This window comes from Bacillus paralicheniformis (genome assembly GCF_001042485.2).
Classification (GTDB): Bacteria; Bacillota; Bacilli; order Bacillales; family Bacillaceae; genus Bacillus; species Bacillus paralicheniformis.
In genome coordinates this window covers 173015-225377 of record NZ_LBMN02000016.1, presented here as the reverse complement: position 1 = coordinate 225377, position 52363 = coordinate 173015, and the positions used below count along the sequence as shown (strand labels likewise).

59 protein-coding genes and 3 other annotated features are annotated in these 52363 nt (G+C 47.2%); of the genes, 48 read left to right on the top strand and 11 right to left on the bottom strand.

Translation table 11 applies throughout. The annotated features are described in order from the left end of the window. Both ACH97_RS13230 and ysxE read left to right on the top strand, forming a co-directional pair. On the top strand, window positions 1-582 hold a 582-nt coding region (locus tag ACH97_RS13230), incomplete at its 5' end, for a LysM peptidoglycan-binding domain-containing protein (protein WP_155519892.1). 27 nt (window positions 583-609) lie between these two features. Next, window positions 610-1632 carry a spore coat protein YsxE gene (ysxE, locus tag ACH97_RS13225; RefSeq protein WP_020452458.1) on the top strand — a complete coding sequence of 341 codons (1023 nt, stop codon included), beginning with the start codon at window positions 610-612 and terminating at the stop codon, window positions 1630-1632. An 18-nt stretch (window positions 1633-1650) separates the two neighbouring features. On the opposite strand, the gene ACH97_RS13220 is transcribed toward ysxE, so the two are convergent. After that, window positions 1651-1842 (bottom strand): hypothetical protein, encoded by a 192-nt coding sequence (locus tag ACH97_RS13220; protein ID WP_020452457.1) that lies wholly within the window; start codon window positions 1840-1842, stop codon window positions 1651-1653. A 166-nt stretch (window positions 1843-2008) separates the two neighbouring features. Then, window positions 2009-2241, top strand: a binding site (T-box leader). Window positions 2242-2301: 60 nt separating this feature from the next. On the opposite strand from ACH97_RS13220, the gene ACH97_RS13215 reads away from it, so the two are divergent. The 11 genes from ACH97_RS13215 to minD all read left to right on the top strand — a co-directional run bounded on the left by ACH97_RS13215 (window position 2302) and on the right by minD (window position 14015). After that, window positions 2302-4944, top strand: coding sequence for a valine--tRNA ligase (locus tag ACH97_RS13215; protein WP_020452456.1), 2643 nt, complete (start codon window positions 2302-2304; stop codon window positions 4942-4944). A gap of 83 nt (window positions 4945-5027) precedes the next feature. Then, on the top strand, window positions 5028-6326 hold the full coding sequence (locus ACH97_RS13210) for a bifunctional folylpolyglutamate synthase/dihydrofolate synthase (RefSeq protein WP_020452455.1): 1299 nt from the start codon (window positions 5028-5030) through the stop codon (window positions 6324-6326). A 152-nt stretch (window positions 6327-6478) separates the two neighbouring features. Next, entirely contained in the window at window positions 6479-7228 is a 750-nt protein-coding gene (locus ACH97_RS13205) for a prepilin peptidase (RefSeq protein WP_020452454.1), read from the top strand. A 205-nt stretch (window positions 7229-7433) separates the two neighbouring features. Continuing rightward, window positions 7434-8468: an SPOR domain-containing protein gene (locus tag ACH97_RS13200; RefSeq protein WP_041817272.1), complete on the top strand. Its 1035-nt coding sequence runs from the start codon at window positions 7434-7436 to the stop codon at window positions 8466-8468. A gap of 150 nt (window positions 8469-8618) precedes the next feature. Continuing rightward, window positions 8619-9191, top strand: a complete 573-nt coding sequence (locus ACH97_RS13195) for a Maf family protein (RefSeq protein ID WP_020452452.1) — start codon at window positions 8619-8621, stop codon at window positions 9189-9191. 54 nt (window positions 9192-9245) lie between these two features. Next, window positions 9246-9920 (top strand): RadC family protein, encoded by a 675-nt coding sequence (radC, locus tag ACH97_RS13190; RefSeq protein ID WP_020452451.1) that lies wholly within the window; start codon window positions 9246-9248, stop codon window positions 9918-9920. Window positions 9921-10007: 87 nt separating this feature from the next. After that, window positions 10008-11018: a rod shape-determining protein gene (locus tag ACH97_RS13185; protein WP_003184042.1), complete on the top strand. Its 1011-nt coding sequence runs from the start codon at window positions 10008-10010 to the stop codon at window positions 11016-11018. A gap of 30 nt (window positions 11019-11048) precedes the next feature. Continuing rightward, window positions 11049-11957 (top strand): rod shape-determining protein MreC, encoded by a 909-nt coding sequence (gene mreC, locus ACH97_RS13180; RefSeq protein ID WP_020452450.1) that lies wholly within the window; start codon window positions 11049-11051, stop codon window positions 11955-11957. Next, window positions 11954-12472 (top strand): rod shape-determining protein MreD, encoded by a 519-nt coding sequence (gene mreD, locus ACH97_RS13175; protein ID WP_020452449.1) that lies wholly within the window; start codon window positions 11954-11956, stop codon window positions 12470-12472. Before mreC ends, mreD begins: the two co-directional genes overlap by 4 nt. Before the next feature lie 53 nt (window positions 12473-12525). Next, window positions 12526-13206 (top strand): septum site-determining protein MinC, encoded by a 681-nt coding sequence (minC, locus tag ACH97_RS13170; protein WP_023855422.1) that lies wholly within the window; start codon window positions 12526-12528, stop codon window positions 13204-13206. A 2-nt stretch (window positions 13207-13208) separates the two neighbouring features. Further along, entirely contained in the window at window positions 13209-14015 is an 807-nt protein-coding gene (gene minD / locus ACH97_RS13165; protein WP_020452447.1) for a septum site-determining protein MinD, read from the top strand. Between the two features lie 46 nt (window positions 14016-14061). On the opposite strand, the gene ACH97_RS13160 is transcribed toward minD, so the two are convergent. Continuing rightward, complete coding sequence (locus ACH97_RS13160) at window positions 14062-14385, bottom strand: ArsR/SmtB family transcription factor (protein ID WP_023855421.1); 324 nt, start codon at window positions 14383-14385, stop codon at window positions 14062-14064. Then, window positions 14385-14816 (bottom strand): SRPBCC family protein, encoded by a 432-nt coding sequence (locus ACH97_RS13155; protein WP_373367308.1) that lies wholly within the window; start codon window positions 14814-14816, stop codon window positions 14385-14387. The genes ACH97_RS13160 and ACH97_RS13155 overlap by 1 nt, the downstream gene beginning before the upstream one ends. Before the next feature lie 142 nt (window positions 14817-14958). On the opposite strand from ACH97_RS13155, the gene ACH97_RS13150 reads away from it, so the two are divergent. The 9 genes from ACH97_RS13150 to pheA all read left to right on the top strand — a co-directional run bounded on the left by ACH97_RS13150 (window position 14959) and on the right by pheA (window position 21290). After that, on the top strand, window positions 14959-15750 hold the full coding sequence (locus ACH97_RS13150; protein ID WP_020452444.1) for a peptidoglycan DD-metalloendopeptidase family protein: 792 nt from the start codon (window positions 14959-14961) through the stop codon (window positions 15748-15750). Beyond that, window positions 15743-16609: a M50 family metallopeptidase gene (locus tag ACH97_RS13145; protein WP_020452443.1), complete on the top strand. Its 867-nt coding sequence runs from the start codon at window positions 15743-15745 to the stop codon at window positions 16607-16609. Before ACH97_RS13150 ends, ACH97_RS13145 begins: the two co-directional genes overlap by 8 nt. 73 nt (window positions 16610-16682) lie before the next feature. Continuing rightward, window positions 16683-16757, top strand: a sequence feature (ribosomal protein L21 leader region). Window positions 16758-16769: 12 nt separating this feature from the next. Continuing rightward, window positions 16770-17078, top strand: a complete 309-nt coding sequence (gene rplU, locus ACH97_RS13140; protein WP_003184027.1) for a 50S ribosomal protein L21 — start codon at window positions 16770-16772, stop codon at window positions 17076-17078. A 12-nt stretch (window positions 17079-17090) separates the two neighbouring features. Continuing rightward, the gene (locus ACH97_RS13135) at window positions 17091-17432 is read left to right on the top strand and encodes a ribosomal-processing cysteine protease Prp (RefSeq protein ID WP_020452442.1); all 342 of its coding nucleotides are present in this window, start codon (window positions 17091-17093) and stop codon (window positions 17430-17432) included. A 12-nt stretch (window positions 17433-17444) separates the two neighbouring features. Further along, complete coding sequence (gene rpmA, locus ACH97_RS13130) at window positions 17445-17726, top strand: 50S ribosomal protein L27 (RefSeq protein WP_003184023.1); 282 nt, start codon at window positions 17445-17447, stop codon at window positions 17724-17726. Between the two features lie 226 nt (window positions 17727-17952). Beyond that, entirely contained in the window at window positions 17953-18531 is a 579-nt protein-coding gene (locus ACH97_RS13125; RefSeq protein WP_020452441.1) for a sporulation initiation phosphotransferase B, read from the top strand. A gap of 32 nt (window positions 18532-18563) precedes the next feature. Next, window positions 18564-19850: a GTPase ObgE gene (gene obgE / locus ACH97_RS13120; protein WP_020452440.1), complete on the top strand. Its 1287-nt coding sequence runs from the start codon at window positions 18564-18566 to the stop codon at window positions 19848-19850. Window positions 19851-19967: 117 nt separating this feature from the next. Further along, the gene (locus tag ACH97_RS13115) at window positions 19968-20411 is read left to right on the top strand and encodes an ACT domain-containing protein (protein WP_023855415.1); all 444 of its coding nucleotides are present in this window, start codon (window positions 19968-19970) and stop codon (window positions 20409-20411) included. Window positions 20412-20438: 27 nt separating this feature from the next. Next, a complete protein-coding gene (gene pheA, locus ACH97_RS13110; RefSeq protein WP_025811045.1) occupies window positions 20439-21290 on the top strand; it encodes a prephenate dehydratase in 852 nt (283 codons plus the stop codon). A gap of 41 nt (window positions 21291-21331) precedes the next feature. On the opposite strand, the gene ACH97_RS13105 is transcribed toward pheA, so the two are convergent. Beyond that, the gene (locus ACH97_RS13105; protein ID WP_020452437.1) at window positions 21332-21874 is read right to left on the bottom strand and encodes a transcription repressor NadR; all 543 of its coding nucleotides are present in this window, start codon (window positions 21872-21874) and stop codon (window positions 21332-21334) included. Beyond that, window positions 21843-23021 (bottom strand): IscS subfamily cysteine desulfurase, encoded by a 1179-nt coding sequence (locus ACH97_RS13100; protein ID WP_020452436.1) that lies wholly within the window; start codon window positions 23019-23021, stop codon window positions 21843-21845. Before ACH97_RS13100 ends, ACH97_RS13105 begins: the two co-directional genes overlap by 32 nt. Window positions 23022-23121: 100 nt before the next feature. On the opposite strand from ACH97_RS13100, the gene nadB reads away from it, so the two are divergent. From nadB to ACH97_RS13065, 7 genes are all read left to right on the top strand, one after another. Beyond that, complete coding sequence (gene nadB / locus ACH97_RS13095) at window positions 23122-24696, top strand: L-aspartate oxidase (protein WP_020452435.1); 1575 nt, start codon at window positions 23122-23124, stop codon at window positions 24694-24696. Next, entirely contained in the window at window positions 24677-25516 is an 840-nt protein-coding gene (gene nadC / locus ACH97_RS13090) for a carboxylating nicotinate-nucleotide diphosphorylase (RefSeq protein ID WP_020452434.1), read from the top strand. The genes nadB and nadC overlap by 20 nt, the downstream gene beginning before the upstream one ends. 21 nt (window positions 25517-25537) lie before the next feature. Next, a complete protein-coding gene (gene nadA / locus ACH97_RS13085) occupies window positions 25538-26647 on the top strand; it encodes a quinolinate synthase NadA (RefSeq protein ID WP_020452433.1) in 1110 nt (369 codons plus the stop codon). Window positions 26648-26762: 115 nt separating this feature from the next. Next, window positions 26763-27809, top strand: coding sequence for a SafA/ExsA family spore coat assembly protein (safA, locus tag ACH97_RS13080; RefSeq protein WP_048349911.1), 1047 nt, complete (start codon window positions 26763-26765; stop codon window positions 27807-27809). Window positions 27810-27982: 173 nt separating this feature from the next. Beyond that, window positions 27983-28618 carry a YhcN/YlaJ family sporulation lipoprotein gene (locus ACH97_RS13075; RefSeq protein WP_020452431.1) on the top strand — a complete coding sequence of 212 codons (636 nt, stop codon included), beginning with the start codon at window positions 27983-27985 and terminating at the stop codon, window positions 28616-28618. 127 nt (window positions 28619-28745) lie between these two features. After that, entirely contained in the window at window positions 28746-29468 is a 723-nt protein-coding gene (locus ACH97_RS13070) for a YebC/PmpR family DNA-binding transcriptional regulator (RefSeq protein WP_020452430.1), read from the top strand. Window positions 29469-29610: 142 nt separating this feature from the next. Continuing rightward, on the top strand, window positions 29611-29850 hold the full coding sequence (locus ACH97_RS13065) for a hypothetical protein (RefSeq protein WP_241494254.1): 240 nt from the start codon (window positions 29611-29613) through the stop codon (window positions 29848-29850). A 163-nt stretch (window positions 29851-30013) separates the two neighbouring features. On the opposite strand, the gene ACH97_RS13060 is transcribed toward ACH97_RS13065, so the two are convergent. Beyond that, a complete protein-coding gene (locus ACH97_RS13060; RefSeq protein WP_025811051.1) occupies window positions 30014-30193 on the bottom strand; it encodes a DUF8096 family protein in 180 nt (59 codons plus the stop codon). A 412-nt stretch (window positions 30194-30605) separates the two neighbouring features. Here ACH97_RS13060 and ACH97_RS13055 point away from each other — a divergent pair, with 412 nt between their 5' ends. The 3 genes from ACH97_RS13055 to ACH97_RS13045 all read left to right on the top strand — a co-directional run bounded on the left by ACH97_RS13055 (window position 30606) and on the right by ACH97_RS13045 (window position 32127). Beyond that, on the top strand, window positions 30606-31316 hold the full coding sequence (locus ACH97_RS13055) for a poly-gamma-glutamate hydrolase family protein (RefSeq protein ID WP_020452428.1): 711 nt from the start codon (window positions 30606-30608) through the stop codon (window positions 31314-31316). Between the two features lie 59 nt (window positions 31317-31375). Next, complete coding sequence (locus ACH97_RS13050; RefSeq protein ID WP_020452427.1) at window positions 31376-31840, top strand: DinB family protein; 465 nt, start codon at window positions 31376-31378, stop codon at window positions 31838-31840. A 107-nt stretch (window positions 31841-31947) separates the two neighbouring features. After that, window positions 31948-32127 (top strand): small acid-soluble spore protein H, encoded by a 180-nt coding sequence (locus tag ACH97_RS13045; protein ID WP_020452426.1) that lies wholly within the window; start codon window positions 31948-31950, stop codon window positions 32125-32127. A 79-nt stretch (window positions 32128-32206) separates the two neighbouring features. Here the strand turns inward: ACH97_RS13045 and ACH97_RS24250 are convergent, their stop codons facing one another. Continuing rightward, the gene (locus tag ACH97_RS24250) at window positions 32207-32329 is read right to left on the bottom strand and encodes a hypothetical protein (RefSeq protein WP_023855401.1); all 123 of its coding nucleotides are present in this window, start codon (window positions 32327-32329) and stop codon (window positions 32207-32209) included. A 70-nt stretch (window positions 32330-32399) separates the two neighbouring features. Continuing rightward, the gene (locus ACH97_RS13040) at window positions 32400-33047 is read right to left on the bottom strand and encodes a protein kinase family protein (protein ID WP_020452425.1); all 648 of its coding nucleotides are present in this window, start codon (window positions 33045-33047) and stop codon (window positions 32400-32402) included. A gap of 231 nt (window positions 33048-33278) precedes the next feature. On the opposite strand from ACH97_RS13040, the gene ACH97_RS13035 reads away from it, so the two are divergent. The 7 genes from ACH97_RS13035 (at window position 33279) to yajC (ending at window position 38290) form a co-directional block, all read left to right on the top strand. Then, window positions 33279-33800 carry an intercompartmental signaling factor BofC gene (locus ACH97_RS13035; RefSeq protein WP_020452424.1) on the top strand — a complete coding sequence of 174 codons (522 nt, stop codon included), beginning with the start codon at window positions 33279-33281 and terminating at the stop codon, window positions 33798-33800. Between the two features lie 123 nt (window positions 33801-33923). Then, the gene (gene ruvA, locus ACH97_RS13030; RefSeq protein ID WP_020452423.1) at window positions 33924-34529 is read left to right on the top strand and encodes a Holliday junction branch migration protein RuvA; all 606 of its coding nucleotides are present in this window, start codon (window positions 33924-33926) and stop codon (window positions 34527-34529) included. A 9-nt stretch (window positions 34530-34538) separates the two neighbouring features. Beyond that, window positions 34539-35543 (top strand): Holliday junction branch migration DNA helicase RuvB, encoded by a 1005-nt coding sequence (gene ruvB / locus ACH97_RS13025; protein WP_020452422.1) that lies wholly within the window; start codon window positions 34539-34541, stop codon window positions 35541-35543. Beyond that, entirely contained in the window at window positions 35536-35736 is a 201-nt protein-coding gene (locus tag ACH97_RS13020; RefSeq protein WP_020452421.1) for a DUF2905 domain-containing protein, read from the top strand. The genes ruvB and ACH97_RS13020 overlap by 8 nt, the downstream gene beginning before the upstream one ends. A 41-nt stretch (window positions 35737-35777) precedes the next feature. Beyond that, window positions 35778-36806: a tRNA preQ1(34) S-adenosylmethionine ribosyltransferase-isomerase QueA gene (gene queA / locus ACH97_RS13015; protein WP_020452420.1), complete on the top strand. Its 1029-nt coding sequence runs from the start codon at window positions 35778-35780 to the stop codon at window positions 36804-36806. Window positions 36807-36834: 28 nt separating this feature from the next. Beyond that, window positions 36835-37980: a tRNA guanosine(34) transglycosylase Tgt gene (gene tgt, locus ACH97_RS13010; protein ID WP_020452419.1), complete on the top strand. Its 1146-nt coding sequence runs from the start codon at window positions 36835-36837 to the stop codon at window positions 37978-37980. 46 nt (window positions 37981-38026) lie between these two features. Continuing rightward, window positions 38027-38290 (top strand): preprotein translocase subunit YajC, encoded by a 264-nt coding sequence (gene yajC, locus ACH97_RS13005; RefSeq protein ID WP_085959518.1) that lies wholly within the window; start codon window positions 38027-38029, stop codon window positions 38288-38290. 175 nt (window positions 38291-38465) lie between these two features. Here the strand turns inward: yajC and ACH97_RS13000 are convergent, their stop codons facing one another. Then, entirely contained in the window at window positions 38466-38849 is a 384-nt protein-coding gene (locus tag ACH97_RS13000) for a TIGR04086 family membrane protein (RefSeq protein WP_003183976.1), read from the bottom strand. A 155-nt stretch (window positions 38850-39004) separates the two neighbouring features. On the opposite strand from ACH97_RS13000, the gene ACH97_RS12995 reads away from it, so the two are divergent. Continuing rightward, window positions 39005-39655 (top strand): DUF421 domain-containing protein, encoded by a 651-nt coding sequence (locus ACH97_RS12995; RefSeq protein ID WP_048349912.1) that lies wholly within the window; start codon window positions 39005-39007, stop codon window positions 39653-39655. Window positions 39656-39663: 8 nt separating this feature from the next. Here the strand turns inward: ACH97_RS12995 and spoVB are convergent, their stop codons facing one another. After that, window positions 39664-41217, bottom strand: coding sequence for a stage V sporulation protein B (spoVB, locus tag ACH97_RS12990; protein WP_009327771.1), 1554 nt, complete (start codon window positions 41215-41217; stop codon window positions 39664-39666). Window positions 41218-41334: 117 nt separating this feature from the next. Here spoVB and ACH97_RS12985 point away from each other — a divergent pair, with 117 nt between their 5' ends. From ACH97_RS12985 to dtd, 7 genes are all read left to right on the top strand, one after another. Next, window positions 41335-41631 (top strand): post-transcriptional regulator, encoded by a 297-nt coding sequence (locus ACH97_RS12985; protein WP_003183971.1) that lies wholly within the window; start codon window positions 41335-41337, stop codon window positions 41629-41631. Window positions 41632-41667: 36 nt separating this feature from the next. Continuing rightward, a complete protein-coding gene (gene secDF, locus ACH97_RS12980; protein WP_003183969.1) occupies window positions 41668-43893 on the top strand; it encodes a protein translocase subunit SecDF in 2226 nt (741 codons plus the stop codon). Between the two features lie 153 nt (window positions 43894-44046). Beyond that, on the top strand, window positions 44047-44340 hold the full coding sequence (locus ACH97_RS12975) for a LapA family protein (RefSeq protein WP_003183967.1): 294 nt from the start codon (window positions 44047-44049) through the stop codon (window positions 44338-44340). Window positions 44341-44411: 71 nt separating this feature from the next. Further along, a complete protein-coding gene (recJ, locus tag ACH97_RS12970) occupies window positions 44412-46760 on the top strand; it encodes a single-stranded-DNA-specific exonuclease RecJ (protein WP_048349913.1) in 2349 nt (782 codons plus the stop codon). Between the two features lie 17 nt (window positions 46761-46777). Further along, window positions 46778-47290, top strand: a complete 513-nt coding sequence (locus ACH97_RS12965) for an adenine phosphoribosyltransferase (protein WP_020452411.1) — start codon at window positions 46778-46780, stop codon at window positions 47288-47290. Window positions 47291-47459: 169 nt separating this feature from the next. Continuing rightward, window positions 47460-49661, top strand: a complete 2202-nt coding sequence (locus ACH97_RS12960; protein WP_023855390.1) for a RelA/SpoT family protein — start codon at window positions 47460-47462, stop codon at window positions 49659-49661. 13 nt (window positions 49662-49674) lie between these two features. After that, entirely contained in the window at window positions 49675-50118 is a 444-nt protein-coding gene (gene dtd, locus ACH97_RS12955; RefSeq protein WP_048349914.1) for a D-aminoacyl-tRNA deacylase, read from the top strand. A gap of 29 nt (window positions 50119-50147) precedes the next feature. Here dtd and ACH97_RS12950 read toward each other — a convergent pair whose 3' ends face one another. Next, window positions 50148-51719, bottom strand: coding sequence for an N-acetylmuramoyl-L-alanine amidase family protein (locus tag ACH97_RS12950; protein WP_048349915.1), 1572 nt, complete (start codon window positions 51717-51719; stop codon window positions 50148-50150). Window positions 51720-51861: 142 nt separating this feature from the next. Between ACH97_RS12950 and ACH97_RS23630 the strand changes: the two genes are divergently transcribed. After that, entirely contained in the window at window positions 51862-52026 is a 165-nt protein-coding gene (locus ACH97_RS23630; protein ID WP_162009190.1) for a YrzK family protein, read from the top strand. A gap of 54 nt (window positions 52027-52080) precedes the next feature. Continuing rightward, window positions 52081-52320 (top strand) — a binding site (T-box leader). Window positions 52321-52363 lie beyond the last annotated feature (43 nt).

The following is a 52363-nucleotide window of genomic DNA, read 5'->3' as shown; positions in this document are numbered from 1 at the left end:
GAAGAATATGAGCTGAAAAGGGAGAAAGCGGAAGAGAAGCCGGAAGAATACGAGTTAAAAAGGGAAGAAGCGGAAGAAGAGCCGGAGCCGCTCCAAAGGGCTTATCAACCTCATGATGAACCGAAAGAAACCCCGTTCTACGGTGTTCCGCCTCTTTTGGAGGAAGACCAGAATGACAGGGAGCCTGAGACGTTTGAAGTTGAAGTGACACAGAAAGCAGAAGCGATTGATGAAGAAGAGGAAGCCGGACATACCATTGAAATCCCGGAATATTCGTTTCATGAGCAGACGGAGCCTGAAGAAGAAAGAGATGAGATGCCGGCAGCAGACGACCAGGAAGTGTCAGCGAAGGAGAATGACAATGCTCTCTATTTGACAAAGCTTTTTACAAAACAGGGAGAGGAGGAGTTTACTCGAATGAGGATGTGCATCGTTCAGCAAAACGATACCATTGATCTTTTGTGCGAGCGCTATGATATTAATGTCCAGCAGCTCATCCGGATGAATTCCCTTTCCCTTGACGAGGAATTAAAAGAGGGACAGATCCTTTATATACCGGATTATCAAAACAGCCATGCCTAATGCATTGATAAAAATGTGGTGAAGCCGATGGAAGGCATCCAGTCTGTTTTAAATGAGTACGGTCTTACGCCTGAATATATGGAATCGGTCAGTCCAAAGGTATGGAAAGTGTATACGGATCACGGTGTATTCGCCCTGAAAAAATTGGCGGCTTCAAGAAACGCCCGCTTCACAGAACAGATGATCTTGCTGGAGGAAAAAGGCTACAGGCAGTTTGTTCCCGTCTATCGAAACCGCACGGGCGAATTTTTAACGCAAGCCGGAGAAGATGTCTGTTATCTCATGCCTTGGCTTACCCTTGAAAGAGAGGAAGAGCGTGACCAAAAACACGAATATATGTTTAAAGAAATCGCTCTTCTTCACCAGCGAACGGAAAAAGAGCTCGGTGTGAGGCGGGAAGAAATACTCGGGCACTATGAACGGACAAAACGGAAATGGGAACAGCAAAAACAGAAATATGAAGAATTCATCTCAAGAGCGGAAAACGAATGGTATATGTCCCCGTTCCAGCTTCAGGCAGCCATGTATTTCAAAGAGACGATATCAGCTGCAGACTTTGCGCTTGCCCGCCTTGAAGAGTGGTATGAGACCATGAAAGACAAAGAGTCTTCGAGAATGGTTTTAAACCACGGGCAGCTGTCCGTCCGGCATTTTCTCTATAACGATACCGGAACGGGTTACTTTACGAACTTTGAGAAAGCGGGACACGGGCCCCCAGCGAACGATCTCATCGTATTTTTTACAAGAATGTTTAAGACGAATCCCGTGATGTGCACGGAATGTGTAAACTGGTTTTATACGTATCACAATGTCTATCCTTTGCGGGAGGAAGAAATCAGCTTATTCCTCAGCTATATGGCTTACCCCGGGCCTGTATTCGGTGTGCTGAACCGCTACGACCTTGAGAAGGGGCCCGGAGAAAAAGAAGCCTGTACAACGCTTTTGAAGGCGTACTGGCAAATGAAAAACGCCGAACCGCTTGTGATGAGCATTCACGAGACGGAAGAAAACAGAAAACTGCAGGAAGAAACAGAGTCCCCATCATCATGATGCGGACTTTTTTCGTGCTTATATCCAGTCAAGGTGAAAGGCGCACGCAAGGAATATGAGAATGCCCAAAAGGAGGACATCAAATGTGGTCGGAAAGATGATCGTGCGTATGCCCTGGAAGATCGTGATCGGGAGGACGACTTGAACAGCAACAAGCCTGACTTGCTTCAGCCACGGCTGGAATGAATGTGTGTTGAATTTTTTTCGCATCTTATGCCTCCTCTCTTATCGTTACAGCATCATATGAGGAAAAGGAGCTTGTGTGCATGGCCCAGTATCGTATAAAACAAGAGAAAAACGGAAAAGATGATTGACGAAAATGAAAAAGATTTAGTAATATAAGAAAAAGAAAAAGTACGTGCTGAAAAGTCAATGATCACCCGCTTTGAATGGGAAGAGTACAAAAACAGACGCTTGCAGAGAGGGAAGCCGGTTCGCTGAAAGGCTCCCAGTCAGTCTTTTTTGGAAGGTCGCCCAGGAGCGCAATTTCTCGAACAAAAAGTAGAGAAATTCGGGAAAGTCCCGTTATCCCATTTAAGTGCGTGAATGCGTTTTTTTCGCATTCATGAAAAAAGGTGGTACCGCGAGAGAGTTCTCTTCGTCCTTTTAACAGGATCGAGAGGGCTCTTTTTTATTGTTCAGCCGTTTAATACTGTTGGAGGTTTGAAAATGGATAATCAAGAACTGACGATGCCGACAAAATACGATCCGTCTGCAGTTGAAAAAGACAGATACGACTATTGGGTGAACGGCAAATTTTTTGAAGCGAAAAACGACCCTGAAAAAGAACCGTACACCGTTGTCATTCCCCCGCCGAATGTGACGGGTAAGCTGCACTTGGGGCATGCTTGGGATTCCACCTTGCAGGATATCGTGACAAGAATGAAACGGATGCAGGGCTATGACGTGCTCTGGCTGCCGGGTATGGATCACGCCGGTATTGCAACTCAGGCAAAAGTAGAAGCGAAGCTTCGCGAAGAAGGAAAAACGCGCTATGATCTCGGCCGCGAAAAATTCCTTGAAGAAACATGGAAATGGAAAGAGGAATATGCCGATTTTATTCGCAGCCAATGGGCGAAAATCGGCCTTGGCCTTGACTATTCAAGGGAGCGTTTCACCCTTGATGAAGGGCTTTCTAAAGCGGTTCGCGAAGTATTTGTGAAGCTATATGAAAAAGGGCTGATTTACCGCGGAGAATATATCATTAACTGGGACCCGGCCACTAAAACGGCTCTGTCTGACATCGAAGTCATCTATAAAGACGTACAAGGCGCGTTCTATCATATGCGCTATCCGTTGAAAGACGGTTCAGGCTCGATTGAAATTGCGACGACCCGTCCTGAAACGATGCTCGGCGATACAGCGGTTGCGGTACATCCGGAAGACGAGCGGTACAAACACCTAATCGGAAAAACGGTTATTCTGCCGATCACAGGAAGGGAAATTCCGATTGTCGGAGACGACTACGTCGATATGGAATTCGGCTCAGGTGCCGTCAAAATTACACCTGCCCATGATCCGAACGACTTTGAAATCGGAAACCGCCACAACCTTGAACGCATTCTCGTTATGAATGAAGACGGCACAATGAATGACAAGGCGCTTCAATATAAAGGCATGGACCGTTTTGAATGCCGCAAGCAGATCGTGAAAGATCTTCAGGAAGAGGGCGTGCTGTTCAAGATTGAAGAACATACGCATTCGGTCGGCCACAGCGAACGCAGCGGAGCAGTCGTTGAGCCGTATTTGTCAACGCAGTGGTTCGTGCAAATGCAGCCGCTTGCCGATGCCGCCATCGAATTGCAAAAAAGCGAAGGAAAAGTCAACTTCGTCCCTGACCGTTTTGAAAAAACGTATCTGCACTGGATGGAAAATATCCGCGACTGGTGCATTTCCCGCCAGCTTTGGTGGGGCCACCGTATTCCTGCGTGGTACCATAAAGAAACGGGGGAAATCTATGTGGGCGCTGAAGCTCCTGAAGATGCCGAAAACTGGGAGCAGGACAAAGACGTTCTTGACACATGGTTCAGTTCCGCTCTTTGGCCGTTTTCAACGATGGGCTGGCCGGATATCGATGAGGAAGATTTCAAGCGTTACTATCCGACGAACGTCCTTGTCACAGGATACGATATCATTTTCTTCTGGGTATCCAGAATGATCTTCCAAGGTATCGAATTTACCGGAGAACGTCCGTTTAAAGATGTTTTGATCCACGGGCTCATCCGCGACGACCAGGGCCGCAAAATGAGCAAATCGCTCGGAAACGGCGTCGATCCGATGGATGTGATCGATAAGTACGGAGCGGATTCGCTGCGCTACTTCCTTGCGACGGGAAGCTCTCCAGGACAGGATTTACGCTTCAGCTTTGAAAAAGTGGAGTCAACATGGAATTTTGCGAACAAGATTTGGAACGCATCAAGGTTCGCCCTGATGAACATGGACGGCATGACATACGAAGAGCTTGATCTGTCAGGAGAAAAATCAGTTGCCGATAAGTGGATTTTAACAAGGTTGAATGAAACGATTGAAACTGTGACACAGCTGGCTGACAAGTACGAATTCGGCGAGGTTGGCCGCCATCTCTACAATTTTATCTGGGATGATTTCTGCGACTGGTACATCGAAATGGCTAAACTTCCGCTTTACGGTGAAGATGAAGCGGCGAAAAAGACGACCCGCTCTATTTTAGCGTATGTGCTGGATCAAACGATGCGCCTGTTGCATCCGTTTATGCCTTTCCTGACGGAGGAGATCTGGCAGCATCTTCCTCACGAAGGGGAATCCATTACAGTCGCCAAGTGGCCTGCAGCTGTTAAAGAATATACGGACACCGAAGCAGCGGCGGATATGAAGCTTCTCGTTGAAGTCATCCGCGCTGTACGGAACATCCGCAGCGAAGTCAACACGCCGCTCAGCAAGCAGATTGAGCTTTATATTAAAACAAGCACGCCGGAAATCGCCGAACGACTTGAAGAAAACCGTTCGTACGTGGAACGCTTTACGAATCCGAGCCTTCTTCAAATCGGAACGGATATTCAGGCGGTCGATAAAGCGATGACCGCTGTCGTATCCGGCGCCGAGCTGATTTTGCCGCTCGAAGGTCTGATTAACATTGAGGAAGAAATCAGCCGCCTGCAAAAAGAACTCGATAAGCTGACGAAGGAAGTTGAACGGGTTCAAAAGAAATTAAGCAACGAAGGATTTATGAAAAAGGCGCCTGCACATGTCATTGAAGAAGAGCGGGCGAAAGAAGCCGATTATACGGCAAAACGTGAAGCTGTAGAAAAAAGAATCGCCGAATTGAAAAATTAATCACACGAAAAAAAGGAGGTGTTTTCCAGGTCTTTCTAAAGGTGCTGGAAAACACCTTCATCAATTGAAGGGAAGGAATTCGCTTGTTCAAAACGTTTGATGAAGCACTCAGCTGGATTAACGGAAGGCTTAAATTCGGCGTGAAGCCGGGTTTGGAACGAATGGAATGGCTTCTGAGAAAGCTCGGGCACCCCGAGAAAAAGCTTAATGCGATTCATGTCGCCGGAACAAACGGAAAAGGTTCAACGATCGCTTTTCTCCGTACGGTATTCAATGAAGCCGGTTATACAGCAGGCACCTTCACATCACCGTATATCATTACCTTTAACGAACGGATCAGCGTTGACGGCGCACCGATCTCGGACGACGAATGGACGGCGCTCTTTAATGAGGTCGGGCCTCTCGTCCTTGAGCTTGAAAAAACCGAATTCGGAGCAGCCACCGAATTTGAAATTATTACGGCATGCGCATTTTTATATTTTGCTAAATACCGGCGCACCGATTTTGTTATTTTTGAAACGGGATTAGGCGGCCGTTTGGATTCGACAAACGTCGTGAAGCCGATGTTAACGGTCATCACTTCGATCGGCCATGACCATATGGCAATATTAGGCGGCACGCTGAAAGAGATTGCCGCAGAAAAGGCGGGAATCATCAAACACGGCGTTCCTGTTATCACAGCCGTTCATCAGCGTGAAGCAGCTGAAGTGATAAAGCGAAAGGCGATGGAGACAGAATCTGCTTTTATATCCCTTCATGAGGATTGCGAGCTGTCCGGAGAGCGTTCACTGCCCGATGGAGAGCAGTTTTCACTGAAAACACCGTTACATCGTTATGAAAGAATTGAAACAAGCCTGATCGGCACCCATCAGCGGCAAAACGCGTCTCTGGCCATACTTGCGGCCGAATGGCTGACAGCCGAAAAACATGCGGCCATCAGCGAAGAAGAGCTGAAACGCGGCATTCATAAGGCGGGATGGCCCGGCCGGTTTGAGAAGGTATTGAACAGGCCTCTCGTTTATATCGACGGCGCTCATAACAAAGAAGGGGTAGAGCGGCTGGCCGAGACGATCACGTCCCACTTCGACGGGCGGAATATTCACGTATGCTTTAGTGCTCTCAAAGATAAGCCGTACAGAGACATGATCCGCAAAATCGAATCGTTTGCGTCATCGATTCACTTCACATCTTTTGATTTTCCGAGAGCGGAATCCGCTCAAAAGCTGTTTGAGCAAAGTACCGCTGATCATAAAACATGTGATGAAGACATCGGCTCTGTTTTCCGCTATATCGAAGAACAAGCTGAAGATGAAAAAGCGGTGGTCATTGTTACCGGGTCGCTTTACTTTATTTCCGCCGTCAGGGCAGTTTTAACTGAATAAAAAACATAAAAATGCGCTTTTGGCCATCGGCTGACTGCGCATTTTTATGTTTTATGAAAAGCGGAGGCGCTTCATATTTGCTAAAATAACAGCCTCAGGAAGCCGTTTTTTCCCATGAAGCGGTTAAATTTGATTGTGCGAGGCTGATAGTGATGTTCATCTTTTACCTTTTTACGGCGGGGTTAGTGCTCGGTTCCTTTTTTAGTTCAGCCGGGCGCCGCATCCCTGAAAAGATATCATTGATTGCTCCGCGTTCCCTCTGCCGGGCTTGCAAAAGAAAGCTGGGCCTCGCGGAGCTGATACCTGTTTTGTCCTATTTGATGCAGCGGGGGAGGTGCAAGGGGTGTCAAACCCCGATATCGATCGTGTATCCGGCAGTTGAGCTCTCCGCCGCCATCCTGTTTGCGTTTGCTGGTATGCAGGTTGGGCATCAGGGGGAGCTGGTGATTGTGCTTGCTCTTATTTCCCTGCTTTTGATCGTCTTTGTATCTGATGTGACACATATGGTCATTCCGGATGCTGTGCTTTGTTTTTTCCTGATTGTCTTTGCTGTCGGACGGTTTCTTGTTCCCCTCGAGCCGTGGCATTCCGGTTTAAGCGGTGCGTTTGCCGGCGGCATGCTTCCGCTCTTGACGCTGCTTTTGACGAAAGGAGGGATCGGCTGGGGGGACGTAAAGCTGTTTGCGGTGCTCGGCATGGCGCTCGGCAGCCGCCTCCTCATTCTCGCTTTTTTCCTTTCGGCAGCCGCAGGAACGGTGCTTGGTCTGATTGCATTGCTGGCAGGAAAGCTAAAGAAAAATGAACCTATGCCGTTTGCTCCCGCGATTCTGATCGGGACGCTGATAAGCTGTTTCTATGGCAATCCAATGATCGAGTGGTACCTTCAAATGGCACGGTGGTGAAAAATTTGACGAAACCTTTTTGGGCAAGACGACAAAAGTCTTGTTCTTTTTTTTTGAGGCTGTGATAAAGTGTGGACAATAAGAGGGACAGCCTTAAGGAGAACTCCTCCTTCCTTCTGGCTTCCCTCTGCCGATCGTATAGAGAGCGGCCAATCTGCCGCCTAATCTCAATATAAAACAATAAACGGAAAGCGAGGGAAGCCACATGAAAAAACGGAAGAGCAAGAAAAACTCAGCTAAAAAAGTGCCCCAGGAAGACCCGCTTAAAGTGATGATCAATGGCAGAGAAGAGACCATCTACGGAAATGAAAAAGAGTTTTCCAACAGAAATGAAGAAAAGAAGTTCACCTTTTCAAACTGGGAAGAAAAGAGAAAGGCGGAACGGGAAATATCGGCTTCAAAAGAGGACGGCGCACCTGAAACAGATGAATTTACATGGACGCCTCCAGACGAAGAAGAAACCGTGTACAAAGACGATCCCAAAGTGGTGGCGCCTTATCAAAAGAAAAACGAGGCTAAAAACAACCGAAAAGCGAAAATGTCCCTTACGTTTCCTTTGAAGCGCTTTGCTGCAACCATTATCTTTGCTGTGTTGCTCGGCACGGGACTCGGGCTGTTCGCGCTGAATCTCGCAACCCATAAAGAAGGAGTGCCGGCATCCGGCAGCTTGGGTGCGGATGCGGAAAACGGACAGGCGGTAAAAGCCGGTGACTCAGGTGCCGAAGAGAAAAAGAGCGGACAAAAAAATAGCGGACAAGCGGGAGAATCTTTTAAAAGCTTTGCCGTTCAGGCCGGCAAGTTTTCATCTAAAGAAGGAGCGGAGACGCTGGCCTCTCAAATCGCAGACAAGGGGTATGCCGCCGTTTCGATTGCCAAAGACGACGGATTTTATGTGATCGCCGGAATAACAGGGGAAAAACAGATGACATCTGAAATTGGCAAAATATTAATCGAAAACGATTTTGAAGCGTGGGGCGGAAAAGAGCTTCCGGTTGCACTCGAGCCCGGTTTGCTAGAGCCTTTTAAAGAAGCGGCCGAGCTGTCGGCAAAAGCGATTCTCGGCGCGGAGGTTACATCTCAAAACATAGCTGATGTCAAAGCTGAACTTGACGGCGCCAAATCAAAAGGAGAATCTGAAGAGGTAAAGAAGAGCATACTGGAAGCCGTCAACCTGCTTGAGAAACCGACCGCAGCCAACGGCTGGAAAAGCCAGCAGCTATTGCTGAGCCAAATAAAATAAAAAAACCAGCAGAGGCGCTGGTTTTTTTATTTTCACGATTTTTGTCATTAAAAAGTTACTTTTCTGAAATTGTGGCGGCGGCGTTCTTTTGGTAGGATAAAACAGGTATCTTTTTTTCCTATGCAAAAACCTTTGAAAGGATGTCTTCTTATGACCCGACAGCTCATATTGGCTTCACAATCACCCCGCAGAAAGGAACTCCTCGATCTTCTTCAGATTCCATACAGCATCGTTACGAGCAACGCGGAAGAAAAATTAATTCGAAACTTTTCACCAGCAGAAAACGTCAAATGGTTGGCGGAACAAAAAGTGCGTGCAGTAGCCGAACAATATCCTGATGCCGTCGTGCTTGGCGCCGACACCATTGTTCTTTATGACGGGGCTTATTTGGGCAAGCCCAAAGATGCCGAAGATGCAAAAAGGATGCTGAGCATGCTTTCGGGACAGACCCATTCAGTGCTTACCGGCGTCTGCATTAAGGACGGCGAGAGATGCGAAACATTTTTTGAAGAAACCGAAGTCTTTTTTTGGCCTCTTGAAGAAAAGGAAATCAGCGCTTACATCGCTACAGGAGAGCCGTTTGATAAAGCCGGTTCATACGGAATACAAGGAAAAGGCGCGCTTTTTGTCAAACAGATAAAGGGAGACTATTATACAGTTGTGGGTCTTCCGATTTCCAAAACGATGAGAATGCTGAAAACGTTCGATCTTCACTCCTTTTGATAAACCGAACGAGAAGGGAATCAAAAGGGAGGGTTTATCATAAGCGATCTGCCGTTGAAATTAAAGGATTTTCCTGATGAAGAAAGGCCGCGGGAGCGCCTTCTCAACACAGGCGCCGAAAGTTTGTCAAACCATGAACTGCTCGCGATACTGCTCAGAACCGGGACGAAAAAAGAATCGGTTCTTCAGCTTTCAAGCCGGCTGCTTCAAACGTTTGACGGCCTCCGTTTGTTAAAAGAAGCATCCGCTGAGGAGCTTTCAAGCATTTCCGGGATCGGCCGCGCCAAAGCCGTGCAGATTTTGGCGGCGCTCGAACTTGGCCGGCGCATTCACAGCCTTGCCTGCAAAGACCGTTATGTGATCCGTTTTCCCGAAGATGCGGCCAATTTTTTAATGGGGGATATGCGCTTTCTGTCTCAGGAGCACTTCGTATGCCTGTATCTGAACACGAAAAACCAGGTGATCCACAAGCGAACAATTTTTATAGGAAGCTTGAACTCTTCAATCGTCCATCCGAGGGAAGTGTTTAAGGAAGCTTTAAAGCGCTCCGCAGCCTCATTCATCTGCGTCCACAATCATCCGTCCGGAGATCCGGCTCCAAGCCGCGAAGACATAGAAGTTACACAGCGCCTTCACGAGTCCGGACAGCTGCTTGGAATCGAATTGCTCGATCATATCATCATCGGTGATCAAAAATTTGTGAGCTTAAAAGAAAAAGGATATTTGTAACACTTTTTTTTTCATTAAATTAAGCTATAATAGAATTTATGGGTTTTTGCTTAGGAATATTGTTTTAAGAAAGGAAGATACATACAAATGTTTGGAATTGGTGCGAGAGACCTTGGAATAGATTTAGGAACGGCGAATACGCTTGTTTTTGTGAAAGGTAAAGGTATTGTCGTCAGGGAGCCTTCCGTCGTTGCGCTGCAAACAGATACAAAGCAGATCGTTGCAGTCGGAAACGATGCGAAAAACATGATCGGACGTACGCCCGGCAATGTCGTCGCCCTCCGCCCGATGAAAGATGGCGTAATCGCTGATTATGAAACAACAGCGACAATGATGAAACATTATATTAGCAAAGCTGTTAAAAACAAAGGCTTATTTGCGAGAAAACCTTATGTCATGGTTTGTGTCCCGTCGGGAATTACGGCGGTTGAGCAGCGTGCGGTAATCGACGCTACGCGCCAGGCCGGGGCGAGAGATGCATATCCGATTGAAGAACCGTTTGCAGCGGCGATCGGAGCCAATCTTCCTGTTTGGGAACCGACTGGAAGCATGGTGGTCGACATCGGCGGCGGAACGACCGAAGTCGCGATTATTTCCCTCGGCGGCATCGTCACATCCCAGTCTATTCGCGTTGCCGGTGATGAAATGGATGAAGCAATCATTACTTATATTAGAAAAACATATAACTTGATGATCGGTGACCGTACTGCGGAAGCGATCAAACTTGAAATCGGTTCTGCCGAAGCTTCTGAAAACGGAGAAAGCATGGAAATCCGCGGCCGCGATCTTTTAACAGGTCTGCCGAAAACGATTGAAATCACCGAAAAAGAAATTACAGCGGCGCTTCGCGACACTGTGACTGCAATTGTCGATGCCGTGAAAAATACGCTTGAAAAAACTCCGCCTGAACTCGCGGCTGATATTATGGACCGCGGAATCGTCCTGACAGGAGGCGGTGCGCTGCTGCGTCACTTGGACAAAGTCATCAGCGAAGAAACGAAAATGCCGGTTTTAATTGCGGAAGACCCTCTTGACTGTGTAGCGATCGGAACAGGTAAAGCTCTCGAGCAAATTCATCTATTTAAAGGCAAAAATTAAGGACACAGGGAATAGAAGAGGTGTATAATCATGCCGCAGTTTTTTACGAATAAACGGTTGATGCTTTTACTCCTTTGTATCATCATTTTAGTGGCAATGATTGGATTTTCGTTAAAGAATGACCGGAATGCAACTTGGCCCGAAAAATTTATTGGCGATACAACTGGTGTATTCCAGACGATTTTTCATACGCCCGCTCAATTTTTTGCGGGCTTCTTTGAAAATATCGAAGACTTAAAAAATACGTACAGCGAAAATGAGCGCCTGCGGAAAAAGCTCGACGGCCAGACGCAATACGAGGCAAAGCTGCAAGAGCTTGAAAATGAAAATAAGTCTTTAAGAAAAGAGCTCGGCCATTTGAAATCAATTAAAGACTACACGCCGATTCTGGCGACTGTTATCGCCAGAAATCCGGATAAGTATGAGTGGTGGAACCTGATCACGATTAACAAAGGTTCTAAGCACGGCGTCGAAAAGGATATGGCGGTCACAGATGAAAACGGCAACTTGATCGGGAAAATCAAAAGCACTAAAGTGAACAATTTCACTTCCACCGTCCAGCTTTTAAGCGCAACAGACAGAAACAACAGAATTTCTACGGTTATCGCTGCAAATAAAGGCAAGAAAACGGTCAACGGAATCATCAACGGCTATGACTCCGAGAAAAAGGCGCTGTCAATGGAAATCATTGAGCCTGATGAAGACAGGGAAGTGAAAAAAGGAGACCTCGTCGAAACTTCCGGTGCGGGCGGCGTTTTTCCGAAAGGCCTGACAATCGGAAAAGTGACAGAGGTTGAACCCGATTCCTACGGCTTGACAAAAATCGCTTATGTAGAGCCGGCGGCCGATATGTATAACCTTGATAACGTGATCGTCGTCGACAGAACGCTTGATACGGTGGATGTCAACAAGATGGACGATGAGGAGGAAGGTTCGTGAAACGCTTCCTTCTTCCCGTCGTGATGATGTTTGTTTTAGTATCTGACAGCGTCTACGCGGATTTTGTCAACCTGCCTTTTGTGACGGAAGAACAGCAGCTCATCCCGCGTTTTCTGCTGCTTGTCTTAGTTTTTATGACGGCTTATGTCAATCAGCCTTTTGCCATTACATATGGATTTATTTTCGGACTGTTATATGATATTAATTACACCGACCTTTTAGGTGTATATATGTTCGGTTTTGCCGGTATTTGCTATTTATCGTCAAAAGCATTCAAAGTATTGCAGACAAACGCGCTGGTGGTCATTTTTATTTCGCTGCTCGCCGTCTGTGTTCTTGAATTTTACCAATATGGCGTGCAGATGCTGATACGTCCGGAAATCATGCCGTTCCATCAATTTGTGCTCGGCAGGCTCCTGCCTACGCTTGGGCTGAACGCCGTTGGCGGCCTTTTGCTCATTTACCCGTTCAAATGGTTTTTTACCAGTCTTAAGAAAGAGCTGAGGAATGAGTAAAAGAGGATTTTATGAGCCGATGTCGAAAAGAGTATGATGTTGAGGTGAACACCGTGAAGACCCAAAAGCAGCAATACGTAACAATTAAAGGAACGAAAAATGGATTGACGCTTCATCTTGATGACACATGCTCTTTTGAAGAATTATTGTACGGTCTTCAGGATATGCTGTCACTCGAACATTATATGGATGGAAAAGGCCAGAAAATCAGTGTGCTCGTTAAGCTCGGCCACCGTTATGTGACCGAGGAGCAAGAACAGATCTTGACCGATGTGATCACTGAGAAACAAAATCTGTTCATCCACTCCATTGAAAGTGAAGTCATGACCAAAGATGAAGCAAACCGTTTAAAAGCGGAAAGCGAAATTATTTCTGTCGCTAAAATTGTCCGTTCAGGGCAAGTCCTCGAAACGGAGGGTGATTTGCTTCTGATTGGGGATGTGAATCCGGGAGGAATGGTGAAGGCCGGAGGGAATATTTTCATCCTCGGCTCATTAAGAGGGATTGCCCACGCCGGTTTTAATGGAAATAAACGAGCTGTTATTGCGGCTTCGGATATGAGACCGACTCAATTGCGTATCAATCATGTGCTCAATCGCTCCCCAGACCACATCCAAGAAGGGAACGACATGGAATGTGCTTATTTAGATGAAAATGAGAATATGGTCATTGACCGCCTTCAGCAATTAGCTCATTTAAGACCTAGTTTAACAAGGCTTGAGGGAGGAATGTAAAATTGGGTGAAGCTATCGTAATAACCTCGGGGAAAGGCGGAGTAGGCAAAACGACGACATCCGCAAATCTTGGCACCGCCTTGGCCATTTTGGGAAAACGGGTATGTCTCGTTGACACGGATATCGGCCTGCGCAATCTTGATGTCGTCATGGGCCTTGAAAATAGAATCATATATGATTTGGTAGATGTCGTTGAGGAGCGATGCAAAATCCATCAGGCGCTTGTGAAAGATAAACGCTTCGATGATTTGCTTTATTTGCTCCCGGCCGCCCAGACAAGCGATAAGTCGGCTGTTCTTCCCGAGCAGATGGTCAAGCTTGTCCAGCAGCTCAAACAAGACTTCGACTACATTGTCATCGACTGCCCTGCAGGGATTGAGCAAGGTTATAAAAATGCGGTCTCGGGCGCTGACAAAGCGATTGTCGTGACGACACCGGAAATCTCCGCTGTTCGTGACGCCGACCGGATCATCGGCCTGCTTGAAAAAGAAGAAAATATTGAGCCGCCGAGACTTGTCGTCAACCGGATCCGCAACCACTTAATGAAAAACGGCGATACGCTGGATGTTGATGAAGTCATTCAGCACTTGTCGATCGAACTGATCGGTATTGTTGCGGATGATGACGAAGTGATTAAAGCTTCCAATAACGGGGAGCCTGTCGTCATGGATCCGAACAATAAAGCTTCAATCGCATACCGGAACATCGCCCGCCGCGTGCTGGGTGAATCTGTGCCTTTACAGTCGTTTGAAGAAGAAAATAAAGGCGTTTTCGCAAAGATTAAATCATTTTTCGGCGTACGCGCTTAACTTGCAAAAAAGCAATCTCCAAAACGAGATTGCTTTTTTTGCAGTTTCATTGATCGTTTTCGACTTTGTGCTTTAACAAGGAAAGCTTATTGTCCCAATACATGTCGAAGTAGGCGAGCCACTGCTGCAGCTCCGCGAGAGGTTCGGGATGAAGCCTGTACAGTTTTTCTCTGCCCGCTTTTCTTCCGCTGACAAGTCCGGCTTCTGACAAAATTCTCAGATGCTTTGAAACAGCCGTTCGGCTCATCGGGAAATGAGTGCTGATATCTGTTACAGGCAATTCCCTGCCGGCGAGGAGCTTCAGCATCTTTCGCCGTGAGGGATCGGAAACGGCTTGGAACACATCATGTTTTACGGCCGATGATGTCACTAGCCTTCAACTGCCTGACGCAGCTTTTGATTGACGATCGCTTCCCAGCCGCCATTCATCCGATTGCGGACATCCGCTTGTTTTTCTCCCGCTTTTGCAACCGTTTCTTCCGGCGCGCCCCATCCTGAATGAATCAGGGTAAATTCGGTTTTTTCTGCAGACAGCTCTTTCAATTCAAATGTGACGATCCATCCCGACGTATCCCAGCTGAAAGCGAGTCGATGCGGCGCTTCAAGCTCGATCACTTTGCAAGGGGAGGGGCCGAACGGAGACTGCAAGGTGAATTCACAGCCGATCTCCGGACGGAAATCATTTGGCATAAACCAGGCGGCGATACCTTCACTGGTGGCGACGGCCTCCCACACTTTTTCTATCGATGCGTGAAAAACAGCCTGTTTATGTATATCAGGCACTAGTTGATTGCTCATAATAGACCTCCTAGAAAAAAGTAAAACCAAAAGGTTTCCTATCTATTATATGAAACCTTTTGGTTTTATGTCAATATACCGTCATAAACGCCTGGGACAAGACATATCATTGAACAAACGAACCTGAATGTAAAGGATGAGGGTTATGAGTCATAGAGCAGATGAGATTCGAAAAAGAATGGCCAGGAAAAGAAAGCGGAAAGCGCCGGATAAACAGCCCTTTTCGTCAGGCGGCAAAAAGCTGCCGGTCAAGCCGCCTGCATGGACAGCCTTTTCGGAAGATGAAAAGGCCGGAGACTTCCCTCCGCCTGAGGGAAGCTCCCTGCTGATAAATGGGAAGCACCCTCTTGTCAAAGCGGATGCGTTCATCATGAAATGTCTTCTGTCGGCATGTCTTGTCCTTGTGTCCGCTATTGCCTACAAAGGCCAGTTTGAACCCGCAAACCAAATCAAACCGGTCATCAGCCAGGTGTTTACTGAAGAGTTCCAATTTGCGGCTCTCCAGAATTGGTATGAATCCAAGTTTGGCGATCCCCTCGCATTCTTTCAACCGAAAGGTGACAAACCATCCGGTCAGGTCGAGGTGAATCAAGATCTCGCTGTTCCTGCCATGGGAAAGGTTCAGGAGAAATTCTCAGGCCAGGGCATTAAGGTAGAAACAGAAGACGAAACGATCCGCAGCATGAAGGAAGGCTATGTCATTGAAGTGGACAAAAATCCGGAAACGGGCCTGACGGTGGTTTTGCAGCATGCGGACAACAGCTATACCTACTACGGCCAGCTGAAAAAAGCGGATGTCGCTTTATACGATTTTATAGATAAAGGAACGAAGCTCGGAACGATTAAGCAGGATAAAAATCAAAAAGGCGTCTATTACTTCGCGATCAAACAAGGAGAGGAATTTGTTGATCCGATACAGGTGATTACATTTGAATAAATGGACGGAGCTCTTCACCAAGCTTCACATTCACCCGCTGCTGTGGCTTGTCATGGCGATCGGTATCATGACAGGACATATTAAAGCGCTGTTTTGTTTAATGATCGTTATTTTGATCCACGAGCTTGGCCACGCTGCTGCTGCCGTTTATTTTTCATGGAGAATTAAAGGCATTTTCCTGCTGCCTTTTGGGGGAACGCTTGAAGTCGATGAACATGGCAACAGACCGTTAAAGGAAGAGCTGGCCGTCATCGCCGCGGGGCCTGTTCAGCATATCTGGCTTCAATTTGCTGCATGGCTTTTGGCGGTCAATTCGCTCGTCAGCCCTCATATATTTGAAACGTTTACCTTTTACAATCTGACCATCCTCTTGATTAATCTGTTTCCGGTTTGGCCGCTTGACGGCGGGAAGCTGCTGTTTTTGCTGTTTTCAAAACACCTTCCGTATCAGAAAGCACAGCGGGTGATGCTGGCTGTGTCGTGCTTTTGCTGTACTGTTTTAATCGCGGCAATTCTGTTGGTTTCCCCGTCACAGCTGAGCGCTTGGGTGCTCCTCGTATTTTTGGCTGCATCTCTTTACCAGGAATATCGCAATCGCCATTACGTCCATATCCGTTTTTTGCTTGAGCGCTATTACGGAAAGGAGAGGGAAGTGCGACGCCTCGCCCCGATCACGGTGTGCGCTGAACAGCAGATTTATGAGGTCATGCTCCTGTTTAAACGAGGCTGCAAACACCCGATCATTATTGAGAAGGACGGACAAAAACTGAGCCAGCTTGATGAAAACGAAGTTCTCCACGCTTATTTTACAGACAAGCGCACGACTTCCTCAATGGAAGATCTGCTTTTGGTTTATTGACCGTCCATCCTTCTAAAAGACATTGACACTCGGGCTCTTTTCTGGTATATTTTTTAATGTTATGGATGTAGCACCCGTGCTACAACCGCTCAGCACAGGTGTTAAGTGCTTTCTTAGCCCCCTGTGATTGGCGAGTCTTAGTTTATTAGGAGGTGCAGAGATGTACGCAATTATTCAAACAGGCGGAAAACAAATCAAAGTTGAAGAAGGCCAAACTGTATACGTCGAAAAGCTTGCTGCTGAAGCCGGCGAAACAGTTACTTTTGACAACGTATTGTTTGTCGGCGGTGAAAATGTTAAAGTTGGCAGCCCTACGGTTGAAGGCGCTACGGTAACAGGCAAAGTTGAAAAACAAGGCCGTGCGAAAAAAATTACCGTATTCAAGTACAAGCCGAAGAAAAACCAACATAAAAAACAAGGTCATCGTCAACCTTACACTAAAGTTGTAATCGAAAAAATCAACGCTTAAGGCGTGTATGATATGATTCATGCAAAGGTTACCAGAGCCCGATCGAACAAAGACATCTTAGGCTTTGAAATGTCGGGACATGCGAATTTTGCTGAACATGGTCAGGATCTCGTTTGTGCAGGGGCATCGGCGGTCGCCTTTGGAGCTGTCAATGCTGTCATGAAGCTGACGGGCATTGAGCCGGTCATTGACCTCGGGGAAGACGGCGGATTTTTATCTTTCGGATTCCCGGACGGTACGGATCGGGAGGCTTTTGAAAAGGCGCAGCTCCTTCTCGAAGGCATGATCGTCTCCCTTGAAACGATCGAACGAGACTACAAAGGTTACTTAAAAGTAACGACGAACAAAATATAGGAGGTGAGCTACATGCTAAGATTAGATCTTCAGTTTTTTGCATCTAAAAAAGGAGTAGGTTCAACGAAGAACGGACGTGACTCTGAGGCGAAGCGCCTAGGTGCTAAACGTGCAGACGGTCAATTCGTATCTGGCGGTTCCATCCTTTATCGTCAGCGCGGAACAAAAATCTATCCAGGTGAAAACGTTGGGCGCGGCGGAGATGACACTCTATATGCAAAAGTCGACGGAACTGTTAAATTCGAACGTTTCGGCCGTAACCGCAAAAAAGTGAGCGTATATCCTGTAGCCTAACCTTTAAACGAAACTCCGGTCGTTCTGACCGGAGTTTTTTACATACAGCACCGTGACTTGCTGAAAAACACCTTCCCGCCCCCTGGACAAGGCCGGGTTTCCGCTCTGATTCTGCTTCTTTAAAGTATATAAACGTGTTTCATTTATACTGCCTTCTCTGTTATAATTCAAAGTACAAACTGAATCAGACTCCTAAAATAGAGAACAAACGATTGGGAGTGCAAAAATGGAAGAAACTTCGAAAAAACAAGAAAAGACGATGGACGATAAGGCTTTGACCCATGAGCTTATTCATCTGCTCAGCCATTCAAGGCACGACTGGATGAATAAACTGCAATTGATTAAAGGAAACTTAACATTAAAAAAGTATGACCGCGTATTTGAAATTATTGATGAAGTGGTCATCGAAGCTCAGCATGAATCAAAGCTTTCAAACCTTAAAATCCCGCGTGCGGCGTATGAGCTGCTTACATTTAACTGGATGGCCCATTCGCTGACGCTTGAATATGAGGTGATCGGTCAGGTCAGAGATTTGTCAGCTTATGAAGAGAAGCTCGTCGTTTTCGTCAGAAAGCTGTTTGGGACTTTTGAGGATGCCGTTTTGAAAGGCGGCGACAATCATCTGACGATCACGCTGCAGACGGACGGTCCGGACGACCGGCTCGTCATCTTTCTGGATTTCCACGGCGTATTCACAAAGCTGACCGGTATCAAAGACTTTCATCATTCACTGGCTGATTTTTATGAAATCAAGCGGCTTGATGTAACAGACCGTGAGTGCATCGCTGAAATTCATATCAAGTAAAGCGGTTTTTTAGGAATAGAACGGAGGACATTATGTTTGTTGATCAGGTAAAAATATACGTAAAAGGCGGAGACGGAGGCAACGGAATGGTTGCTTTCCGCCGCGAAAAATATGTGCCAAAAGGAGGCCCTGCCGGAGGTGACGGCGGAAAAGGCGGAGACGTCGTTTTCAAAGTTGACGAAGGCCTCAGCACGCTGATGGATTTTAGATATCAAAGACATTTTAAGGCGACGCGCGGAGAACACGGCATGTCTAAAAACCAGCACGGCCGAAATGCAGAAGACATGGTTGTAAAAGTCCCGCCCGGCACGGTTGTCATTGACGATGATACAAAGCAGGTCATCGCTGATCTAACGGAGCACGGACAGGAAGCCGTCATCGCAAAAGGAGGACGCGGCGGACGAGGCAATACCCGTTTCGCGACGCCTGCCAACCCGGCGCCGCAGCTTTCTGAAAACGGCGAACCCGGCAAGGAGCGCTATATCGTTCTCGAGCTGAAAGTTTTGGCCGATGTCGGTCTTGTCGGTTTCCCAAGCGTTGGAAAATCAACACTCCTGTCTGTCGTGTCTTCGGCCAAGCCGAAAATTGCCGATTACCACTTTACAACGCTGAATCCGAATCTCGGAATGGTCGAAACGGAAGACGGACGCAGCTTTGTAATGGCGGATCTTCCGGGACTGATTGAGGGGGCGCACGAAGGGGTTGGCCTCGGACACCAATTCCTCAGACATATCGAAAGAACGCGCGTCATCGTGCACGTGATCGACATGTCGGGTCTTGAAGGGCGCGACCCGTATGAAGATTATGTGACCATCAATAAAGAGCTTGAACAGTATAATCTGAGGCTGACAGAACGTCCTCAAATTATTGTCGCCAATAAAATGGATATGCCGGATGCGGAAGAAAATCTGAAGGCATTCAAAGAAAAGCTTACAGATGATTATCCTGTTTTTCCAATCAGCGCGTTGACCAGACAAGGATTGAGGGATCTGCTGTTTGAGATTGCCGACCGTTTGGAAACGACGCCGGAATTCCCGCTCTACGACGAAGAAGACATGACTGAAAACAGAGTCATGTATAAGCTTGAGGATGAGGAAGCGCCGTTTGAGATCAGCCGTGATCCTGACGGCACCTTTGTGCTCAGCGGAGCCAAGCTTGAACGCTTATTTAAAATGACGGATTTTTCAAGAGACGAGTCTGTTAAGCGTTTCGCCAGACAGCTTCGCGGAATGGGCGTTGATGACGCGCTTCGGGCTCGCGGTGCAAAAGACGGAGATACGATCCGTCTTCTCGAATTTGAATTTGAATTTATCGACTGATCATACCGGAGAGTTTGCCAGGCAAGCTCTCCGACTTTTAGCTGAAAGGAACGCCTTTCCTTTCGCTTGCTGGATCAATGTAAAGGAATTAGGGTTTTTAAAAGGAGAGAAAAGTCTGTGAAAGAGGAGACCTTTTATCTTGTCAGGGAAGACGTGCTGCCGGAGGCAATGCGGAAAACACTTGAGGTCAAAAAGCTGATTGAGCGGAAAAAAGCGGAATCTGTAGCTGAAGCCGTCCAAAAGGTAGATTTGAGCCGAAGCGCTTTTTACAAGTACAGAGATGCGGTTTTTCCTTTTTATACGATGGTCAAGGAACAGATTATCACGCTTTTTTTTCATTTGGAGGACCGCTCGGGAACGCTGTCCCATCTGCTCCAAGTGGTGGCTGAATCGGGCTGCAACGTGCTGTCGATCCACCAGACCATCCCTCTTCAAGGAAGAGCGAATGTCACGCTGTCCGTCAGTACGAGAGGAATGGATGGAAATATCGATTTGCTGATGAACAAATTAAGAAAGCTGGAATTCGTAGAAAAGGTCGAAATACTAGGTTCGGGCGCTTAAAGGGAGAGAATGTCATATATCATGAGTATGAGAGTAGGTTATTTAGGTCCAGAAGCAACATTTACGCACCTTGCCGTCTGCTCCTGCTTTTCAGATGCAGACCAGCAAGCATTTAACACGATACCCGCCTGTATGGATGCGGCGATGAACGGCGAGATTGATCTGGCTGTCGTCCCGCTTGAAAATGCGATTGAAGGATCGGTGAATCTGACAATAGACTACTTAATCCACGAACAGCCTCTTTATATTGTCGGAGAAATCACCGCTCCCATCCGTCAGCATTTACTTGTGCATCCTGCAAGAAAAGAGGCTTGGGAAGACATTCAGAAAGTTTATTCCCATTCCCATGCGATCGCGCAATGTCATAAATTTTTGCACAGCCGGTTCCGCTCCATTCCGTTTGAATATGCGACATCCACCGGTGCAGCTGCAAAATACGTGAGTGAACATCCGGACGAGAACATCGGCGTGATTGCCAATGAAATGGCAGCCGCTACGTATGGATTAGACATCGTCAAAAGAGATGTGCATGACTATGAATACAATCACACGAGATTTGTGATGCTTCATCCGGATCACGAGGCATCTCCGCCGGTCAATCCGCACTTGACGGGAAGGCCGAAAACGACTTTGCTGGTAACCCTTCCTTCGGACAGATCAGGGGCTCTCCACCAGGTGCTGTCGGCTTTCGCCTGGAGAAATTTGAATCTTTCTAAAATTGAATCGCGGCCGACAAAAACCGGTCTCGGCAATTATTTTTTCATTATTGATATTGAAATGGCACTGGACGATGTGCTGATTCCAGGTGCGATAGCTGAGCTTGAAGCTTTGGGCTGCAAGGTGAAAATGCTCGGAGCCTACAATGCGTATACATTATAAAGAAAGGTCCTTTGCATTGATGACGGCAAAGGACCTTTTCTTTATTCGGGAATGAGGATGCCCGCTTTTTGCAGGGCGTCGCAAGCTTGTTCGATCTTCTCTTCGTCATCTGCCTCCAATGTGTGCAGATGGGTGCCGTTTGTCAGTTGAGACAGATAAGCGGCGTTTGTCGAAGAGATTTTTTTGACGAAGTCCGAGACTTCTTTTCTTGTGCTGACTCTGATCGAAGCTGTTAAGTCGCCGTAGACAGGATGTTCAATCGTTACATCTTTCACCGTTACGCCAAAGTCGACGATCAGATTCAGCTCTTCTTCCGTTTTTTCCGGCTCATGGTCGCAAGCGATGAGCCGCTGAACCGGCTGTTTTTTGCCGAGAACTGACTGCAAATACACGTATCCTTGGCTTGTTGCGATGATCGGTTCGTTTTTTGCTTTTAATAAAGAAATGTCCTGTACGATGACCTGCCGTGAAACAGATGCTCTTTTCGCCAGTTCGCTTCCTGTCAGCGGAGCCTCAGACTCCTTCAGCCAGGCCAGAAGCTGCTGGCGCCGCTCAGCGCCCGTAAGTTTTAATCCGTCTGTCAATCCGATGGTCTCCTTTCTCATGCATCATATCTTCAAAAACGTCCAACAGCTTATCAACATGTTCGCTTGTCGTATCGCATCCGAACGAAATTCGGACGAATTGAAGCGCGAGCTCCCTTGGGACTAAAAGGGCTTTCATCGTATTCGACGGCTCATGATAGCCGGCTGAACACGCGCTTCCGGTAGAAATGCAAATTCCTCTCCGATTACATTCCAGCATAGTATATTGTCCTTCAAAGGAATGAAAAAAACAACCTATAATATGCGGCAGAACATGCGAATTTGCCGAATCGGGCACAGCGAGGGAGACGGGAAGCTTCCGGGCTTTTGCCTTTTCCAGAAAACGGGCGCGCAGCTCCTGATGTTTAAGATACGCGGCATCCATACGCTTTATTGTCAACTCGGCAGCGGTAATGAAAGCGCCGATTCCAGGGACATTGACGGTGCCGCTCTTCAATCCGTTTTCATGTAAAGTGCCCGGGTAGACGGGTTTCCAGTTCACACCAGGCCGAATATAGACCGCTCCAACTCCTTTTGGTCCGTATACTTTATGGCTTGAAAAAGATAAGGCATCAGCGCCGAGCTCATCAATGCCGACCGGAATCTTGGCAAAGGTCTGTACGCAGTCGCTGTGCAGGAGCACGTCCCGCTTATGCAAGTAAGCCGAAAGCTTTGCCAGGGGCTGGATGACGCCTGTTTCTGAGTTGGCATGCTGAATTGAGACGAGACCTGTATCAGGACGGAGGTGCCGTTCCAGTATCTCTGTTGTGATGATGCCTGAAGCATTTGGTTTCATCAAGTCGACTTCAAAGCCCAGTATCTCAAGATGCCGCTTCAAAATGTGGATCGACTGATGTTCCATTTCTGTCATTAAAAAGCGCTGCTTTCCGGCGGGGAGTCCATTTAAGATGGAGTGAATCGCCAAAAAATTGGCTTCGGTGCCGCCGCTCGTAAAATAAACGCCTTCTTCTTCCCCGGATAAAAGTTCCGCCATCTTTTGGCGGCAGTAGCGCAGAATACTTTCGGCTTTCCCTCCTGCATCATGCAGACTACTCGAATTTCCGTACACGTCTGTGCTCAGTTTTTGAAACGCGTCCAAGGCTTCTTTTGCCGCCGGTGTCGTCGCAGCATAATCAAGATAAATCACGGCTCTCGTCTCCCATTCTTTATAAAAAATACTTGAGTTTATTTTATCGATATGTAAATATAGGTGTCAAGACACGTGTAAATTTACAGGAGGAGTCGACATGTCTCATCAGACGATAATTGTTGTCGGAGCAGGTGCCGCTGCGTTGTCTTTTGCTGCATCCATTCCGCCGTCTTATGAAGTGATTGTGATGACAAAAGCATCTGTGAAAGACAGCAATTCAACCCTCGCTCAGGGAGGAATTGCCTCGGCTGTATTGCCTCGCGATTCCTGGTCAGCTCATGCGGACGACACATTGTATGCCGGATCCGGCCACAATCAAATCGAAGCGGTTCAAGATGCCATTAAAGACGGCCAGCGCCTTGTTGATGAGCTGATACTTCAGCATTTCCCTTTTGATACTGACGAATCCGGAAAGCTCAGCCTCGGCAAAGAAGGCGCACATTCGATGAACAGAATTTTGCATGCCGGGGGAGACGCTACGGGGCAGGCGCTGATCCGGCACTTAATCGGAAGGCTCGGTCCTCATGTCATACTGAAAGAATACGAAACGGCGGCGGATTTATGGATTGAAGACGGACGCTGTGCGGGCGTCTGGACGAAAGACCGCCAGGGAAAGGCTTTTCTCAGGAAAGCCGATTTTGTTGTGCTGGCGGCAGGAGGCTGCGGAAATCTATTTCAAATCAACACGAATAACCGTTCTGTGACAAGCGATGCGATTTCTTTGGCGTATCGGGCAGGAGCCGAGCTCGCAGATTTGGAATTCGTTCAATTCCATCCTACATTGCTCGTCAAAGACGGGCGCGCACAAGGGCTTGTTTCAGAAGCTGTGCGCGGAGAAGGCGCTGTCTTGGTTGATGAAAACGGACAGCGGGTGATGGAAGACATTCACCCCATGCAGGATTTAGCGCCGCGGGACATCGTATCTCGTGCGATTCACGAAAAGCTAGCTTGCGGAAGCAGCGTATTTTTGGATATTACCCGTATATCAAACTTTAAAAGCCGCTTCCCTACGATTTCCTCCCTTTGCGAAAAAGCCGGAATTTCCATTGAAGAAGGCCGGCTTCCGGTTTCACCGGGTATGCATTTTTTAATGGGGGGCGTTTCTGTGAACAGATGGGGGGAAACGGCCGTTCCACACCTTTATGTGATTGGGGAAGCCGCATGCACCGGTTTTCACGGCGCCAACCGTCTGGCAAGCAATTCTCTCTTGGAATGCATCGTCTTCGGAAGGAGAGCGGCGGATCGGATACAAGCTTATCAAAAACCTGAGCCTGTCAGAGGCCAATCTCCTCAGCCTGAGGATGTGACATATTCTGTTCCCCTGACAGATGTGAAGGATATTCAAAAACACATGACAGATCATGTGGCGATCGTGCGAACGGAGGATGAATTGACGAAGGTGAAAGAATGGCTTGAGCGAGTGCCTTTTCAAATCGTGAATGTGAAAGAAATCACAAAAGAACAGCTTGAATTAGCTCATTTATGGCAGACCGCCAAGCAGATGACGGTCTCGGCATTGCTTCGTACAGAAAGCAGAGGCGGCCATTACCGTTCGGATTGCCCGGCGCCTGATGATAAAAACTGGCATGGCAAGCAAATCGTTCACACAAAAGGCGGGATCAAGGTCAGACAAAACGAAGGGATTGTGAAATATGCAGCGGCTCATACTTAGGAACATGCTTAAAGAATTTTTCAAGGAAGATATCGGCTGGGGGGATTTCACTTCTGAAGCCGTTTTTGATGACAATCTTCAATGTGAAGCTGTCATCACAGCGAAGGATGACGGATTGTTTGCAGGAGAATTAGTGATTTTCGAAGGCTTTCGGCTGCTCGATGAAACGATCGCCGTGCAACTGCTGAAAACAGATGGTGAAGCGGTTCATAAAGGAGAAACGATCGCGCGGCTCAAAGGCCGTGCAGCTTCCCTCATGACCGGCGAACGGGTCGTGCTGAATCTCATTCAAAGAATGTCGGGGATCGCCACTTTAACAAAGCAGTCCGTGATCAGGCTGGATGATCCGGATATCGCGATTTGCGATACGAGAAAGACGACCCCGGGCCTGCGCATTCTTGAAAAATACGCGATCAAAACCGGCGGGGGCTGCAATCACCGCTTTGGCTTGGACGGCGGGATCATGATTAAAGACAACCACATTGCTGCCTGCGGATCGATTTTAAAAGCGGTTGAAAAAGCACGGGCAGCGTGCGGCCATATGGTCAAAATCGAAGTGGAGATCGAGTCTGAAAAAGAGCTTCATGAAGCGATTGCGGCTGAAGCCGATATCATTATGTTTGACAATTGTCCTCCTGACAAGGTAAAAGCATTTGCGGAAATGACACCCGCAGGCATTATGACGGAAGCTTCAGGCGGGATTTCATTTGAAAATCTCCCCGCATACAGGGGAACAGGGGTGCACTGTATTTCATTGGGCTACTTAACTCATTCGGCGAAAAGCCTTGATATCAGCATGAATGTCGATCTGAAAAAATAAGCGGGATTGGAGAGGTGACAGATGTCTATTTTAAACTTAATTCATGACAGGAACGCCGGCATGATGCCGGAGCTGTATAAAGAACTGAGCGAAGAAGAAATGGCCGGAAGGATTTTGAATATCAAAAAGAAATTCGGAGAAAGGCTGTTTATCCCGGGGCATCACTACCAAAAAGACGAAGTGATCCAATTTGCGGACGCGACGGGAGATTCGCTTCAGCTGGCGCAAGTCGCCCAAAGAAATAAAAAAGCGGAATATATCGTGTTCTGCGGCGTACATTTTATGGCAGAAACAGCTGATATGCTCACTTCGGACGAACAGATTGTCGTTTTGCCGGACATGCGCGCAGGCTGTTCGATGGCCGATATGGCTAACATGCAGCAGACGAATCGCGCCTGGGAAGAGCTTGCAGAGCTGTTTGGCGATACAATCATTCCCCTCACATATGTCAATTCGACAGCGGAAATCAAAGCTTTTGTAGGAAGAAACGGGGGAGCGTCCGTGACATCCTCAAATGCGGCCCGCATGTTGACATGGGCGCTATCGCAAAAAGAGAGGATTTTATTTCTTCCGGATCAGCACTTGGGACGCAACACGGCATTTGACCTCGGCATTCCTCTCAGCAGAATGGCGGTATGGGATCCCATTGCAGAAAAACTTGAGTATAACGGCGATTATGAAGACATAAAAATCATTTTGTGGAAGGGGCATTGCTCTGTTCACGAAAAATTTACCGCGGCGAATATCAAAAGCGTTAAAGAACGGGATTCGGACATTCATGTTATCGTTCATCCGGAATGCACCCATGAAGTCGTCGCACTCAGCGATTTCAGCGGGTCTACAAAAAAAATCATCGATACGATTAATGAAGCAAAACCGGGGAGCAAATGGGCGATTGGAACAGAGATGAACCTTGTTTCACGCATCATACAAGAACATCCTGATAAACAAATCGAATCCCTTAATCCAGATATGTGCCCTTGTTTGACAATGAACCGAATCGACATGCCGCATTTGCTGTGGTCGCTGGAGCAGATTGACAAAGGTGAACCGACAGGCGTGATCAAAGTTGATCAAGATATCGCAAAAGATGCGATTCTTGCGCTGAATCGGATGTTAACGATCCGTTAATTTTTTGGAGAACAAGTTTTTATCATAACCCCTCCGCTATGCGCATAAATTTGTGGAGAAGCATATTTGTTATTCTCATCTGTTCGTTCACGTTTTTGCATAGGAGGGGAAAACGTTGAAAATTCATATTGTCCAAAAGGGCGATTCTCTGGAAAAAATCGCGGAAAGATATGAAGTGGGCTTTGAAGAACTGAAAAAGCTGAATTCGCAGCTGAGCAATCCAGACTTGATCATGCCGGGCATGAAAATCAAAGTACCGTCAGGGGGAGTGCCGGTCAAAAAAGAAGAACAGCTCAATATGCGAAAAGAGTTACCGAAAAAACAGCAGGAACATCCATTTGCAAAAGAAAAGCCGAAAAGCAAGCTTGATGTTGAAGATATAAAACCGAAAGAAAAACCTTCGGTTCCTTATGTTCCGCCTGTCCCGAACATCGGACAGTCAAGTTTGCCTGAAGGAGACATTTCAAATTTGTATCAAAGCGTCAATCAGCTTCATCAGCCGTACGCACCTCCAAAACCTTATGAACATCAAGAGAAAGGCCCCAACATGTATAATCCATGGACAAATGAGGAGGAGAATCATATGGAAAATGTCAATTATCCGAATGTTCCGCAGCCGCCGAATGTCGGTGCAGCAGGCGAGGAAAATAAGCAGTTTCACGGCATGCCAAATGTAGCTGCGGCCGGATATCATCACCATCCGCATCCTTATCCGTTCTATCCTGGAGGCTGCTGGATTCCTGTTTCACCGGTGCTGCCTGGATCGGGATTATGCCACCCTTGGTATCCTTATCCTGCTCAAATGCCTTACATGCACCAGCCTAGCTATGTATCTCCTGCTGAATATGACGGTGATGACAACATGGGGCATGACAATGCCGGTCATCACGGATATCATCATCAGCCGATGACTGCTCCGGCATATGCGCCTTATCAGCCGTTTCCGGGATATGCACCGCCAAACGTCGGTCACGATCCCAATATGGCACACGGCAAAGAAGATGACTGCGGGTGCGGACCGGGCCAATTCCCGGGAGGTTTTCCGGGTGCAGCGCCATATGGACAGATGCCGCAAATGGGAGCTCCGTACGGTATGGGCGGATACGGACAGCAGCCCGCAGGCGGACAGATGTTTAACAGACCGGAAGATGAAGAAGACTGATTCGGAATGGGACGATGATCTATCGTTCCTTTTTTATTGTGGACCGCTATAAACACTTTCATGCTTTTTTACGGGACTGTCTATAACTGTCAAGGGTAACTCTTCACATCCCGCACATCCTAAAAAAGAGCGCAATGCTCAAATTCAGCGGTTTTCTACGGGGGGTATTACCATTGGACAGCAAGCTGAAAGTGTTTTCGGGTATTTTGCTTTTGACAGCTGGTCTATCTGCCTGCGGAACGAACGGCGCTATAGATAATGGAAACAATACGCGTCCGATCGGATACTATTCAAATGATGCAGATCGTAATAACGGTCTTGATAATGACGGTCCTGTTACAGAAATGCTTGAAAATATGAACGGGAGAAACGGTGCAACGAACGTGAACAATCGAGCGCGCAACGGGAATCCCGTTCCAACAGGCGATGGAACTTTCAGCCGGGGAGACATGAATTATCACAATCATTTGGTGAACACGGCGGACACAGGCTATAACAGACCGGAAAACCGTAAAATCTCCAGGAATATCACTGGACGCGTCAACAAATTGAATTATGTTGACGAGAGTCAGGCCGTCGTAACGAACGAAACGGTCATCATCGCGGTACGGTCAGATAAACGGCTGACAAATAATGAGAGAACTCAAATTAGAAAAGCAGCCAAAGCATTTGCTGGAGACCGGACCGTTCAAGTTGTCGAGGACGACGGCGCATTTACAAGGCTCCGTGAAATGAACGACGACCCTCAGAACATTAGGGATCGCGGAGACACGACGAATAACAATTTGAACCGCTTGCGCAACCAATGACAAGCAGGGAATTGCCGGGGATTCCCCGGCAATTTTTTTGTAAGCGTTCGGCCGATTTCTTTACAAAAACGGGGAAAACCGTATAAAGTGTACATAGAGACGAGAATTTTTTTGGAGGTAGAAAGATATGGCTGGCCATTCTAAATGGAAAAATATTCAGAGAAGAAAAAATGCCCAAGATGCTAAACGCGGCAAAATTTTCATGAAGCTTGCCAAAGAAATATATGTAGCCGCAAAAGAAGGGGGACCCGATCCCGAATCTAACGCAAGTCTGCGTCTCGTCATCGATAAAGCCAAAAATGAAAACATGCCGAACGACAACATCGACCGCGCCATCAAAAAAGCTTCCGGCAGCCAGGATGGAAAAAGCTACGAGGAAATTACGTATGAGGGCTACGGCCCAAGCGGGGTGGCTGTCATGGTTAAATGTTTGACAGATAATAAAAACCGGACGGCGACAAACGTCAGAACCGCCTTCAGCAAAAACGGCGGCAGTTTGGGGGAAACAGGATGCGTTTCTTATATGTTCGACCGGAAAGGATATATGGCAATCGAGCGTGAAGATCTTGAGATAGATGAAGAGGAGTTTATGCTTGAGGTCATTGATGCCGGCGCCGAGGAGCTCGAAACGAGCGAAGAGCTGTTCGAGATTTATACAGAGCCGGAACAGTTTGAAGAAGTAAAGAAAAACTTGGAGGAGCGCGGCTATCAAATGGCGACAGCCGAAATGACAATGGTTCCGCAAACCTATGCAGAGGTCGATGAAGCGCTTCAGGAAAAAGTCGAAAAGCTCATTGACGTACTTGAAGATGATGACGATGTGCAGGAAGTGTATACGAACGTTCATTAAAAAAGGACGCCGCTCCAGATTCGCGGCGTCCTTTTATGCATCATCAACCAATTAGCAGCTGTATCAAGCTGCTGCGGAAACAGGATTTGATTTTTTATCATATATTGTGAAGGAGTCTGTCATTATGAGAGGAGGATCTGCAATGGCTGAACAACACGGAAATGAGAAGCCTTTCCCGGCTGCGGGCGGCAGCCCGCAAGACAAGGAAACCGCTCAAATCATCGAGAGAGTCAACGGCCTTATCACGGGTTTTGGCGAATCGATCTATGAGCTGGTTCAGAAAAACAGCGGTATCGATCTGAGAGAGGCCGATTTCACAAAAAGCGAAAATGCGGAACTTAATCAAGCGATCCAAAATGTCATCAAAATCTCAACAATTTGAATGTCGATCTTAGCGGAAAGATCGGTGAATCGATCAACGGCTTTGTCACAAACAAAGATCAAAAAGATGTTTAAACATTTGACAGCATGACGTGTATTGCCGGCAAAGCTGCATGCAGCCTTGTCGGCAAGTTTTTTTATACATATGAGAATGTGCTGTAACGCTAAATGCTTTTTTTCATGCCGCAGCGCCGGCATTCACGCAAAAACTGGCCGTTTTTTACAGAGCTTTTAAAAAGGGTGTAATCGCAATTGTCGCACCGTCCGTGGCGGACATCCGGATATTGATTGTAATCATAAACTTTTGTCAGGTCGTAGCCTTTTGTATCATATTCTGTTTCCATGTTTTATCACCTGCATTTTTATTGTCGGTAATAGGATAACAGAACGGGGAGGAAAAGAAAATATAACATCTGCAGCCGGCAGACGCGGCCGATTTTACTTTTATCAAACCGTATACCCCGTTTCTGATAGAACGCCTCATTCTCAAGCGGGATGGGCTGTAGGGAAAGTCGTGCAACAGGAGACGCCTATTGTTATGAGATTTTTTTCTTAAAATTTATCGATCTTTTAAACTAATGAAAAAGCATCTTTTTAATAAAAATATTTAAATTTTTATTTTTTATCAAACTTATTCATAATTGAACGCGTCATGTCTAAAGCGTAAAATAACTGTGTCACAAAAAAGCCAAATATACAATGAGGCATGGAGGACATGCTTAGAAATCGAAAGGTAGTGTAAAAGGGGAATAATCAATGAAGAAAAAAGTACTCATCTACTTGGTGATCGCAGCAGTGATGATAAATGGCGTATACAGATGGTTCGAAAAAACAACCCGGGAGAACTTTCAGATCCAGGCCGGGGACAGATACATGAATTTCAAGGAATTGCAGGAACACGAAAAAAGCGGCTATGACATTGAGTATCACGAAAAAGCGGGAAGCGACTGTTTAATCTTTTCGCCTCACGGAGGAAGAATAGAAGGCGGAGTAAGCGAGCTTGTCAGAGCTTTCAAAGATGATTATTCAACTTATTTATTCGAGGGAAAAAAGGATGAGAACAACTCGGATCTTCATATTACAAGCACAAACTTTGACGAGCCTCTGGCACTGCAGAAAATAAAAGAACACCGCTATACCATCGCATTCCACGGCTATTCCGGCGACCGCCCGCACACGCTTGTGGGAGGAACGGACAGAAAGCTGGCAAAAGCTATCGTCAAATCTCTGAAAAAGTCTGACTTTTCCGCAGAATTGGTCAAAGTGGACGGGAAATTTGCCGGAACTGCCGAGGAAAACATCAATAATGAAAGCCAGTCAGGAATGAGCGTGCAGCTTGAAATCAGCACGGCTCAAAGGAAAGAGTTTTTCGAAGATTTTTCCTATAAAGAGAGGGAGGAGACAAAAACGAGAACATTCCGCAAATATGTCAAGGCGGTCCGAAGGGTGCTGCAGGACAGATGCTGAAAATGGAAACTCGTGTTATTCTGGGTATGAACTGCTTAAACACGAAGGAGGAATAAAAAATGGAACGAAAAGACCGCATCGTTCAGGAATTTATGTCCCACCGCCTGGTGACAGAAGAACTGATTCAAAAGATTGATGAAAAACATCTCGATTACAAACCGACTGAAACGTCGATGCCAGCGAAGGAACTTGTCATGCATATGCTGCAATCTTTCTATGCCTTTGCTTCAGCGGCAAAAGAAGGGAACGGAGAGTCTTTTAAAAAGAAGCCGGAAGAAACAGGGGCAAGCCTGAGCGAGCTCGCCAAAGCATATACAGAAAAAACAAAAAAGCTGCTTGAATCTTTTACGGATGAAGAATTGGATCGTGAAGTCGATTTGACCGGTGTCATCGGACGAAAAGTAGCCGGCGAACAGCTGCTGCAGCTCGCGATCGGACACGAAATACATCACAAAGGCAATCTGTTTGTTTATGTCCGTGAAATGGGACACACGGATCTGCCTTTGTACGTAAAGGTTCATTGATTACGGGAGCTGAAGATCACCCCTCCTTGAAAGAAAACCGGCTAAAAAGGAATACGAAAGCAGCCGGGAGTACACATTATGAGTAAAAGCTAAAGGAGGGTGTCAGCATGAATACGCAGCGTGCCCAGGAAATCGTCGAATCACCCGACATGGTTGATGTTACTTATAATGGCAAGCCGATTTATATTCAGCGTGTCAACGAACAAAATGAAACCGCAAGAATCTTTCCGCTCGGCCAACCGGAGAACGAGCAGGAAGTACCGCTCACAAATTTGAAAGAGCATTAAAAAGCAACCCTTCTGATGAAGGGGTTTTGTATTTGACTGATCACTCGGCCATCAAAAAAACACCCGAAAGCCCGGGTGTTTAATTTATGATTTTCGCAAGTCCTCTTACTGCCAGCCTCAGCACATAAAACAACGGCTCAAGCAAATCAACGAGATAAAGATAATCCCATTTATCATCATTTCGTTTCTTCTTTTTCTTCAACAGCTGTTTCTCCCTTCCTGACTGTAATGGGGTTATTTCATATACGGACGTGCCTTCTTTAAGTTTCAAATTACGGGTGAAATTTGTTTTTTCTGGCGGCCCATTGTTTTTGAAGCCAGTTTTTTTTATAAAGATAAGCGATCAATTCCATCCACAGCTTAGGAAGCCTTTGCGGGAAACGGCTTTTTTTGTAAATGGTTTGATAGGCTGTTTTTAAGTCATCCCACTGTCTGCATTCTTTCGTCTGCAAAAACCTGGCGACATCGATGACTTTGATTGTCCCAGCCGGCGTCAGTATCAGGTTTCGGAGGTGGATATCGGATGGATTCAACCCTTTCCGCTTCGCATCGTTCAATGCGCGGTCGACCTCGCAGATCATGTCATCATCGATCGGAATGCCTTTGTTTAAACACTCATAAAAAGTATATCCTTTTATATACTCCATTAAAATATATGATGGCCCTGTTTCATATATATCAGGATAATAATTCGAATCAGAAAGCTTTTTGTAAATCTCCGCTTCCCTTGCGGCGATGTTCTTAAATTCGGGAAAAAAGACTTTAAGAGCCATTTCCCTGCCCTCTTCAGTCAGCTTAAAAACGTATGCGCTCCTGCCTTTCCCGATCAACTCTAAGTCATCGGGTTTTTGGATAAGTTTATTGAACTTTTTTTTCGTATTATACTTTACGGCCTCTGCATAGGTTTGCGCCTTTTTCACGCTGAACTCACCTTCTTTTTAAGGGCTGGTCAAACGAAAAACTCTCTATAATGTTGTTTATACATGAGAACGCGGGGTTTTGCACCTTAAATGCCTTTGAGTTCTTCATATTGGTTTGAAAATGTAACATTCGTAAACCGGTTGTTATCTCATTGCTTTTTTAGATTAATTTTTAAAAGCGTTGGTCAAACTATGGATATGATCGTTAAGGCAAAAAAGAAGGTGATATTGATGAACAGCCAAAGCAAGTTCAAAATCGGTTTAGTGCTTATTGGAAGTCTGCTGGCCGCGCTCAGCTTTCACCTGGAGGCCCTGGCCGAAAAGCCGGCTACAGTTCAAATCCAGCTTGAAAAGGTTTATCTGGACGGGGACGTTGGCATCGAAAATAAAGTAGAGGCCGCTCGAACACTGGAAGACTTTAAAGCTGCTTATAAAGGGTGGCAGCTCATCGATCAGAAAAAGGGGTTTATTCTGTTTCGCAAACAGGTGGACGACATTTCTCCCCTCAGCAAAACAAACGGTTATATCGGAGTGACGGAAGACGGCGTGATTTCGACTTTTCACGGCCGCCCGGGCATATTATCAGAGCCGATTCAATCGTTTTTTCAGATTGATATAAAGCGCCTGGAAAGCCGGATGGCGGATGATTTGCGCAAAGGGATCCCATACCGCACGAAAAAGGAATTTGAACATGTCATTGAAGCCGTAAAATCATCCGGAAGCCAACATCATGTAAAAGATATGAAGACATGACGCTGTTATGTCTTTTTTCAGCTGCGGACAGAAGCCATTTTTAGCGAACATATGTTAACTTTTTCATTCTAGCTTTGCCTGTTTTGTGTTACAATGAAGAGCAGTCAAAGAGGTGAATGAACGTTGATCGAATTCGTAAAAGGGACGATTGATTATGTATCGCCCCAATATATTGTCATTGAAAACGGCGGGATCGGCTATCAGATCTTTGCGCCAAATCCGTTTATTTATAAGAAAAACAGCAACGAAACAATCTATACATACCATTATGTAAGAGAAGATACGAATGCGCTGTACGGCTTTTCGACAAGGGAAGAAAAAATGCTGTTTACGAAAATGCTGAATGTTACGGGAATCGGCCCGAAAGGTGCGCTTGCGATCCTCGCTTCCGGCGATCCGGGAGCGGTGATTGAAGCGATCGAGAATGAGGATGAAGCGTTTCTCGTCAAGTTCCCCGGCGTAGGCAAAAAAACGGCAAGGCAGATCATCCTTGATCTGAAAGGGAAGCTTGCGGACGCCGTTCCTGACATCGCGGCCGATCTGTTTAACCATGAAGAGCGGGAGCAAATTCATGAAGCGGAAACGGCTCTTGAGGAGGCGCTTGAAGCATTAAGAGCGCTCGGCTATTCCGACCGGGAAATTAAAAAAGTCCAGCCTCATTTGAAAAAGGAAGAGGCGCTTTCGACGGATCAATACGTTAAAAAAGCATTGCAAAAATTGTTAAAGTAAGGTGATATCATGGATGAGCGGCTTGTATCAAGTGAACTAGACAACCATGAATCAGCGATTGAGCAAAGTCTGCGTCCGCAAAGACTGGCTCAGTATATCGGCCAGGAAAAAGTGAAAGACAACCTCAAGGTTTTCATCGAAGCTGCGAAAATGCGGGAGGAAACGCTTGACCATGTCTTGTTGTACGGGCCGCCGGGATTGGGAAAAACGACGCTCGCCGCGATCATCGCCAACGAAATGGGAGTCAATCTCAGAACGACGTCAGGTCCGGCGATCGAGCGCCCCGGCGATTTGGCGGCGATATTAACGGCTCTGGAGCCAGGCGACGTTTTATTTATTGACGAGATCCACCGGCTGCACCGTTCGATCGAAGAGGTGCTGTATCCTGCGATGGAAGATTTCTGCCTTGATATCGTGATCGGCAAAGGGCCGTCGGCGCGTTCTGTGAGGCTCGATCTTCCTCCTTTTACCCTTGTCGGCGCGACCACAAGGGTCGGGCTTTTAACCGCGCCTCTCAGGGACAGGTTCGGCGTTCTGTCAAGGCTTGAGTATTACACGCGTGACGAGCTTTCGGAAATCGTGATCAGAACGGCGGAACTGTTTGAGGTCGACATCGATTCGCTCTCGGCTCTCGAAATCGCAAGACGGTCAAGAGGGACGCCGCGGATTGCGAACAGGCTTTTGAGGAGGGTCAGGGATTTTGCCCAGGTGCTTGGAAACAGCTCCATCACGGAGGAAGTGGCGGTTGATGCGCTTGAACGCCTCCAGGTTGATAAACTTGGGCTTGATCATATCGACCGCAAGCTTTTGATGGGCATGATCGAAAAATTTGGCGGCGGTCCCGTCGGCATCGATACGATTTCGGCTACCATCGGTGAGGAGTCTCACACGATTGAGGATGTGTATGAGCCGTATCTTCTTCAAATCGGTTTTATTCAAAGAACGCCGCGGGGGCGCATCGTGACCCCTGATGTATACAGCCACTTTAAAATGGAGGTTCCGAACAGTGACTGAATTTCCAAAGATTTTAATGGTGCTGGGCGCCGTCATTTTTGCCGTCGGTTTATTCATGCAAGTCATCGGCAGGCTTCCCGGCGATATTTTTGTGAAAAAGGGAAACGTGACATTTTTCTTTCCGGTTGTTACATGCATTGTCATCAGTATCATTCTGTCCGTGGTGTTTTCGATTTTCGGACGAATGAAATGACTCTGACATTCAAGTCTATAGATAGAGTAAGGTGAAAAAAGATGAAAGTAGAATTATTCGATTTTGACTTGCCTGAACGCCTCATCGCACAGGTTCCTTTAAAAGAGCGGGATGCGTCCAGGCTGATGGTGCTGGATAAAAAAACAGGAGAAATCACTCACAGCACGTTTAAGCATGTGATTGATTTTCTGAACGCGGGCGATTGCATCGTGCTGAACGATACGAGGGTGCTGCCGGCCCGCTTGTACGGAGTCAAGGAAGAGACGGGCGCAAAGGTTGAAGTTCTTCTGTTAAAACAGGAGGAAGGGGACGTCTGGGAAACGCTTGTCAAGCCCGCAAAGCGGGTCAAGCGCGGAACCGTTCTTTCGTTTGGAGACGGCCGTCTCACAGCGGTCTGCACAGAAGAGCTCGAGCACGGCGGAAGAAAAATTGAATTCCGCTATGAAGGGATTTTTTACGAGGTGCTCGAATCGCTCGGCGAAATGCCTCTGCCTCCTTATATTAAAGAACAGCTCGATGACAGGGAGCGCTATCAGACGGTTTACTCAAAGAAACAAGGATCGGCGGCTGCGCCGACGGCCGGGCTGCATTTTACGGAAGAGATTCTCGATGCGCTCAGGAAAAAAGGCGTGCATATTGCGTTTATTACCCTTCACGTCGGACTCGGGACATTCCGGCCTGTCAGTGCGGAAAATGTAGAGGAACACGACATGCATGCCGAGTTTTATGAAATGTCGGAAGAAACGGCAGCATTGTTAAACCGCGTCAGACAGGAAGGCGGAAAGATTATTTCCGTCGGCACGACATCGACGAGGACGCTTGAGACCATCGCTTCCGAGCATGACGGCCGCTTCCGGGAAGCGAGAGGCTGGACATCGATTTTTATTTATCCAGGCTACACATTCCGGGCGATAGACGGGATGATTACCAATTTTCATCTTCCGAAATCGTCCCTCATTATGCTTGTCAGCGCGCTCGCAGGCAGAGAGCATGTGCTTTCCGCCTACCGGACCGCAGTGGAACATGAATACCGCTTCTTCAGCTTCGGAGATGCCATGTTGATCAAATAAAATTCAAAAAGATTGGAGGGCTCATAATTTGTCGCAGCAACCGATACGCTATGAGTTCATAAAAGCATGTAAACAAACAGGAGCAAGACTGGGGAGAGTGCACACCCCGCACGGCTCATTTGAAACGCCGGTGTTTATGCCCGTAGGAACGCTCGCCACCGTTAAAACGATGGCGCCGGAAGAGCTGAAAGAAATGGGTGCAGGCATTATTTTAAGCAATACGTACCACCTTTGGCTGAGACCGGGCCATGACATCGTCAAAGAGGCGGGGGGCCTTCATCAGTTTATGAATTGGGACCGCGCCATTTTGACGGATTCAGGCGGCTTTCAGGTGTTTTCCCTGAGCGAGTTCCGCAAAATCGAAGAGGAAGGCGTTCATTTCCGCAATCATTTAAACGGAGACAAGCTGTTTTTATCTCCTGAAAAAGCGATGGACATCCAAAACGCCCTCGGATCAGATATTATGATGGCGTTTGACGAATGCCCGCCGTACCCGGCAGAGTACGATTATATGAAGAGGTCTGTTGAACGGACGAGCCGCTGGGCGGAAAGGTGCCTGAAAGCTCACAAACGCCCTGACGAGCAAGGGCTTTTCGGAATCGTTCAAGGCGGAGAGTACGAAAACTTGAGAAAACAAAGTGCGAAAGACTTGATTTCACTGGATTTTCCGGGATATGCTATAGGTGGACTATCCGTCGGAGAGCCGAAAGACGTGATGAACCGTGTGCTGGAGTTTACAACTCCGCTGCTTCCTGCGGATAAACCGCGCTATTTAATGGGGGTCGGCTCACCGGACTCTCTGATTGACGGAGCCATCCGCGGAGTGGATATGTTCGATTGCGTGCTGCCGACAAGGATAGCGAGAAACGGTACGCTCATGACGAGCGAAGGGCGTCTCGTCGTGAAAAATGCCAAATATGAAAGAGATTTCAGACCGATCGACGAGCAGTGCGACTGCTATACGTGCCGCAATTACTCGCGCGCTTATATCAGACATTTAATCCGCTGTAACGAAACGTTTGGAATTCGTTTAACTTCTTATCATAATCTTTATTTTCTGTTAAAATTAATGGGGCAAGTCAGAGATGCCATTCGTGAAGATCGTTTAGGTGATTTCCGGGAAGAGTTTTTTGAGCGCTACGGTTTTAATAAACCAAATGCTAAAAGTTTCTGACACATAAACGAAGAAAGCGATAAAGCCATTTGAAAGGGGTGAAAAAATAATGGAGATGCTTGGAACATTACTTCCGATTATTTTAATGTTTGCGGTTCTTTATTTCCTTTTGATCCGTCCGCAGCAAAAGCAGCAGAAGGCTGTCCGCCAGATGCAGGAGGAGCTGAAAAAAGGAGATAAGGTCGTAACGATCGGCGGCCTGCACGGCATCGTTGATTCAATTGACGAAAGCAAGGTTGTCATCAAAACAGGTGACAATACCCGTCTGACATTCGACCGCCGCGCGATCAGAGAGGCGTCAGCAGAATAGCCGAAAGGCTGATACATAAGCATCGGAAATCAGACTGTCGCAGGACGTGAAAACGGCGCTAGCGCCGTTCCTTATGTCTTGATGAAGCCGCAGTTGTTCCTGATGTGACATGGCATAAAAGAAGCCTTATGGGCACGAGAAAAGGGAGCGGACATCCGCTCCCTTTTTGCTGCCTTTATGCACGGCTCCCCTGCAGATTGACCCCGAAAACCCCGCCCAGCATGCTGACTCCCAAAAAGCCGGAATGATAGAGGAGCTGCTTCAAATTGAAGGCCTCTCCAAAGCCGAGATATTGAAACAAAAGCACCGTAAGGGAGAAGCAAAGCGCTGTCAACCCTCCGCTCAGCCACCCCTTTTCCTTCGATTTTCCTCCCGCAATAAAACCGCCGATGAACAAGGTAATAAAAGATATGGCGGTAATCAACCAGCTGAATGAACTTTCGGTTAATGATGTGAAGGTAAGGAGCAGCGAAATAAGCAGGCTTCCTGCAAACATCAAAGCGAAAATGACCACCAAGCTGTATAAAATCCCTTTGCCGACTTGTTTTGGTTCGTTCATCACGATCCTCCTTTCAAAATAGACGGGCTCGTCTTTTTAAATGTATTCTGCATGTTTCGCAAATAGACTAGCTCCCCCGACCTTTTATACATAAAAGACTCAAATTAACAAAGGCTATGTTTATGATCATGATAGGCGGAAGGAGGCGGGCCGTAATGGATGAAATCTTAGCTCTTACGTTTCGGACGATCGTTTTGTATTTCATCATCTTTATTTTGTTTCGCTTGATGGGGAAGAGGGAAATAGGCGAGCTGAGCATACTGGATCTTGTCGTTTTTATCATGATGGCCGAAATCGCGGTTTTGGCTATTGAAAATCTCGATGACCACCTTCTCCATACGATCATCCCGATTCTCGTTTTGACGCTGATCCAGGTTATATTTGCATATCTGTCATTGAAAAATCAAAAAATCCGCCGGCTTCTCGATGGAAAACCGACGATTATCATAGACCGCGGAAAAATTGATGAACACGCCATGAGGACACAGCGCTATAATTACGATGATTTGATGACGCAGCTGAGAGATAAGAATGTGGAACGAATCGGGGATGTTTCATATGCGATTTTGGAGCCGACCGGGAAGCTTTCAGTGTTTACAAAAGACGGGCCGAACAAAATGATCGAACTGCCGTTGATTATTGACGGAGTTGTTCAGAAAGAAGAATTGGAAAAGATCGGGAAGGATCAAGAGTGGCTTGAGCAAAAGCTTGAAAAAAGAGGACACCGCGATCTTTCCAAAATTTCTTATTGCACTTACAATAAAGGTTCTTTTTTTATTGACATAAAGGATGAATTCAAGCCTTAAAAAGAAAGCTATGAAATCCAGCGGCCGAACAGCGGAAACCGCTGGATTTCTTCCTTTTTGACCAGCTTGAAGGCAATCAGAAGGAAAACGTAGAGACAGCTTGTAACCGCGATACATAAAAGCAGGCGCATCGGCTCGGACTGGGCTAAAAAAAGGTGTTCTTTCATCAGAAGGCTGCCCCACCCTGATATCAAAATGACGCCGAAGGATACGATATATTCTTTCAGGTTAATGCTGATGGGAAGCACTTTGCTGACGGTTGCAGCGTGCAGCAAAGTGACAAGGATGATTCCCGTCAAGATCGCAAGCGCAGCCCCCATAATGCCAAGCGAAGGCCGTGAAGCGAGAACAAAAATGAGACCGGTTTTCACAACGGCGCCGACCAAGCTGTTCATCATTGCCGCGCCGGCCAGGTTTAAAGCCTGCAGGACGGCCTGCAGGGGGCCTTGGAAATAGTAGAACAAAAAGAATGGAGCCATGATTTTGACGTAAATGGCGGCATTTGACGACCCGTACATCACGCTGACCAGCTCATCAGCATACGAAAATAAAATGACCGCTGATATTCCGCCGCTTAATAGGCAAAGCCTCATCGCCTGCTCAAGCCTGTATTCCACAACCTGCATTTTTTTCTGCTCGATTCCTTCGCTGATGGCGGGAACGAGCGCGGTAGACAGCGAATATGTGATAAAGCTCGGGAGGGTGAGAAGCGTCAGGGCAAAGCCGGTCAACTCCCCGTACTGGCTCGTTGCGGCGGAAGCGGCGACCCCTGCTATCGCAAGGCTTTGCGCTACGACAATCGGCTCAAAAAACCATGACAGGTTCCCGATAAAACGGCTGCCCGTCGTTGGGAGCGAGACGCTCATCAGCTCGAAAAAAGTCGTTCGCCCCGCTTTAAGCGATTGGAAAAAACGTTTTCTGATGCGGATTTTCTTTTTGTATTTAAAGGCGACGAACAAATAAAGGAGTGAAGCCAATTCGCCAAACACGGAAGACAGCATGGCGCCCGCTGCTGCATACTCGATGCCGAGCGGAAGGAATGCTGTCGTGCAGACGGCGACGAGCGATATCCGGACAATTTGTTCGAGAACCTGGGACACGGCAAGCGGCCGCATATTTTGCTTCCCTTGAAAATAGCCCCTCAGCACGCTGGAAACGGCAATGATCGGCACGACCGGCGTAACCGCCAAAAGCGGATAAAGCGTTCTTTTGTCTGTGAGCAGCGTATCGGCCATCAGCGGGGCGTAAATGAGAAACACCGGAGTGATGATGGCGCTGAGCGTCCCGGTGATCGCAAGAGACATCACTAAAATCTGTTTTGTCTTCCTATGGTCTCGGCGCGCTTCCGCTTCAGCGACCAGCTTGCTGATGGCGACCGGGAGGCCGAACTGGGTGAGGGTGACGGCCAGAAAAAAAGTCGGGGCCGCCATCATGTAAAGCCCGACGCCTTCACCACCGATGAACCTTGCGATGACAATCCGGTTGATAAAGCCGAGCATTCTCGTAATCAAACCCGCCGCTATTAAAATGAGCGTTCCTTTTAAAAACGTCTGCTTCGTCATTTCTAGAGTCCCCTGCCTTCTCAAACAACCTTTAATCATATACAATAAGATATGCGCATACATCGTCCAAGCATGACAAGTCTCTCTGAAAAAATGTGAAAGGAGCGTGGCTTTGGCATGGGCAAACATCCGGCTGATCTGTACAAGGATCATTTAAAACCCTTTCTTCGCAGCAAGACGGAAGAGTTTAGAATACTCGGTTATGACGATATTGAAATAGAGGAATTGTGGTCATACTTATTGAATAAGAAATGGAAGAACCGGAAGGATGTTCAAATTCACCAGCTGGCCGGTGACATTTTATCTGTGAAAATTGGCGAATTTATGAACTATGCAACCGTAGAATCGTTTAAAACGTCTAATTTACTCGACAGCAAAGAAGGGCAGGATATGCTCGATGAGCTGCTGAGGTAGCCGTTGATTTTGGTTGATTTAAGGAGGAAATACATAATGAAAAAAGGACGCTTGATTGCGTTTTTCCTTACCGTTCTCTTGATCGGTACAGGACTGGGAATGTTCACGAAGCCGGCTGCAGACAACATCAGCCTCGGCCTTGATCTTCAGGGCGGTTTTGAGGTTCTGTATGAAGTCCAGCCTGCCAAACAGGGCGACAAAATTGACAGGGATGCCCTCATCAGCACGGTTGAAGCGCTGAACCGCCGGGCGAATGTATTAGGCGTCAGCGAGCCGAACATTCAAATTGAAGGAAACAACCGGATCAGGGTTCAGCTTGCCGGCGTCGACAACCAGAACAGGGCGCGGGAAATCTTATCGACACAGGCTCAACTTACGTTCAGGGATACGAATGACAAAGAGCTTTTGAACGGTGCGGATCTTGTCGAAAACGGCGCCAAACAGTCGTTCAAGCAGGATACGAATGAGCCGATCGTGACGATCAAGCTGAAGGATGCCGATAAATTCGGCGAAGTGACGAAGAAAGTGCTCGATATGAAGCCGAACAACCAGCTCGTCATCTGGCTTGATTACAAAAAAGGCGACTCTTTTAAAAAGGAATCGCAAAAAGCGGATCATAAATACATTTCCGCTCCGAATGTCAGCCAGGTGCTGAATACGTCAGACGTGATGATTGAAGGCAACTTTACGATTCAGGAAGCAAAAGACATGGCGAGCATTTTAAATGCGGGAGCTCTTCCTGTCAAACTCGTTGAAAAGTATTCGACATCCGTCGGAGCGCAGTTTGGGGAGCAGGCTTTGAATGATACCGTGTTTGCGGGAATCATTGGTATTGCTATTATTTTCTTATTTATGCTTCTTTACTATCGCTTGCCTGGTTTTATTGCGGTCATTACGCTTTCGGTCTACATCTACATTACACTGCAGATATTCGACTGGATGAATGCGGTTCTGACCCTTCCGGGGATCGCGGCTCTTATATTGGGCGTCGGGATGGCGGTTGACGCCAACATCATTACGTATGAACGCATAAAAGAAGAGCTGAAGCTCGGCAAATCGGTCCGTTCGGCTTTTAAAGCAGGAAACAGAAGATCGTTTGCAACGATTTTTGATGCCAATATTACGACGATGCTTGCCGGAATCGTGCTTTTCATATTTGGTACAAGCTCTGTCAAAGGCTTCGCGACCATGCTGATCCTATCCATTTTGACAAGCTTTATTACAGCTGTCTTCCTGTCGCGCTTCCTGCTCGGCCTGCTGGTCGAAAGCCGCTGGCTTGACCGGAAAAAAGGCTGGTTTGGGGTGCGCAAAAAAGACATTTTGGATATCAGAAAGACAGACGAAAATACGGAGCCTCCGAACCCGTTTTCCAAATGGGATTTCGTCGGGAAGCGCAAATGGTTCTTTGCATTTTCGGGCGTTCTTCTGGCCGCTGGTCTTATCGTCTTGCTTGTGTTTAAGCTGAACCTCGGCATCGATTTCTCAAGCGGATCGAGAATCGAAGTTCAAAGCGATCATAAGCTGACAACCCAGCAGCTCGAAAAGGACTTTGAACAAGTCGGGCTTGATCCTGACTCGATCGTTCTTTCAGGCGAAAAAAATGATCATGGCGTCGCCAGGTTTGTCGGCGTGCCGAATCAGAAAAAGATCGCTGAAGTGAAAGATTATTTTAAAGACAAATACGGAAGCGAACCAAATGTCAGCACCGTATCGCCTACCGTCGGCAAGGAGCTGGCGAGAAATGCGCTTTATGCGGTGATCATCGCGTCAATCGGGCTCATTTTGTATGTCTCGATCCGCTTTGAATACAAGATGGCGATTGCGGCTATTACTTCATTGCTGTATGACGCGTTTTTCATCATTGCCGTCTTCAGCCTGACAAGGCTTGAGGTTGATGTTACTTTCATTGCTGCCGTGCTGACGATCATCGGCTATTCGATAAATGATACAATTGTAACGTTTGACAGGATCAGGGAGCATATGAAAAAGCGCAAACCGAAAACCTTCAGCGACTTGTCGCATATTGTGAATTTGAGCTTGCAGCAGACGTTCACGCGTTCGATTAATACGGTGCTGACTGTCGTCATTGTCGTCATTGCACTTCTCATCTTCGGCGCTGCATCGATTTCGAACTTCTCTGTTGCGCTGTTGGTCGGACTTTTGAGCGGAGTATATTCATCACTCTACATCGCAGCTCAACTATGGCTTGTCTGGAAAGGGCGCGAACTGAAAAAGCCGAAGCGCAAGCCTGCAGAAGAATAAATAATGGACTGCCCGCACTGCCGGGCGGTCTTTTTTTGATTTGAATAGAAAAAAAGTTGTTTTGGCGGCTTTCTATCGATCTTCTTTTTGTTTAAAATTGGAGCAGAGCGGGAAAATAACGCTAGAAAACGACGCGAATGGAGAGAATATCTCATGAACAAACAATGGACGTTAATTGCTGCACTTATTTTTACATTAATTGTTGCTGTTTTCGCGGTCATTAATGTTGAACCGGTGAAGGTTGATTTTCTTTTTGGTACAGCAGAATGGCCTTTGATCCTGGTGATTTTGGTGTCGGTATTGATGGGGGCGCTTATCATCGGCTCGGCCGGCGCTTTCCAGATCATGCGGCTGAAAAAAGAGCTCAAGACGCTCAAGAAAGAAGAACGGGCAAAGCATCCTGAACTCGAAGCCGAACCGGCGGCGCCCGAAAATCAGAAAGACTAGAAAGATTGTACGAAATAAATTGAATCCCCTCATGCCGCTCTAGTATAATAGTGTGGTTGAGGGGTGAATTTATGTTAGCGTCAAAAATGCGTTGGGACGTGCAAACGCCCGACAAAGAAAAGGTGGAGCAGCTCGCCGGAAGGTTAGGCATTACTCCCCTTGCCGCCTCATTGCTTGTCATGAGAGGTTACGATACAGCCGACAAAGCATCTTCATTTTTATATGGCAATGATGCACGTTTTCACGATCCTTATCTGCTGAAAGATATGGAAAAAGCTGTACGGCGAATCAAACAGGCAATTTCAGATCAAGAAAAGATTATGATTTACGGCGATTATGATGCGGACGGTGTGACAAGCACGACTGTCCTTTTGCAAATGTTGAAAAAATGTTCAGCACAAGCCGATTTTTATATACCTGACCGCTTTAAAGAAGGGTACGGTCCGAATGAAGCGGCCTTTCGCGGGATCAAAGAATCAGGCTATTCATTGATCATTACAGTTGACACAGGCATTGCCGGCGTTCATGAAGCTGAAGTCGCTAAAGAGCTTGGTGTCGATTTGATCATTACGGATCACCATGAGCCGGGCCCCGTTTTGCCGGATGCCTATGCGATCATTCATCCGAAGCAGCCGGGCTGCGGCTATCCATTTAAAGAGCTAGCCGGCGTCGGTGTCGCATTTAAGCTAGCCCACGCTTTGAACGGAGAGCTCCCGGAAGATTTGCTCGACCTTTGTGCGATCGGCACGATTGCCGACCTTGTGCCGCTCCATGATGAAAACAGGCAGATTGCCAAGCGCGGCATGGAACAGTTCAGGAGGACGAAGCGCCCCGGATTAAAGGCGCTGACCAAAATTGCCGGAGCGGAGATACATAGTGCGGATGAAGAGACTATCGGTTTTCAAATCGCGCCCCGCTTAAACGCGGTCGGCAGAATTGAACAGGCTGACCCGGCTGTCTACCTCCTGAACACAGAAGACGAAACAGAAGCGGAAGAGCTGGCCGAAGACATCAACGCCTTGAACAAGGAGCGCCAAAAAATCGTCAATCAGATGACAGAGGAAGCCGTTCAGATGATCGAGGAGGAAGGCCTTGACCAGCCGGTGATCGTCGCGGCGCGGCCGGGCTGGAATCCCGGCGTCGTCGGAATCGTGGCTTCAAAGCTTGTCGAGAGGTATTACAGGCCAGCCATCGTTCTCGGTATCGATGAAGAAAAAGGCATTGCCAAAGGATCTGCGCGCAGCATCAAAGGATTTGATTTATTTCAAAATCTCTCGGAGTGCCGGGATATTCTCCCGCACTTCGGCGGCCACCCGATGGCAGCTGGAATGACGCTCAACCTGGAAGATGTTTCGGCACTAAGGGAGAGAATCAACCGTCAGGCTGAAGCGGTTCTGACCGAGGAAGATTTTATTCCCGTCCAAGACGTCGATTTGTGCTGCCGGCTCGAAGATATCACGGTTGACAGCATTGCCGAAATGAACATGCTGGCGCCGTTCGGCACGGGAAATCCGAAGCCGTTCGTTCTTGTCAGCGACGTTAAAATTGATGATTCCAGGAAAATCGGCGCCAACAAGAATCACTTGAAGCTTGTCCTGGCAGACGGCGAGAACAAGCTCGATTGCATCGGATTTTATAAAGGCGCCATCGAAGACGGGATCGTTCCTGGAGCAAAGATTTCGATTGTCGGGGAACTGTCGATTAACGAGTGGAACAACAGAAAAAAACCGCAGCTGATGATCAAAGATGCGGCCGTCAATGAATGGCAGCTGTTTGATCTGCGGGGAAAACGGTCATGGGAAGAAAAAATATTGCAGCTGGACCCTGCAAAACGGGCGTGCATCTGCTTCCGCGAGGAAACAAAAGCGAAGCTTGCGGGGACAGGCCTTGAAGAAGAGCTGACCGTCATCAGCGGCCCTGAAGAGGCAGAGCGTCTCGACCTTGAGAGCCGTTATGCGGTATTTATAGATATTCCGCCGTCGCTCGACATCTTTGACCAAGTGATAAAAGGCAAAAAACTGGAGCGCATTTATCTGATTTTTTATCAATCAGATGAACATTTTTTCTCAACATTTCCAACAAGGGAATACTTTAAATGGTACTATGCTTTCCTCCTGAAAAGAGGTTCTTTTGACTTGCCGAAATACGGCGGGGAGCTTGCCAGACATAAAGGCTGGACAAAAGACACAATTGATTTCATGACAAAGGTGTTTTTTGAGCTCGGTTTTGTTACAATAGAGAATGGTGTTTTATCTGTTGTTTATCATGCCGAAAGGCGTGATCTGACAGATTCTGAAACCTACCGGGAAAAACAGCGCCTGATTGAATTGGAGCAAAAGCTCATTTATTCTTCGGCGGATGAGCTTAAACAGTGGCTGGATAAGCGGATGGCGGAAAACGCCGTCGCTTATAAAGTATGAGGAGGACATGAAGACAGATGGATTTGAAGAAGTATGTGACAATTGTGCCGGATTACCCGAAGGAAGGCGTACAATTTAAAGATATTACAACATTGATGGACAAAGGCGACGTCTATCGCTATGCGACAGATCAAATTGTAACGTATGCGAAAGAAAAAGAGATCGATCTTGTCGTGGGACCTGAAGCGAGAGGATTTATCATCGGCTGCCCTGTCGCATATTCGCTTGGGGTAGGATTTGCGCCTGTCCGCAAAGAAGGCAAATTGCCGCGCGAAGTCATCAAAGTCGACTACGGATTGGAATATGGAAAAGATGTCCTGACCATCCATAAAGATGCCATTAAACCGGGGCAGCGCGTCTTGATCACTGACGACCTGCTTGCAACTGGCGGGACGATCGAAGCAACGATCAAGCTGGTTGAAGAGCTCGGCGGCATCGTAGCCGGAATCGCTTTCCTGATCGAGCTGACATATCTTGAAGGAAGAAATAAACTGGACGGATATGATATTTTAACCTTGATGCAATACTAAACAAAATTTATACTATAAAAAGCACTCATCAAAAGCGGGTGCTTTTTTTCCTATTCATATAGTATTCCGGGGCCGGCAAAAGTCCTTTTGAATTTCTTCTCTTTACATCTGTGACATTTTTCTTGATAATAATTACAATACAGTTTTCAATTATAAAAAAGGTGATTCCATGGCGAACGAACAAGTATTAACCGCTGAGCAAGTCATTGAGAAGGCGAAAAGTTACCTTTCCGATGAACATGTTGCTTTTATAAAAAAGGCTTATCAGTACGCGGAAGACGCACATCGCGAACAATACCGCAAATCGGGCGAGCCGTATATTATCCATCCGATCCAGGTCGCGGGTATCCTCGTCGATTTAGAAATGGACCCCGCCACAATAGCGGGAGGATTTCTCCATGATGTGGTGGAAGATACGAGTGTAACGCTTGAAGATTTAAAGGAAGCATTCAACGAAGAAGTTGCGATGCTTGTCGACGGCGTCACGAAGCTTGGGAAAATTAAATATAAATCACAGGAAGAACAGCAGGCAGAAAATCATCGGAAAATGTTTGTGGCTATGGCTCAGGACATCCGCGTCATTTTGATCAAGCTGGCGGACCGCCTTCACAACATGAGAACCCTGAAGCACCTGCCGCAGGAAAAGCAGCGCAGAATTTCAAATGAGACGCTTGAAATATTTGCTCCGCTGGCTCATCGCCTTGGGATTTCAAAAATAAAGTGGGAGCTTGAGGATACCGCTTTGCGCTATTTAAATCCGCAGCAATATTACCGGATCGTCAATTTGATGAAGAAAAAGCGGGCCGAAAGGGAATTGTACGTCGAAGAGGTCGTAAACGAAGTGAAAAGCCGCGTCGAAGAGGTTAATATTAAAGCGGACTTTTCCGGACGGCCGAAGCATATTTACAGCATCTACAGAAAAATGGCGATGCAAAACAAGCAATTCAACGAAATTTACGACTTGCTCGCAGTCCGGATCCTCGTCAACAGCATCAAGGACTGCTACGCGGTTTTAGGCATCATTCATACATGCTGGAAGCCGATGCCGGGCAGATTTAAAGACTATATCGCAATGCCGAAGCCGAACATGTACCAGTCGCTCCATACCACCGTCATCGGTCCGAAGGGGGATCCGCTGGAAGTCCAGATCAGGACGTTTGAAATGCACGAAATTGCGGAATACGGAATCGCGGCCCACTGGGCTTACAAAGAAGGCAAAAATGTCAATGAAGATTCAAGCTTTGATAAAAAGCTCTCCTGGTTCCGTGAAATTTTGGAATTTCAAAATGAGTCGAGCGATGCCGAAGAATTTATGGAGTCTCTAAAAATCGATTTGTTTTCCGACATGGTGTTCGTTTTTACGCCGAAAGGGGACGTCATTGAATTGCCGTCAGGCTCCGTGCCGATCGACTTTTCGTACCGGATCCATTCAGAAATAGGCAATAAAACGATCGGGGCGAAAGTAAACGGCAAAATGGTCACGCTTGATTACAAGCTGCGCACAGGGGATATCGTAGAAATTCTGACGTCCAAGCATTCGTACGGTCCGAGCCAGGACTGGATCAACCTTGCGCAGACATCTCAAGCGAAGCATAAAATCCGCCAGTTCTTTAAAAAGCAGCGCAGAGAGGAAAACGTCGAAAAAGGCAGAGAACTGGTTGAAAAAGAAATTAAAAACCTGGACTTTGAAGTGAAGGACGTCTTAACAGTCGAGAATCTGCAGAAAGTCGCCGACAAATTCAATTTTGCCAATGAAGAAGACATGTATGCCGCAGTCGGCTATAACGGCATTACAGCCGCTCAAGTTGCAAACCGTCTGACGGAAAAAGAACGGAAAATCAGAGATCAGGAAGAACAGGTGAAAAGCGTTCAAGACGTAACGCCTGAACCGAAACCTTACCAAGGGAAAAAGCGCGAAGCGGGTGTTCGCGTCAAAGGCGTTGACAACCTTCTGATCAGACTGTCAAAATGCTGCAACCCCGTTCCGGGAGATCCGATCGTCGGATTCATTACAAAAGGCCGTGGTGTATCTGTCCATCGCGAGGACTGCCCGAATGTTTTAACAAATGAAGCACTCGACCGGCTGATTCAAGTAGAATGGGAGCATGAGCCGCAGACGCAGCGGAGAAAAGAATATAACGTCGAAATCGAAATTCTCGGCTATGACCGCCGCGGCCTTCTTAATGAAGTTCTTCAGGCCGTTAATGAGACAAAAACAAATATTTCATCTGTATCAGGTAAATCTGATCGCAATAAAGTGGCGACGATCCATATGGCCATCTTCATTCAAAATATTAATCATTTGCATAAAGTGGTTGAACGGATCAAACAGATCAAAGATATTTACTCCGTGCGCAGGGTGATGAATTAGGAGGAAAAGGGTCATGAGATTAGTTGTTCAGCGCGTCACAGATGCAAGCGTTTCGGTAGGAGGCGAGACTGTCGGTCAAATCGGTCTCGGCTTGATGGTGCTTGTCGGCGTGACGCAGGAAGATACGAGCGAAGATGCCGCATATTTGGCGGAAAAGCTAGTCAATCTGCGAATTTTTGAAGATGAAGGCGAAAAGATGAACCTGTCGCTTTTAGATGTCGGAGGCTCCGTTTTATCGGTATCTCAGTTTACCTTGTACGGCGACACGAAAAAAGGGAGACGGCCGAATTTTACAAAAGCGGCAAAGCCCGATCAGGCGCTTCAATTGTACGAGGAGTGGAACAGCATGCTTCGCGCAAAAGGGGTCGCTGTCGAAACGGGAAGATTTGGCGAAATGATGGATGTCAAGCTGACAAATTCGGGCCCCGTCACCTTTATTATGGATTCTAAAGCTTGAAAAAGCTCCCAATTGGGAGCTTTTTTAAATTAGTCAAAATAGTTTTCCAGGCCGCTTCTGATGCCGTCTGTCACTCTTTCTCTGTAAGCATTCGTGCTGACAACCGCTTCTTCTTGAGGGTGGCTCAAGTAGCCGAGTTCAAACAATGCGGCCGGCTGTTTATTTTCTCTTAATACGAAGTAGTCCCCGAATAATACGCCGCGGCTTGGCAGAGGCGAGTGTTTTTCGATCTCGGACTGCACGTCTGCTGCGAGCTTCCGGTCTTTTGAAGGGCTGTAGTAATAGGCGGTATTTCCCCTTACGGACGCGTTTGCAAAACTATCATAATGAATGCTGATAAAAGCGTCGGCGTTTCGGTAGTGAGAGGTCGCGACCCGCGACTGAAGGCTGACGAAAGAATCGTCATTCCGCGTCATATAGACATTGACGCCATCGGCTCTCAGTTTCGCGGCAAGAAGCGTTGCCGTTTTGATGGTCAGCCGTTTTTCCAGCGTCCCTTGCGTTCCGATTGTCCCGCTGTCATGTCCGCCGTGTCCGGCATCGATGACCACCGTTTTGTTTTTGATTGTGCCGCTCGAGCTCGACCGCTTTGCCAAAGGCGGAGCTGCGCTTTTCGAATCTCCGGCTGAGCCAGACTGGTCAGCAGTCTGAACGACCCAGTTTGCCACATAGGCGGAATCGCCGTTTGACAGTTTGATTTCATACCAGTCGCCTTTTGCAGAGACGATCGGGTAAGACTCGCCTTTCCCTGCGCGCTTGACGATCGCTGAGGATGTCGAAGGCCCGCTTCTAACATTTGTACCTTCATACACGATGGTGGCCTGCTGTTTTGACACGGAGCCGCTGCTTGTTTCCGAAGTTCCGCTTTTCTGTTTGGTTCCTTCGAGAATATAGTGGCTTGCGACCCAGCCCTTTTGACCATTAAATTCGATTTCATACCAGCCGTGCTGTTCGTTTAAAATCGTCACACTTGCATTCCGTTGGAGCGACGCAATAATCCGTCCTTGATGGGAAGCTGTGCTTCTGACATTTAAGGTGGATACGCCGACCGTTCCTGATTTTGTTGATGAAGCATGTGATGAAGACGATTGAGACTGTTTTGCTCCTGAACCTTGATTGACATAGTCTGAATGGACCCAGCCAGTGATGTTCTGGTAGGAAATCTTCATCCATTTTCCGTCGGTCTTTAGCAGGTCAGCCTGTTCTCCTTCAGGGAATACGCCTTGGACTTCATATGAAGTGCCGGGGCCTTTTCTGATTCTCAGGTTTGCTTCGGAAGATGTGACTTTTCCCGCCGCTGAATCAGAGCCGTTGGAAACTTGGCTTTTTTTCTTGATCAGCCAGGATACGACCCATCCTTTTTGTCCGCCGTTCAGCTGGATCTGGACCCAATCCCCGCGCTCTTCGAGGATCGGATAGCTTTCATTCCGGCTGACGACGCTGACGATTTCATGGCTCAGTCCGGGCCCGCTCCTGACATTGATTTCATCGGTGGCAATCACGGCTTCCCCGATGGCTGCAGAAGCTGTGTTTGACGATGTATAAAAGGCTGCTTGTGCTGCCAGCATCATCGATAGGATCAATACTGTTCTTTTTTTCATATTGTTACCCATCTCCTCCTTTCGGTAAAAAACTTGGAACACTACTTCTTCTTCTATATCGTATATTCCTTGCCGTTTTTTTAATAAAATGAAAATGATTTGTTTATACTATAGAAAAAAGATATCAAAAGGATGTTGTTGCGTGAGGTATAATCAAAGAATGGGCAGAGCGATCCATGAGCAAGAAGCGAATCTGCATCTAAAGGATCATGCGGACCCGGAGCAGGCCGGCTTTATGGAAGAAACGGCGACTGAGCTGGGGCTTGCGTCCAAAGAATCAATTCAAAATAAAAAGAACCGCAAATAGGGTTGACATGCACACTTAACACTCGTATTATAATATAAATTAGTGTACATATGAGTTGAACTGAAGATGGAGAATAGTAGGCAAGAGTACGTGAAAAGAGAGGAACCGCCCTGGGCTGAAAGCGGTCTGCACGGTATCTTGACCGAATGAACACTCCGAAGGTTTCCCGCTGAAAGCCCGGCAGAACTTGCGAGCAATTAGGCGGCGGACGTGAACCTGCGTTAAAGGCATGAGCGGGAACGGGTTGATCGTTCCAACTAGGGTGGCACCACGGGTATAACTCTCGTCCCTACTATTGGTTTTATAGTAGGTTCGGGGGTTTTTTTATTTCCATAAA

Excerpts from the sequence above, each read along its gene's own strand:
- ysxE (WP_020452458.1), top strand. The coding sequence starts at position 610 with ATGGAAGGCATCCAGTCTGTTTTAAATGAGTACGGTCTTACGCCTGAA.
- ACH97_RS13220 (WP_020452457.1), bottom strand. The coding sequence starts at position 1,842 with ATGCGAAAAAAATTCAACACACATTCATTCCAGCCGTGGCTGAAGCAA.
- ACH97_RS13215 (WP_020452456.1), top strand. The coding sequence starts at position 2,302 with ATGGATAATCAAGAACTGACGATGCCGACAAAATACGATCCGTCTGCA.
- ACH97_RS13205 (WP_020452454.1), top strand. The coding sequence starts at position 6,479 with ATGTTCATCTTTTACCTTTTTACGGCGGGGTTAGTGCTCGGTTCCTTT.
- ACH97_RS13200 (WP_041817272.1), top strand. The coding sequence starts at position 7,434 with ATGAAAAAACGGAAGAGCAAGAAAAACTCAGCTAAAAAAGTGCCCCAG.
- ACH97_RS13195 (WP_020452452.1), top strand. The coding sequence starts at position 8,619 with ATGACCCGACAGCTCATATTGGCTTCACAATCACCCCGCAGAAAGGAA.
- ACH97_RS13185 (WP_003184042.1), top strand. The coding sequence starts at position 10,008 with ATGTTTGGAATTGGTGCGAGAGACCTTGGAATAGATTTAGGAACGGCG.
- mreC (WP_020452450.1), top strand. The coding sequence starts at position 11,049 with ATGCCGCAGTTTTTTACGAATAAACGGTTGATGCTTTTACTCCTTTGT.
- ACH97_RS13150 (WP_020452444.1), top strand. The coding sequence starts at position 14,959 with ATGAGTCATAGAGCAGATGAGATTCGAAAAAGAATGGCCAGGAAAAGA.
- rplU (WP_003184027.1), top strand. The coding sequence starts at position 16,770 with ATGTACGCAATTATTCAAACAGGCGGAAAACAAATCAAAGTTGAAGAA.
- ACH97_RS13135 (WP_020452442.1), top strand. The coding sequence starts at position 17,091 with ATGATTCATGCAAAGGTTACCAGAGCCCGATCGAACAAAGACATCTTA.
- rpmA (WP_003184023.1), top strand. The coding sequence starts at position 17,445 with ATGCTAAGATTAGATCTTCAGTTTTTTGCATCTAAAAAAGGAGTAGGT.
- ACH97_RS13125 (WP_020452441.1), top strand. The coding sequence starts at position 17,953 with ATGGAAGAAACTTCGAAAAAACAAGAAAAGACGATGGACGATAAGGCT.
- obgE (WP_020452440.1), top strand. The coding sequence starts at position 18,564 with ATGTTTGTTGATCAGGTAAAAATATACGTAAAAGGCGGAGACGGAGGC.
- pheA (WP_025811045.1), top strand. The coding sequence starts at position 20,439 with ATGAGAGTAGGTTATTTAGGTCCAGAAGCAACATTTACGCACCTTGCC.
- nadB (WP_020452435.1), top strand. The coding sequence starts at position 23,122 with ATGTCTCATCAGACGATAATTGTTGTCGGAGCAGGTGCCGCTGCGTTG.
- nadC (WP_020452434.1), top strand. The coding sequence starts at position 24,677 with ATGCAGCGGCTCATACTTAGGAACATGCTTAAAGAATTTTTCAAGGAA.
- nadA (WP_020452433.1), top strand. The coding sequence starts at position 25,538 with ATGTCTATTTTAAACTTAATTCATGACAGGAACGCCGGCATGATGCCG.
- ACH97_RS13070 (WP_020452430.1), top strand. The coding sequence starts at position 28,746 with ATGGCTGGCCATTCTAAATGGAAAAATATTCAGAGAAGAAAAAATGCC.
- ACH97_RS13065 (WP_241494254.1), top strand. The coding sequence starts at position 29,611 with ATGGCTGAACAACACGGAAATGAGAAGCCTTTCCCGGCTGCGGGCGGC.
- ACH97_RS13060 (WP_025811051.1), bottom strand. The coding sequence starts at position 30,193 with ATGGAAACAGAATATGATACAAAAGGCTACGACCTGACAAAAGTTTAT.
- ACH97_RS13055 (WP_020452428.1), top strand. The coding sequence starts at position 30,606 with ATGAAGAAAAAAGTACTCATCTACTTGGTGATCGCAGCAGTGATGATA.
- ACH97_RS13050 (WP_020452427.1), top strand. The coding sequence starts at position 31,376 with ATGGAACGAAAAGACCGCATCGTTCAGGAATTTATGTCCCACCGCCTG.
- ACH97_RS13045 (WP_020452426.1), top strand. The coding sequence starts at position 31,948 with ATGAATACGCAGCGTGCCCAGGAAATCGTCGAATCACCCGACATGGTT.
- ACH97_RS13035 (WP_020452424.1), top strand. The coding sequence starts at position 33,279 with ATGAACAGCCAAAGCAAGTTCAAAATCGGTTTAGTGCTTATTGGAAGT.
- ruvB (WP_020452422.1), top strand. The coding sequence starts at position 34,539 with ATGGATGAGCGGCTTGTATCAAGTGAACTAGACAACCATGAATCAGCG.
- queA (WP_020452420.1), top strand. The coding sequence starts at position 35,778 with ATGAAAGTAGAATTATTCGATTTTGACTTGCCTGAACGCCTCATCGCA.
- ACH97_RS13000 (WP_003183976.1), bottom strand. The coding sequence starts at position 38,849 with ATGAACGAACCAAAACAAGTCGGCAAAGGGATTTTATACAGCTTGGTG.
- ACH97_RS12995 (WP_048349912.1), top strand. The coding sequence starts at position 39,005 with ATGGATGAAATCTTAGCTCTTACGTTTCGGACGATCGTTTTGTATTTC.
- spoVB (WP_009327771.1), bottom strand. The coding sequence starts at position 41,217 with ATGACGAAGCAGACGTTTTTAAAAGGAACGCTCATTTTAATAGCGGCG.
- ACH97_RS12985 (WP_003183971.1), top strand. The coding sequence starts at position 41,335 with ATGGGCAAACATCCGGCTGATCTGTACAAGGATCATTTAAAACCCTTT.
- secDF (WP_003183969.1), top strand. The coding sequence starts at position 41,668 with ATGAAAAAAGGACGCTTGATTGCGTTTTTCCTTACCGTTCTCTTGATC.
- ACH97_RS12975 (WP_003183967.1), top strand. The coding sequence starts at position 44,047 with ATGAACAAACAATGGACGTTAATTGCTGCACTTATTTTTACATTAATT.
- recJ (WP_048349913.1), top strand. The coding sequence starts at position 44,412 with ATGTTAGCGTCAAAAATGCGTTGGGACGTGCAAACGCCCGACAAAGAA.
- ACH97_RS12965 (WP_020452411.1), top strand. The coding sequence starts at position 46,778 with ATGGATTTGAAGAAGTATGTGACAATTGTGCCGGATTACCCGAAGGAA.
- ACH97_RS12960 (WP_023855390.1), top strand. The coding sequence starts at position 47,460 with ATGGCGAACGAACAAGTATTAACCGCTGAGCAAGTCATTGAGAAGGCG.
- dtd (WP_048349914.1), top strand. The coding sequence starts at position 49,675 with ATGAGATTAGTTGTTCAGCGCGTCACAGATGCAAGCGTTTCGGTAGGA.
- ACH97_RS12950 (WP_048349915.1), bottom strand. The coding sequence starts at position 51,719 with ATGAAAAAAAGAACAGTATTGATCCTATCGATGATGCTGGCAGCACAA.